This is a genomic window from Streptomyces sp. NPDC059696 (assembly GCF_042733745.1).
In the GTDB taxonomy this organism is placed as follows: domain Bacteria; phylum Actinomycetota; class Actinomycetes; order Streptomycetales; family Streptomycetaceae; genus Streptomyces.
In genome coordinates this window covers 110,194-165,728 of record NZ_JBHWFG010000014.1, presented here as the reverse complement: position 1 = coordinate 165,728, position 55,535 = coordinate 110,194, and the positions used below count along the sequence as shown (strand labels likewise).

The 55,535-nt window shown below is 70.9% G+C and carries 55 protein-coding genes, 1 tRNA gene and 1 riboswitch (2 of these 57 only partly in view); of the genes, 35 read left to right on the top strand and 21 right to left on the bottom strand.

Features of this window, described 5'->3' with window-relative positions; genetic code table 11:
• A protein-coding gene (locus ACFV20_RS17930; RefSeq protein ID WP_385657652.1) for a hypothetical protein crosses the window boundary here: on the bottom strand, positions 1 to 282 show its 5' portion. Its footprint begins 102 nt before the window's first position; only the first 282 of its 384 coding nucleotides appear in the window; its start codon is at positions 280 to 282; its stop codon lies beyond the left edge, outside the window.
• A 55-nt stretch (positions 283 to 337) separates the two neighbouring features.
• On the opposite strand from ACFV20_RS17930, the gene ACFV20_RS17925 reads away from it, so the two are divergent.
• Positions 338 to 1,273, top strand: a complete 936-nt coding sequence (locus ACFV20_RS17925; protein WP_385657651.1) for a MurR/RpiR family transcriptional regulator — start codon at positions 338 to 340, stop codon at positions 1,271 to 1,273.
• A gap of 47 nt (positions 1,274 to 1,320) precedes the next feature.
• Complete coding sequence (gene murQ, locus ACFV20_RS17920; RefSeq protein WP_385657650.1) at positions 1,321 to 2,253, top strand: N-acetylmuramic acid 6-phosphate etherase; 933 nt, start codon at positions 1,321 to 1,323, stop codon at positions 2,251 to 2,253.
• Position 2,254: 1 nt separating this feature from the next.
• Here murQ and ACFV20_RS17915 read toward each other — a convergent pair whose 3' ends face one another.
• From ACFV20_RS17915 to ACFV20_RS17905, 3 genes are all read right to left on the bottom strand, one after another.
• Positions 2,255 to 2,899, bottom strand: coding sequence for a hypothetical protein (locus ACFV20_RS17915; RefSeq protein WP_385657648.1), 645 nt, complete (start codon positions 2,897 to 2,899; stop codon positions 2,255 to 2,257).
• A gap of 94 nt (positions 2,900 to 2,993) precedes the next feature.
• Positions 2,994 to 5,024 (bottom strand): hypothetical protein, encoded by a 2,031-nt coding sequence (locus ACFV20_RS17910; RefSeq protein WP_385657646.1) that lies wholly within the window; start codon positions 5,022 to 5,024, stop codon positions 2,994 to 2,996.
• Between the two features lie 136 nt (positions 5,025 to 5,160).
• Positions 5,161 to 5,406 (bottom strand): hypothetical protein, encoded by a 246-nt coding sequence (locus ACFV20_RS17905; protein WP_385657692.1) that lies wholly within the window; start codon positions 5,404 to 5,406, stop codon positions 5,161 to 5,163.
• Between the two features lie 114 nt (positions 5,407 to 5,520).
• On the opposite strand from ACFV20_RS17905, the gene ACFV20_RS17900 reads away from it, so the two are divergent.
• From ACFV20_RS17900 to ectA, 11 genes are all read left to right on the top strand, one after another.
• Positions 5,521 to 6,360: a Scr1 family TA system antitoxin-like transcriptional regulator gene (locus ACFV20_RS17900; RefSeq protein WP_385657644.1), complete on the top strand. Its 840-nt coding sequence runs from the start codon at positions 5,521 to 5,523 to the stop codon at positions 6,358 to 6,360.
• Positions 6,344 to 6,535 (top strand): DUF397 domain-containing protein, encoded by a 192-nt coding sequence (locus tag ACFV20_RS17895; protein ID WP_381454158.1) that lies wholly within the window; start codon positions 6,344 to 6,346, stop codon positions 6,533 to 6,535. The genes ACFV20_RS17900 and ACFV20_RS17895 overlap by 17 nt, the downstream gene beginning before the upstream one ends.
• A 204-nt stretch (positions 6,536 to 6,739) precedes the next feature.
• Positions 6,740 to 7,588 carry a hypothetical protein gene (locus tag ACFV20_RS17890; RefSeq protein WP_385657642.1) on the top strand — a complete coding sequence of 283 codons (849 nt, stop codon included), beginning with the start codon at positions 6,740 to 6,742 and terminating at the stop codon, positions 7,586 to 7,588.
• A 13-nt stretch (positions 7,589 to 7,601) separates the two neighbouring features.
• Positions 7,602 to 8,171 (top strand): hypothetical protein, encoded by a 570-nt coding sequence (locus ACFV20_RS17885; protein ID WP_385657640.1) that lies wholly within the window; start codon positions 7,602 to 7,604, stop codon positions 8,169 to 8,171.
• A 536-nt stretch (positions 8,172 to 8,707) separates the two neighbouring features.
• Positions 8,708 to 9,994 (top strand): diaminopimelate decarboxylase, encoded by a 1,287-nt coding sequence (locus ACFV20_RS17880; RefSeq protein ID WP_385657638.1) that lies wholly within the window; start codon positions 8,708 to 8,710, stop codon positions 9,992 to 9,994.
• The gene (acpS, locus tag ACFV20_RS17875) at positions 9,991 to 10,419 is read left to right on the top strand and encodes a holo-ACP synthase (RefSeq protein WP_385657636.1); all 429 of its coding nucleotides are present in this window, start codon (positions 9,991 to 9,993) and stop codon (positions 10,417 to 10,419) included. Before ACFV20_RS17880 ends, acpS begins: the two co-directional genes overlap by 4 nt.
• A complete protein-coding gene (locus ACFV20_RS17870; RefSeq protein WP_385657634.1) occupies positions 10,416 to 10,823 on the top strand; it encodes a 3-aminobutyryl-CoA ammonia lyase in 408 nt (135 codons plus the stop codon). Before acpS ends, ACFV20_RS17870 begins: the two co-directional genes overlap by 4 nt.
• A 51-nt stretch (positions 10,824 to 10,874) precedes the next feature.
• Positions 10,875 to 12,374 carry a class I adenylate-forming enzyme family protein gene (locus ACFV20_RS17865; protein ID WP_385657632.1) on the top strand — a complete coding sequence of 500 codons (1,500 nt, stop codon included), beginning with the start codon at positions 10,875 to 10,877 and terminating at the stop codon, positions 12,372 to 12,374.
• Positions 12,375 to 12,388: 14 nt separating this feature from the next.
• Positions 12,389 to 12,661, top strand: a complete 273-nt coding sequence (locus tag ACFV20_RS17860; protein WP_385657630.1) for an acyl carrier protein — start codon at positions 12,389 to 12,391, stop codon at positions 12,659 to 12,661.
• 103 nt (positions 12,662 to 12,764) lie between these two features.
• Positions 12,765 to 13,169, top strand: a complete 405-nt coding sequence (locus ACFV20_RS17855; protein ID WP_385657629.1) for an ectoine synthase — start codon at positions 12,765 to 12,767, stop codon at positions 13,167 to 13,169.
• The gene (ectA, locus tag ACFV20_RS17850) at positions 13,166 to 13,693 is read left to right on the top strand and encodes a diaminobutyrate acetyltransferase (RefSeq protein WP_385657627.1); all 528 of its coding nucleotides are present in this window, start codon (positions 13,166 to 13,168) and stop codon (positions 13,691 to 13,693) included. Before ACFV20_RS17855 ends, ectA begins: the two co-directional genes overlap by 4 nt.
• 45 nt (positions 13,694 to 13,738) lie before the next feature.
• Here ectA and ACFV20_RS17845 read toward each other — a convergent pair whose 3' ends face one another.
• The gene (locus tag ACFV20_RS17845; protein WP_385657625.1) at positions 13,739 to 14,722 is read right to left on the bottom strand and encodes a GlxA family transcriptional regulator; all 984 of its coding nucleotides are present in this window, start codon (positions 14,720 to 14,722) and stop codon (positions 13,739 to 13,741) included.
• A gap of 71 nt (positions 14,723 to 14,793) precedes the next feature.
• Between ACFV20_RS17845 and ACFV20_RS17840 the strand changes: the two genes are divergently transcribed.
• Positions 14,794 to 16,110, top strand: coding sequence for an MFS transporter (locus tag ACFV20_RS17840; protein WP_385657623.1), 1,317 nt, complete (start codon positions 14,794 to 14,796; stop codon positions 16,108 to 16,110).
• Positions 16,111 to 16,154: 44 nt separating this feature from the next.
• Here the strand turns inward: ACFV20_RS17840 and ACFV20_RS17835 are convergent, their stop codons facing one another.
• The 6 genes from ACFV20_RS17835 to thrC all read right to left on the bottom strand — a co-directional run bounded on the left by ACFV20_RS17835 (position 16,155) and on the right by thrC (position 23,446).
• Entirely contained in the window at positions 16,155 to 17,705 is a 1,551-nt protein-coding gene (locus tag ACFV20_RS17835; RefSeq protein WP_385657621.1) for a carboxylesterase/lipase family protein, read from the bottom strand.
• A 92-nt stretch (positions 17,706 to 17,797) separates the two neighbouring features.
• Positions 17,798 to 18,925, bottom strand: coding sequence for an NADH:flavin oxidoreductase (locus tag ACFV20_RS17830; protein ID WP_385657619.1), 1,128 nt, complete (start codon positions 18,923 to 18,925; stop codon positions 17,798 to 17,800).
• 221 nt (positions 18,926 to 19,146) lie between these two features.
• Entirely contained in the window at positions 19,147 to 20,769 is a 1,623-nt protein-coding gene (gene groL / locus ACFV20_RS17825) for a chaperonin GroEL (RefSeq protein ID WP_053672570.1), read from the bottom strand.
• Between the two features lie 334 nt (positions 20,770 to 21,103).
• Complete coding sequence (locus ACFV20_RS17820) at positions 21,104 to 21,307, bottom strand: cold-shock protein (RefSeq protein ID WP_010035953.1); 204 nt, start codon at positions 21,305 to 21,307, stop codon at positions 21,104 to 21,106.
• A 446-nt stretch (positions 21,308 to 21,753) separates the two neighbouring features.
• Positions 21,754 to 22,029, bottom strand: a complete 276-nt coding sequence (locus tag ACFV20_RS17815; RefSeq protein ID WP_385657617.1) for a MoaD/ThiS family protein — start codon at positions 22,027 to 22,029, stop codon at positions 21,754 to 21,756.
• A gap of 130 nt (positions 22,030 to 22,159) precedes the next feature.
• Positions 22,160 to 23,446 carry a threonine synthase gene (gene thrC / locus ACFV20_RS17810; RefSeq protein WP_385657615.1) on the bottom strand — a complete coding sequence of 429 codons (1,287 nt, stop codon included), beginning with the start codon at positions 23,444 to 23,446 and terminating at the stop codon, positions 22,160 to 22,162.
• An 18-nt stretch (positions 23,447 to 23,464) separates the two neighbouring features.
• Positions 23,465 to 23,621, bottom strand: a riboswitch (SAM riboswitch).
• Between the two features lie 152 nt (positions 23,622 to 23,773).
• Between thrC and ACFV20_RS17805 the strand changes: the two genes are divergently transcribed.
• From ACFV20_RS17805 to otsB, 3 genes are all read left to right on the top strand, one after another.
• On the top strand, positions 23,774 to 24,718 hold the full coding sequence (locus ACFV20_RS17805; RefSeq protein WP_385657614.1) for a glucosyl-3-phosphoglycerate synthase: 945 nt from the start codon (positions 23,774 to 23,776) through the stop codon (positions 24,716 to 24,718).
• A gap of 73 nt (positions 24,719 to 24,791) precedes the next feature.
• The gene (locus ACFV20_RS17800) at positions 24,792 to 26,180 is read left to right on the top strand and encodes a trehalose-6-phosphate synthase (RefSeq protein ID WP_385657612.1); all 1,389 of its coding nucleotides are present in this window, start codon (positions 24,792 to 24,794) and stop codon (positions 26,178 to 26,180) included.
• A gap of 7 nt (positions 26,181 to 26,187) precedes the next feature.
• Entirely contained in the window at positions 26,188 to 27,009 is an 822-nt protein-coding gene (otsB, locus tag ACFV20_RS17795) for a trehalose-phosphatase (protein WP_385657610.1), read from the top strand.
• 79 nt (positions 27,010 to 27,088) lie between these two features.
• Here otsB and ACFV20_RS17790 read toward each other — a convergent pair whose 3' ends face one another.
• On the bottom strand, positions 27,089 to 27,334 hold the full coding sequence (locus ACFV20_RS17790) for a DUF3263 domain-containing protein (RefSeq protein WP_385657608.1): 246 nt from the start codon (positions 27,332 to 27,334) through the stop codon (positions 27,089 to 27,091).
• A 38-nt stretch (positions 27,335 to 27,372) separates the two neighbouring features.
• Positions 27,373 to 28,626 (bottom strand): ABC transporter substrate-binding protein, encoded by a 1,254-nt coding sequence (locus ACFV20_RS17785; RefSeq protein ID WP_385657606.1) that lies wholly within the window; start codon positions 28,624 to 28,626, stop codon positions 27,373 to 27,375.
• 154 nt (positions 28,627 to 28,780) lie between these two features.
• On the opposite strand from ACFV20_RS17785, the gene ACFV20_RS17780 reads away from it, so the two are divergent.
• The 3 genes from ACFV20_RS17780 to ACFV20_RS17770 all read left to right on the top strand — a co-directional run bounded on the left by ACFV20_RS17780 (position 28,781) and on the right by ACFV20_RS17770 (position 31,982).
• Complete coding sequence (locus tag ACFV20_RS17780) at positions 28,781 to 29,722, top strand: ROK family protein (protein ID WP_385657604.1); 942 nt, start codon at positions 28,781 to 28,783, stop codon at positions 29,720 to 29,722.
• On the top strand, positions 29,722 to 30,933 hold the full coding sequence (gene nagA / locus ACFV20_RS17775; RefSeq protein ID WP_385657602.1) for an N-acetylglucosamine-6-phosphate deacetylase: 1,212 nt from the start codon (positions 29,722 to 29,724) through the stop codon (positions 30,931 to 30,933). Before ACFV20_RS17780 ends, nagA begins: the two co-directional genes overlap by 1 nt.
• Before the next feature lie 119 nt (positions 30,934 to 31,052).
• A complete protein-coding gene (locus tag ACFV20_RS17770; RefSeq protein WP_385657687.1) occupies positions 31,053 to 31,982 on the top strand; it encodes a 1-phosphofructokinase family hexose kinase in 930 nt (309 codons plus the stop codon).
• Positions 31,983 to 31,991: 9 nt separating this feature from the next.
• On the opposite strand, the gene ACFV20_RS17765 is transcribed toward ACFV20_RS17770, so the two are convergent.
• Both ACFV20_RS17765 and cdgB read right to left on the bottom strand, forming a co-directional pair.
• Positions 31,992 to 32,924, bottom strand: coding sequence for a carbohydrate-binding protein (locus tag ACFV20_RS17765; protein WP_385657601.1), 933 nt, complete (start codon positions 32,922 to 32,924; stop codon positions 31,992 to 31,994).
• A 117-nt stretch (positions 32,925 to 33,041) separates the two neighbouring features.
• Positions 33,042 to 34,700 carry a diguanylate cyclase CdgB gene (gene cdgB, locus ACFV20_RS17760; protein WP_385657599.1) on the bottom strand — a complete coding sequence of 553 codons (1,659 nt, stop codon included), beginning with the start codon at positions 34,698 to 34,700 and terminating at the stop codon, positions 33,042 to 33,044.
• A 336-nt stretch (positions 34,701 to 35,036) separates the two neighbouring features.
• Between cdgB and ACFV20_RS17755 the strand changes: the two genes are divergently transcribed.
• Entirely contained in the window at positions 35,037 to 35,621 is a 585-nt protein-coding gene (locus ACFV20_RS17755) for a flavin reductase family protein (RefSeq protein WP_385657597.1), read from the top strand.
• A gap of 139 nt (positions 35,622 to 35,760) precedes the next feature.
• Here ACFV20_RS17755 and arfB read toward each other — a convergent pair whose 3' ends face one another.
• Entirely contained in the window at positions 35,761 to 36,198 is a 438-nt protein-coding gene (gene arfB / locus ACFV20_RS17750; RefSeq protein ID WP_385657594.1) for an alternative ribosome rescue aminoacyl-tRNA hydrolase ArfB, read from the bottom strand.
• A 160-nt stretch (positions 36,199 to 36,358) separates the two neighbouring features.
• Here arfB and ACFV20_RS17745 point away from each other — a divergent pair, with 160 nt between their 5' ends.
• Together ACFV20_RS17745 and ACFV20_RS17740 are read left to right on the top strand one after the other, a co-directional pair.
• The gene (locus ACFV20_RS17745; protein WP_010035999.1) at positions 36,359 to 36,934 is read left to right on the top strand and encodes a TerD family protein; all 576 of its coding nucleotides are present in this window, start codon (positions 36,359 to 36,361) and stop codon (positions 36,932 to 36,934) included.
• Positions 36,935 to 37,103: 169 nt separating this feature from the next.
• Positions 37,104 to 37,616 carry a GNAT family N-acetyltransferase gene (locus ACFV20_RS17740; RefSeq protein WP_385657592.1) on the top strand — a complete coding sequence of 171 codons (513 nt, stop codon included), beginning with the start codon at positions 37,104 to 37,106 and terminating at the stop codon, positions 37,614 to 37,616.
• 4 nt (positions 37,617 to 37,620) lie between these two features.
• On the opposite strand, the gene ACFV20_RS17735 is transcribed toward ACFV20_RS17740, so the two are convergent.
• Positions 37,621 to 39,012, bottom strand: a complete 1,392-nt coding sequence (locus tag ACFV20_RS17735; protein WP_385657685.1) for a M1 family metallopeptidase — start codon at positions 39,010 to 39,012, stop codon at positions 37,621 to 37,623.
• A gap of 220 nt (positions 39,013 to 39,232) precedes the next feature.
• Between ACFV20_RS17735 and ACFV20_RS17730 the strand changes: the two genes are divergently transcribed.
• Positions 39,233 to 39,733 (top strand): hypothetical protein, encoded by a 501-nt coding sequence (locus tag ACFV20_RS17730; protein ID WP_385657589.1) that lies wholly within the window; start codon positions 39,233 to 39,235, stop codon positions 39,731 to 39,733.
• A 6-nt stretch (positions 39,734 to 39,739) separates the two neighbouring features.
• Here ACFV20_RS17730 and ACFV20_RS17725 read toward each other — a convergent pair whose 3' ends face one another.
• Positions 39,740 to 40,417 carry a pentapeptide repeat-containing protein gene (locus tag ACFV20_RS17725; RefSeq protein ID WP_385657586.1) on the bottom strand — a complete coding sequence of 226 codons (678 nt, stop codon included), beginning with the start codon at positions 40,415 to 40,417 and terminating at the stop codon, positions 39,740 to 39,742.
• Positions 40,418 to 40,546: 129 nt separating this feature from the next.
• On the opposite strand from ACFV20_RS17725, the gene ACFV20_RS17720 reads away from it, so the two are divergent.
• The 7 genes from ACFV20_RS17720 (at position 40,547) to ACFV20_RS17690 (ending at position 49,461) form a co-directional block, all read left to right on the top strand.
• The gene (locus ACFV20_RS17720; RefSeq protein WP_385657583.1) at positions 40,547 to 41,707 is read left to right on the top strand and encodes an FAD-dependent oxidoreductase; all 1,161 of its coding nucleotides are present in this window, start codon (positions 40,547 to 40,549) and stop codon (positions 41,705 to 41,707) included.
• A 65-nt stretch (positions 41,708 to 41,772) separates the two neighbouring features.
• Positions 41,773 to 42,756: a zinc-binding dehydrogenase gene (locus tag ACFV20_RS17715; protein ID WP_385657580.1), complete on the top strand. Its 984-nt coding sequence runs from the start codon at positions 41,773 to 41,775 to the stop codon at positions 42,754 to 42,756.
• Between the two features lie 486 nt (positions 42,757 to 43,242).
• Entirely contained in the window at positions 43,243 to 44,745 is a 1,503-nt protein-coding gene (locus ACFV20_RS17710) for an MFS transporter (RefSeq protein WP_385657577.1), read from the top strand.
• Positions 44,746 to 44,808: 63 nt separating this feature from the next.
• The gene (locus ACFV20_RS17705; RefSeq protein WP_385657574.1) at positions 44,809 to 45,717 is read left to right on the top strand and encodes an aminoglycoside phosphotransferase family protein; all 909 of its coding nucleotides are present in this window, start codon (positions 44,809 to 44,811) and stop codon (positions 45,715 to 45,717) included.
• A 46-nt stretch (positions 45,718 to 45,763) separates the two neighbouring features.
• Positions 45,764 to 46,312 (top strand): hypothetical protein, encoded by a 549-nt coding sequence (locus ACFV20_RS17700; RefSeq protein WP_385657571.1) that lies wholly within the window; start codon positions 45,764 to 45,766, stop codon positions 46,310 to 46,312.
• 135 nt (positions 46,313 to 46,447) lie between these two features.
• Positions 46,448 to 46,882, top strand: a complete 435-nt coding sequence (locus ACFV20_RS17695) for a hypothetical protein (RefSeq protein WP_385657568.1) — start codon at positions 46,448 to 46,450, stop codon at positions 46,880 to 46,882.
• Positions 46,883 to 46,899: 17 nt separating this feature from the next.
• Entirely contained in the window at positions 46,900 to 49,461 is a 2,562-nt protein-coding gene (locus ACFV20_RS17690; RefSeq protein ID WP_385657566.1) for a tetratricopeptide repeat protein, read from the top strand.
• Positions 49,462 to 49,648: 187 nt separating this feature from the next.
• Here ACFV20_RS17690 and ACFV20_RS17685 read toward each other — a convergent pair.
• Positions 49,649 to 49,722, bottom strand: a tRNA-Thr gene (locus tag ACFV20_RS17685).
• A gap of 58 nt (positions 49,723 to 49,780) precedes the next feature.
• A complete protein-coding gene (locus ACFV20_RS17680; RefSeq protein ID WP_385657563.1) occupies positions 49,781 to 50,287 on the bottom strand; it encodes a DUF3224 domain-containing protein in 507 nt (168 codons plus the stop codon).
• Positions 50,288 to 50,421: 134 nt separating this feature from the next.
• Here ACFV20_RS17680 and ACFV20_RS17675 point away from each other — a divergent pair, with 134 nt between their 5' ends.
• The 4 genes from ACFV20_RS17675 (at position 50,422) to ACFV20_RS17660 (ending at position 54,286) form a co-directional block, all read left to right on the top strand.
• Positions 50,422 to 51,402, top strand: a complete 981-nt coding sequence (locus ACFV20_RS17675) for a helix-turn-helix transcriptional regulator (protein WP_385657560.1) — start codon at positions 50,422 to 50,424, stop codon at positions 51,400 to 51,402.
• Positions 51,403 to 51,680: 278 nt separating this feature from the next.
• Positions 51,681 to 52,769, top strand: coding sequence for an ABC transporter ATP-binding protein (locus ACFV20_RS17670; RefSeq protein ID WP_385657557.1), 1,089 nt, complete (start codon positions 51,681 to 51,683; stop codon positions 52,767 to 52,769).
• A gap of 218 nt (positions 52,770 to 52,987) precedes the next feature.
• The gene (locus ACFV20_RS17665) at positions 52,988 to 53,437 is read left to right on the top strand and encodes a hypothetical protein (RefSeq protein ID WP_385657554.1); all 450 of its coding nucleotides are present in this window, start codon (positions 52,988 to 52,990) and stop codon (positions 53,435 to 53,437) included.
• Positions 53,438 to 53,554: 117 nt separating this feature from the next.
• Positions 53,555 to 54,286, top strand: a complete 732-nt coding sequence (locus tag ACFV20_RS17660; RefSeq protein ID WP_385657551.1) for an NDP-sugar synthase — start codon at positions 53,555 to 53,557, stop codon at positions 54,284 to 54,286.
• A 359-nt stretch (positions 54,287 to 54,645) separates the two neighbouring features.
• Here ACFV20_RS17660 and ACFV20_RS17655 read toward each other — a convergent pair whose 3' ends face one another.
• On the bottom strand, positions 54,646 to 55,535 hold the 3' portion of the coding sequence (locus ACFV20_RS17655; RefSeq protein WP_385657548.1) for a DoxX family protein. The gene runs 859 nt beyond the window's last position; only the last 890 of its 1,749 coding nucleotides appear in the window; its start codon lies beyond the right edge, outside the window — the gene reads right to left on this strand; its stop codon occupies positions 54,646 to 54,648.

Below are 55,535 nucleotides of genomic sequence, written 5' to 3'. Positions count from 1 at the left end.
CGGTTCGACGTCGAGGGCGTGCGGGTCGCCGGTGCCGCACACCGGGCACAGCGGCCAGCGGCCGTAGCGCTCCAGCAGGGAGTCCTGGACGTCCTGCGCGACCAGGCCGGCCACGTACCGGGCGCCCTCGGGCCACTGCTCGACCCACCACCGCCGCTGCTTGACGGACTCCTCGACCAGAGAGACGACATCCGCGTCGGCGACGCGGCCGGCGACGAGGTCGGCCAGCACGAGGGCGCGCGCGGCGTGCAGCGCCTGCTCCAGGGGGCTGATGGGATCCATGCACCCATTGTGCGCACTCTTGACCCGAACGCCGCTCCGAAAATATCTTTCAAGAGTGACCCGAGACGTGAAGGAAATTTTCGCCCGCGAGCGCGGTGGCTCCTCGGGCCCCGGCGGCGCCCCGCCCGCGCCGGCCGCCCTCGCGGCCAAGGTCCGCACGCTGGGACCGTCGATGACGCGTTCCATGCAGCGCGTCGCCGAGGCCGTCGCGGGCGACCCGGCCGGCTGCGCGGCCCTCACGGTCACGGGCCTCGCCGAGCTCACCGGCACCAGCGAGGCCACGGTCGTACGCACCGCCCGCCTGCTGGGCTATCCGGGTTACCGGGACCTGCGCCTGGCCCTCGCCGGGCTCGCCGCGCAGCAGCAGTCGGGCCGCGCCCCGGCCATCACGACGGACATCGCGGTGGACGACCCGATCGCCGACGTGGTCGCCAAGCTGGCCTACGACGAGCAGCAGACCCTCGCCGACACCGCCGCCGGGCTCGACACCGTCCAACTGGGCGCGGCCGTCACCGCGCTGACCACGGCCCGCCGTACCGACGTGTACGGGGTCGGGGCATCCGGCCTGGTCGCCCAGGACCTCACGCAGAAGCTGCTGCGCATAGGGATGCTCGCGCACGCCCACAGCGATCCGCACCTGGCCGTCACCAACGCCGTGCAACTGCGCGCGGGTGATGTCGCGATCGCCATCACGCACTCCGGTTCGACGGGGGACGTCATCGAGCCGCTGCGGGTGGCCTTCGAGCGCGGGGCGACGACGGTCGCGATCACCGGCCGCCCCGACGGCCCGGTCACGCAGTACGCCGACCACGTCCTCACCACGTCCACCGCACGGGAGAGCGAGCTGCGCCCGGCGGCCATGTCGTCCCGGACCGGTCAGCTCCTCGTGGTGGACTGCCTGTTCGTGGGGGTGGCGCAGCGGACGTACGAGAAGGCGGCGCCGGCGCTGTCGGCGTCGTACGAGGCGCTGGCCCACCGGCACCGCTCCTGAGGCAGCCGCCCCGCCCAGCACCGGAAAGACACGGAAAAGAGCCGTCCATGCCCTCCACCTCCCACCCGCGTGACCTCAGGACCGAGCTGGAGTCCCTGACCACCGAGGCCTTCCGGCCCGAGCTCGCGGACATCGACCGGCTGCCGACCCTCGACATCGCCCGGCTGATGAACGGCGAGGACGCCACGGTGGCCGGGGCGGTCGCGGCGCGGCTGCCGCAGATCGCCGCCGCGATCGACGCCGTCGCGCAGCGGATGGCCCGGGGCGGGCGTCTGGTCTACGCGGGCGCGGGCACGGCGGGCCGGCTGGGCATCCTGGACGCCTCCGAGTGCCCGCCCACGTTCAACACCGACCCCGCCAGGGTCGTCGGCCTGATCGCGGGCGGCCCGGACGCCGTGGTCACCTCGGTCGAGGGCGCGGAGGACTCCCGCGAACTGGCCCGGGCGGACCTGGACGCCCTCGCCCTGACGCCCGACGACACGGTGGTCGGCATCTCCGCCTCCGGACGCACCCCGTACGCCATCGGCGCCGTCGAGCACGCCCGCACCCGCGGCTCCCTCACCGTCGGCCTCGCCTGCAACCCGGGCAGCCCGCTCGCGGCCGCCGCCGACCACGGCATCGAGATCGTCGTCGGCCCCGAACTGCTCACCGGCTCCACCCGCCTGAAGTCCGGCACGGCGCAGAAGCTCGTCCTCAACATGATCTCGACGATCACCATGATCCGGCTGGGCAAGACGTACGGGAACCTGATGGTCGACGTCCGTGCCTCCAACGACAAGCTCCGCGCCCGCTCCCACCGCATCGTCGCCCTCGCCACCGGCGCCGAGGACAAGGAGATCGAGGAGGCCCTCGCCGCCACCGACGGCGAGGTGAAGAACGCGATCCTGGCCATCCTGGCCGGTGTGGACGGCCCGACGGCGGCCAGACTCCTCGCGGAATCCGACGGTCACCTGCGGGCGGCGCTGGCGGCCGTCGGCTGACTCAACGGCCCCCGCGGCGCTGCCCACCGTAGAAGGTGCCCCCGGCGACGAGCAGGGTCAGTGCGGCGGTGACCGTGAGGGTGATCTCCGTGGTGTCGCGCTGGTCGGGGCTGTCGGGCAGGCGGGGGTCGAGCAGCCCGAGCGGGTCCTTGCGGATCTCCACGCGGTCACCGGGCCGGGCCTGGCCGAAGCAGTTCTCCTGCTGGGACACCTCGTACGTGGTCCGCTTGCCGCCGAGTTCGCGGACCGTGCAGAACAGGTCCGGCCCGCGCCGCTGGTCCCGGTCGGCCACCTGGGTGACCACGGCGTCAACGGGCTCTCCCGCGGTGTTCATGTACGCCTCGTACGCGGCGGGCCCGGCGAACAGCATCAGCGCGAAGCCGCCGAACGAGACGAGCGTCGCCGCCCCGGCCCGGTGCCAGGAGCCGCCGATGACGCAGGCGGCGACCGCGATGACCGCCAGGGCGACGACGACTCCGGCCCAGGTCATCCACTGTCCGAGCGCGGCGCCGAGGAGGAGCAGCGCGGGCACCAGCACCGCCCACAGCACGGAGCTGACGGTCTTGCGTCCACCGGACCGGGCGGGCGGCGAAGTCCCCGCCCCTCCGGCTCCGTCGGCCGACACCGCCGTACCGGACGCGCTCATGGTCCCGATCCCCTGTCGCTCGAACGTTCGTTGGCGCCCGTCACGATATCCAAGCGGCCCGTGCCGCAGCCGACCGGAACCGGGCCGGCCCCGGTCAGCCCGGAAGCCCGGCGACCAGCGACTGTCTCCCCTCGCAGCGTTCCTCCCGCTCCGTCGCGGCCTTCTCCGCCAGGGCGTTGACGGCGGCGTTGAACCGCTGCGCCGAGGTGGGACGGTCCGGGCCCAGCACGTACTCCTTGAGGATCCGGCGCGCGGGGGCCATCGGGTCGTGCCACGGCTCGCGCACCGAGTCGAGGATCTCCGGCAGCCGGTCGCAGTCCCGGTCGAGGAGGTAGGCGCCCCCGGCCGTGGTGTAGGCGGCCCGGAAGGCCTCGTCGGTCAGGCCGTTCGCGTTGGTCAGCACGTACGGCTTGAGGCTCGCCACGAAGTCCGCGACCACGGACGACACATCGCTGATGAGGATGTCGGCCTGGTCGAAGCACTCGTACAGCGTGGGGAGTTGTTTGACGATCACCTGGTGCCCGCGCGGGCCCCTGCTCTCCCAGAACAGCCGGTGCCACTCGGCGCGCAGCTCGTGCCACTCGGCCTCCCCGTCCGGGCCGGACGGGCGGGCCTCGCGGGTCTGCTGGGCGTCGTCACCGGCGAGCCGCCCGGAGAGTTCACCGAGACGCGCCTGGATCTCGGCCAGCCGCGGACGGACCGCGGCGATCGCCGCCTCGGTCTCCTGGGCGCCCCGCCGCTCGTTGTCGGCGCGCAGCAGCTCCCGGATGGCCCGGTCCGCCTCGGCCGCCGCTCGCGAGCGCTTCCCGGTGAGGGGATGCGGCTTGTAGAGGATCCGCACGTTCTCGGCGAGCAGCTTCTCGACCAGCGGCACGCCCATCGGGATCAGCGACGTGTGGCAGTCGTCGTCGCTCCAGCCCTCCCACGTGGGGGCGTACAGCACGGTCGGCAGCGGCCCCGGCACGTGGTCGGCGTGCAGCCGGATCGACGACAGCTGCGGACGGCCCACCTCGACGATCGCCGAGTCGTCGATCGCGTGCCGCACCCGCTGGTAGCGGTCGCGCCCGGCCCGCCCGGCCACCCAGATCTCGTCGTACACCTTGCTGACCCGGTTGCTGCTGGCCAGCTTGTCGCTGTCGCCGTGCCCGATGAACACGTGCTTGGCCTCGGCGACGCGCAGCATGTGCACGTTCTTGCCCGCGTTGCCCGGGTAGAGCACGACCCGCAGCTCCGGCAGCTCCAGCTGCGCCACGTCGTCGGCCTTCGGCACACACACGACCGGGATCGACGTACGGCCCAGGTAGCGGAACGAGGCCCGCTCCCGCAGGATGATCAACGGCCGCCGGTCCAGCTGCTCCAGCGTCTCGATCCACATGTTGACCTGGTACATGAAGTCCCGGGACACGGACGCGAAACTGAAGTAGAGCGCCACCTCCGGCCGGTACCCGGCCAGTTGCCGGTTGACCTCCGCGATCACCTCGTCCCCCGACGGCATCCGGCGCGCCCGGCGCAGCTGCCCGAGCAGCGCCACCACGGCCGCGACCGCGAGCCCGGCGGTGAGCGCGAAGCCGGCCCCGGCGGGCTGCCACGTCCCCGCCGCGAGCGCGACGAGCAGCCCCGCGTGCGCGGGCAGGTCCAGGTGCAGCAGCTTGCGCAGGAACCGCCGGTACAGGAGAGCGGGCGGCGACTGCGGAATGCCCGCCCCGCTCATGTCGAGGTTGCGCACCACCACCGGCAGCGTGCGCCGCCGCCGGATGGCGTGGTGCACCGCCGTGTACAGCACCACCAGCGTGAAGTGGGCGCTGAGCACGGCCAGCGCGGCCACCAGCACCGCGTCGGGCGCGTCCAGGCGCTCGGCCAGGGCCAGCAGCATCACCGTCCGCACGGCGAACCGCAGCGTACGGGTCAGCTGCAACGCGGCCAGCCGCCGCACGAAGGCGGGCGAGCGGGTGTGCAGCACCTCGTCGGCGGCGTAGGTGACCGCCGAGGCGACCGCGAAGCCCCACAGCGACGGGAGCAGCGCGAAGACGGGCAGTGCGGCGAAGCCGGCGGCGAACAGGAACACGAGCAACAGGTCGGTCTTCCCGCGCACACGCAGGACACCGCACAGCCAACGGAACGTCATAAGACAGGATTCCTCTGGGGAAAGGATGTGATTTCCGGAAGGGGCGAGCGGTGGGGCGAACGCCGGTGTATGCGCGATACGCCTGTTCGACGGCGGTGCGGGGCGAATGGTTGTACACCCGCTGTTGGCTATTACTTCACCGTGACTTCGGCTCCCGGTTGACCTGCCGCACGCGAGCCCGCAGCGTCTCCCGCACGGGCAGGGAGCGCAGCACCTCGGTCAGGTGCTCGGCGGTCCGTACGTTGCACCGCCCCAGGTCGACCAGCGCGAACGGCTCGTCGCTCGCGCCGGTCACGGGGTCGACGCCCAGCGACGGCAGCACGACCCCGACCCCGGCAAGGGCCTCCCGCAGCGACTGCACGATCTCTTCGGTCGAACGCACGTCTCTTGACCTCCACGCTGAGTTTGCGATTCACCACACAGCGTGTCCGACACGTCCCTAACCTGGCCAGATACGGCGGTCCAACAACCCGATGTGTACGACAGGGAGTTGCCCATGCCCGGTTCCAGGGACCTCGACCCGTCCTCTTCCCCCAGGGCCCTCCTGGGCGCCGAACTGCGCCACGCCCGCGAGAAGGCCGGCCTCAGCCAGGAGGAACTGGGCCAGCGGCTGTTCGTGAGCGGGTCGTTCATCGGGCAGCTGGAGGCGGGGACGCGGAGGTTGCAGCGGGAGTATGCGCGGTTGTTGGACGAGGAGCTGAGGACGGGGGACTTCTTCCAGCGGAACTGTGCGGCGGCGGCGAAGTCCAGATATCCGGAGCACTTCGCGGAGGCGGCCGAGGCGGAGGCCCGGGCCACGGCCATCAGGGAGTTCGCCTCGATGCTGATCCCCGGCCTGCTCCAGACTCCGGCCTACGCCCGCGCAGTGTGCCGCGCGTACCAGCCGACAGCACCGGATGAGGAAATCGAGAAGAGGGTGGCCGCTCGCATGGAGCGGACCCGCATCCTCGACGATCCAACAAAGCCCTTGTTGTGGGCCGTGATTGACGAGTCGGCGTTGCGCCGGGTGACAGGTGGGCCGGATGTGATGGCCGAAGCGCTGCGGCACGTCACCGACCTGGCCCGACGCAGCCGGTCCATCGTGCAAGTGCTGCCGTTCGATGCGGGGGCGCACCCTGCCATGCAGGGATGCGTCAAGCTGATGGACTTCGCCGACGCGCCTCCGTTGGCGTACCTGGAAGGCGTCGGCACCGGGCGCCTCGACGACGACACCGCCACCGTCGCGGAGTACCGCTTCTACTACGAGTTCCTTGCGGCATCCGCACTCTCGCCTGAGAAGTCCCTAGCCCTGCTCGAATCAATGACGCAGGATTACGACCATGAGAAACACGCCTGAGTGGTACAAGTCCAGCTACAGCGGCGGGAGCGGCGACAACTGCCTGGAAGTCACCCGGGCGTTCCCGGATGTCATCCCCGTCCGCGACTCCAAGACCCCCCACGGCCCGAAGCTCGTGTTCCGGGCCACCGCCTGGTCCGCTTTCGTCGAGAACCTCAAGGACGAGACGGCTTGAGCTTCGGGATCCGAGCTTCGAGCCCTCTTTTCAAGGAACGGGTGGAGGGCCTCAACCCACCCTCCCACCCGGCGAGTTGACCCGACGCATCCGGTTTGCCACGGACAGTCACCTGCCTCTAACGTTCCTGGAAAAGCAACAGCCCCCGCCCGGTGCGCCAACACCTGCGGGGGCTTAACCATCGAGATCGAAAAGGGCGATCCCATGGCTGAAGCCAACCTTAGTGCTGCCTCCCCGTCCGCGCACCCCATGGCGGGTCCGGGATACGGCAAACGCACGACCTCCGGCCAACCCCCGCGCACGAACCACGACTTCGCCCACCTCCCACCCCGCGAAGCAGCCATCGCCGCCTACCTGGACCGACTCCCCGACGGCGCCGACATCTCCGTAAAGACGCTGGCCAAGCAGCTCCCCTATGGCCAGTGCGCCCTCGGTACGGCCCTCAACCGCATCCAGAAGGCAGGGCACCTGCGCCGAGGCCGGGAGTGCATCACAGCCGACGACGGCAGCTCCCGATGGATCACCCGTTCGTGGTGGTCCCGTACGGCCCGGGATGACGACTGGTGGGCCGCCTTCACCCGCGGCGACGTACCGCAGGAGGCCGCGCGCCCCACCCGCTCCCGGGCCCACGTCCTCTTGGCCGCCCTCGGCCGCACGGCACCCGTCCTGTCTCTCTCCCAGACCGACTGCGCGGCACTCGCCCCGCTGGTGACGGAGTGGTTCGAGAGGGGCGCCTCGGAGGACGACGTACTGCGAGCGCTCACCTCGGGCCTGCCGACGCCGGTCCATCACCCCGCCGCCCTGGTCCGCAACCGCCTGACCAGCAAACTTCCACCCCCGCCCCCTCCACGCCCACCCCTACGGGTCCTGGAGTGCGCGAACTGCGGCGCCCCGGGGCGTCCGGAAACCCTGCCAGGGGGGCGTTGCAGCGCCTGCCGGGGCGAACGCGCTCCCGCGCCACCCGCCGCACCCCTTTCCGCCCCCACGGTCCACGCCCACGCGGCCGGGATTCGAGCCGCGATGTCCCGCCGACGCCACGATGGCGCCGACTGACGACAATGGACTCATGAACCACGCCCAGCTCACCGCCCTAGGCCGTGCCCTCCGTCTCCTCGGTGAGCACGGGGAGTCCCTCTCCGCCGACACGCCGGACGCCAAGCTGCACGAGGTCAAGGCCGATCTGAAGCGCGCCCTGGACCTGCTGGACGAGAGTGTCACGGGAGCCGCGCCCAGCACCCGCTGTCCCGAGCACCCGAACGGCCCGGTCGACGAGGCCGCTCCCGATCTGTGTCTGCTGTGCGAGACCCGGCGCCGGGCCGCCCGCAGGGCGGAGTTCAACGGCCCCGCCCCCCAGCAGCAGCCCGCCGACCCCACCCCCTCCCGCTACGGCGTGCGCGGCGACCGCCCCCAGCCCCAGCAGCGCTGGCTCGCGGAGCTGTGGAACGGCCAGGCGTGGCAGCTGTGCGGCACCCCGCGCAGGGACCGACGCGAGGCCGAACTCTTCATCAACGCCCAGCGCAAGGCCCCCCGGGCTGCCATGGCCTACCGGCTGGTCCACGAGTTCACCGACTACGAGGTGCTGCGCGTGTGGGGGACGCCCGTGCGCGTCGACATCGAGCCGATGGGCAACCTCTAGGCCCTGGTACGTCCCGGTGCTTGTTCCGGGTGCCGACCAGTTTCCAAGGACTGCGTCCAAGTCGTTCGTCCCGCAGGGGACTGCAGCCGTCCGGCCAGGAGCTGTGTCATGGGACTGGTACGCAGCCTGTCCGTCCGGTCGGCGCTGCTGTCCAAGACGCTGTGGTCCCCGTACGGGGGCCACTTCGCTTACGCACATTGCCCGTGCAACCGGCAGCTATGCGGGGACGCCGATGGACTCGGGGCCGTTCCGATCACTTTTGGTCACGCTACTACCTCGGCTCGCCGCAAGATTGCCCACCATGTCACCTCTGTCCCATTTTTCAGTTTCACTCACAAGTAACGCGGTTTCTTTTGTGGCCTGGGTCACTTTGAGACGCGAGGGTGCATGCTGCGGATAATCCCGGGGAGACGAGGCTGCTTTCACCTTCCTTTCCATGATCCAAAGATGGCCGATTCTCGGAAGGCCATGTGACGTCTCGTCGGCCAGTCGCCTACGGTTTTTGAAACGGCAATCGGAGGTCGCAGGAGGATTAGTTGTTAGAAACACCGAAGGCGCACATTCAGGGTGTCGCTGTCGAAGACATCGCGAACGAGTTCGGGACGCCCCTGTTCATATACGACTCACAGGTCCTCGCGGACACCTTTCACGGGCTTTCCGGAGTCCTGCCTGCAGGCGTGGATGTTCTGTACTCGCTGAAAGCGAATCCAAATATCAGCGTGTGCGGCTTTCTCGGTTCCCAGGGCGCAGGAGCCGAGGTCTCGTCGGTCACGGAGCTTGTCACCGCCCTCAGGGCAGGAGTGGACCCGGCCGACATCATTTTCCTCGGGCCGGGCAAGAGCAAGGCCGACCTCGAGGCCTGCGTGTCAGCCGGCATCTACGCCGTGGTGTGCGAGTCGTTCGCTGAGCTCCAGTTGCTGGACGAGGTCGCGGGCACGCGGGGAGCGGCCCGGTTCCCTGCAGTGCTGCGGGTCAACCCCAGCTTCCACAGCAAGGGGTCTGGGCTGTCGATGGGAGGAAAGCCGCGGCAGTTCGGTATAGACGAGCAGGACGTCCGTGAGGCAGGGCCCCTGCTCCACTCTCTGCAGCACGTCGAGGTCAAGGGATTCCATGCCTATATGGGAACCCGGTTCCTCGATCATCGCGATGTCGTGGCGAACACGCAGAGCATTCTGGTGATGGTGGAAGACCTCGCCGCGAAGCTGGGCATAGACCTTTCCGTTGTGGATTTCGGGGGAGGCCTGGGAGTGGCTTACTTCGAAAATGAGTCGGACATCGACACGGCGGAGCTCGGGAAAAGCCTACAAGGCCCGGTGGAGGACTTCCGCGCGCGCCACCCGGACTGCCGGGTCATCATGGAGCTCGGCCGGTTCCTCACAGCCGATGCCGGCACCTATGTGACACGGGCCGCCTATGTGAAAGAGTCGATGGGCGAGTCATTCGTCGTAGCAGACGGCGGCACTAATCACCACATGGCGGCAGTGGGTATCGGCAGTTTCGTGAAGCGAAACTTCCCCATCGTCCACCTGGGACGTCCTGGGGCCCGCCCCTCGCACACCTATACCGTCACCGGGCCCCTGTGCACACCGAACGACACCATCGTGAAGAAGGCCAGGCTCCCCGAAGTCCGCCCCGGTGACCTGCTGGGGATCGAGCGTTCCGGCGCCTACGGTCCCACCGCCTCGCCCGGGCTCTTCCTCAGCCACGGCTATCCCGCAGAAGTTCTCGTGCACGACGGACAGGTCAGCCTCGTGCGAGAACGGGACACCCCCGAGGACATTCTGTCCCGCCAACGTCTGGCGGTCTTCCAGGACGCCTCGTGACGTCCGATGGGCCCATAGGCATAGGTCTGGACGTTCTTGGCCGCGACGAGCTGGACAGCCTTGTGACGCGCGGCTGGTTCCTGCGGTACTGCTATGCGCCGGAGGAGATCGAGCAGGCGCAGTGCCTCGAAGGCGGCCGACGCCTGGAGTACCTCGCCGGACGCTTCGCCGCCAAAGAGGCCGTCCTCAAGGCGCTGGGCAAAGGCCTGTTCCAGGGGATCGCTCCGCGCAACATCTGCATCAGGCGCGCTGCGGACGGATCACCGCACGTCGAACTGCGTGCCGCGGCGGCTGACGCCGCTTCGCAGCAGAGCGTGCGTGTCTCGATCACTCACAAGGACAGCGTGGTGGCCGCCGTGGCTCTTCTCTCACAGCCCGAACAGCAACGCCCTATCAACGACGGAAGAAGGAGTGAGCACACATGACTTCTCCTGAAGGTGGCGCGCACACTGTCACGGCGCAGCTACGCATGCGAGTCGGCCAGGAAGAGGCCCACTACGGAGGCGAACTCGTCGACGGCGCAAGGCTTCTGCGCATGTTCGGCGACCTCGTCACGGAAATCACCATCCGAACCGACGGCGACGAGGGACTGCTCGCCGAGTACTCCGCCGTCCGCTTCACAGCTCCCGTCCGTCCCGGCGACTACATCGAGGCCACAGCTCAGCTCACACGGAGCACCAAGCTGCGCCGCTTCGTGGCCCTGGAAGCCCGGAAGATCATCGCCTCCTCCGACACGAAGCCCAGCGCGGCCCGGGTGCTGGCCGAGCCCGTCACGGTGTGCACAGCGAACGCGGTAACCGTCGTCCCCAAACCGAACCGGACCGCCTGACAGCAGCCGGCGCCCGAGCGAAAAGGAAGCCGTACCGATAGGAGAACGGTAGTGCCCCAGCCCCTCACGCTTCATTCGCTGCTCGACGAGGCAGCCGCGGCGCACCAGGGCCGGTGTGCCTTGAGCACTGACTCGGATGCCATCACCTACGAGGACTTGGCGCAGACCTCTCGCCATGCTGCGCACCTGCTGCGAGCGCACGGTGTCCAGCGCGGTGACCGAGTCGTCATCTCCTCATCCGACGCGATCACCGTCGCGGTCACCGTTCACGCCGCTTCCCGTGTAGGCGCGATGTTCAGCGTGCTGCACGAGGACGTCCGGGACAGGCCGCTCGAACATGTACTGCGTGATTGCGAGCCCGTCGTGATCGTGACCGACGACCCTGGTGTCTCTGCCACGGCCCAGGCACACGGCGTGCGCGTTCTACCCTCCAGCGAGCTGCGCTACGCGCCGGCACCGGGGGAAGACCTGCAGCTCTCGACGTCTCCGCTCGGAGTCGACGGGGCGTGCCTGATCTACACCTCGGGCACCACGTCGCTGCCCAAGGCAGTGGTCAGCACCCACCAGCAGATGCTCTTCGCCGCCCGGGCCATCCAGGACTGCCTGGGCTACCGCGCCGACGACATCGTCTACAGCCCTCTGCCACTGTCCTTCGACTACGGCCTGTACCAGATGTTCCTGTCGTTCCTGGCCGGCGCGCAGCTGCGTGTAGGCAACGTCGCAGAGGTCGGCCCGCCGCTCCTGCGCGCCCTGCTGGACAGCCAGGCCACTGTGCTCGCCGCCGTGCCGTCCGTGTCCGACCGTCTGGCCTGGCTGGTGCGCAGGGCGAAGAACAAGCCCGCCCTGCGTCTGCTGACCAACACCGGTGCCGCCCTGTCCGACAGGACCATCGCAGACCTGCGCGAGGCGATACCCACCTTGTCCGTACAGCTGATGTACGGACTCACCGAGTGCAAGCGGGCCACCATCATGCCGTCAGACGGAGACCTCACGCGGCCCGGATCGTCCGGACGGGCGCTGCCAGGCACTGAGGTCTTCACCATCGACGACGACGGTCAGCGTCTGCCGGCAGGAGAAGTCGGCCAGTTCGTCGTCCGCGGCCCTCACGTCATGGCCGGATACTGGCGACGCCCGGAGATGACCGCCGAACGCTTCCACCAGCGCGACGGCCTCTTCCCGGAACTGCGCACCGGCGACTACGGCTGGATGGACGACGAGGGTTACCTCTACTTCTCGGGGCGTCGCGACGACCTGTACAAGGAGCGCGGATTCCGCGTCAGCGCCACTGAAGTGGAGGCTGCAGCCCGCCGTGTCGAAGGCGTGGCCTCGGCAGCCGTACTGCCGCCCGGCCTCACCACGGGGAACACCGCGGTACTGGCTGTGGTGACCGATCTGGACGGCCCCGAGGTGCTGTCCCGCATGCAAGGACTGATCGAGGACTACAAGATCCCACGACGCTGTGTCCCGGTCTCGGACCTGCCCACCAACAACAACGGCAAGGTCGACCGGCAGGCCCTGACCAACCTCGTACACAACCCCGCCAACGCATGAAGGAGCAACGCACCATGAGCCTCAACCGCACCGACGTGACCGCCGCCATGGAAACCGCCCTGAGCAAGGTGCTGGACCGGCCGGTGACCGACCTGTCCGGACAGACCAAGCTCTTCGACGACCTCCACCTGGACTCCACCACGATGCTGGAGATGCTCATGGAACTGGAGGACTCTCTGGGCCTCGAGGTCGACCCGGAAGAACTCGAAGCTGATGACTTCGAGACGGTCGACACCTTCACCGACTTCGCCATCGCCCAGCTCGAGGAGGCACGCAGCGCGGCCTGAGGAGCCCGTGATCGGCCCACAGATGCCCCCGGCCAGGTCGCCGCGTCCCGACACCTGCCCTGCACCAGGCAAGCACGCCCTACGGGATCAAGGAGAGACAACCATGATCGTCCGCTCGTTCAAGGACATCGAAGGCACCGACAGGCACGTCAAGTCCCGCTCCGGAACATGGGAAAGCAAGCGAATCGTCCTCGCGCGGGAAGGGGTCGGCTTTTCCCTGCACGAGACGACCGTCTACGCCGGCACCGAGACGACCATGTGCTACGCCAACCACATCGAAGCCGTCCTGTGTGTCGAGGGCGAGACCGAGCTCACCAACGAGGAGACCGGCGAAAAGCATCTCATCACGCCCGGCACCATGTACCTGCTGAACGGGCACGAGAAGCACACCCTGCGCCCCAAGGTTGACTCCCGCTTCGTCTGCGTGTTCAACCCGCCGGTCACCGGCCGCGAGGACCACGACGAGAACGGCGTCTACCCCCTGCTCACCGAGGAGGCCACCGCATGACCGCGCCGACTTCCCTCTCCACCGCCGGCCGGGTCCGCCCTGACTACCGAACGCCGCGTGTCGAGGACGCGCAGGCCATGTGGCAGATGGTGCATGACTCGGACGAACTCGACGACAACAGCCCGTACTACTACGCCCTGTGGTGCCGCGACTTCGCCGACACTTCCCTCGTGGCATCACTCGGCGACGAGGTGGTCGGCTTCCTGACCGGCTACTTCCGCCCCGAACAGCCTGACACCTATCTGGTGTGGCAGGAGGCCGCGAAGCCGCGGCACGGGATCCCGATGCTCGGAGTTCAGCTGTTCGAACGGGCTGCGGACCGCGCGGTCACCAACGGCGCACGCTACATCGAGGCGACCGTGTCGGCTGACAACAAGGCCATCATCATGGTGCTGAAGAAGTGCGCCAAGCGGTACGGGGCCCCCGTACACACCGAAGTGCTGTTCCCTGCCAGGCTCTTCCCCGAAGAGCACCATGACGAGGTGCTCTACCGGATCGGGCCCATCGAGCCGGTCGTCGGCTGATCCGCCCTGGCGGCTCTGCTGATACGTGTCACCGCGCGCGTGCCCTCACCCTCCTCCACGGAAGGTGTTGCGGTACGCGCGCGGTGACACACCCAGCGCTTCGCGGAAGTGCTGGCGCATCGCGGTGCCCGTCCCGAAGCCGGCCTCGGCTGCGATACGGTCCACGGGCTCGTCCGTGCGCTCCAGCAGTCGGCGGGCATGCTGCAGACGTTGCTGGCCCAGCCACTGCATCGGCGTCAGGCCGGTCTCCTGACGGAACTTGCGGGTCAGCGTGCGCACGCTCGTCGCAGTCTGGTGCGCCAGGTCCTCAAGGGTGAGGCTCTCCCCCAGGTGTTCCATCGCCCAGGCGCGGGCCGCGGCGGTGGAACTGTCGTCGGCATCGGGCACGGGGCGGTCTATGTACTGGGCCTGACCGCCTTCCCGGTGGGGAGGAACGACGGTGCCGCGGGCGACGGTGTTGGCGATGTCGGCGCCGTGGTCGCTGCGGATCATGTGCAGACAGAGATCGATTCCTGCGGCGACACCTGCGGACGTCAGCACTCGCCTGTCGTCGGTGTAGAGCACGTCGGGGTCCACGTCGATCTCCGGGTACAGGGCAGCCAGTTCCGGACAGGACTTCCAGTGCGTGGTCGCCCGCCGGCCCGCGAGCAGGCCGGCTGCCGCCAGCACGAACGATCCGGTGCAGATGGAAGCCAGACGAGCTGATGTCGGCACTTCCGCGAGAGCCGCGCCAACGCGTGGGCACAGCCGACCCCGCTGCTGAGGACGGTAGTCCTCGACCGCGGCAGGCACGATCACCGTGTCCGCATCGCGTAGGGCCTGCGGTCCCAGCGGCACGTTGACCGTGAAGTCGGCGTCCGTGGACACCTCGCCCGGCTCCGGAGTGCACGTCAGGACCGAGTACAGGTGCCGGCCGGCCTCGTTCACCGCCGTGCCGAACAGGCGGTGCACAATCCCCAGTTCCATCGGCAGGAGACCAGGACGCACCAGGACGACGACCCTGTGCGCAGCTCCATCACTCACTGTCATGACCAGATTCTTTCACTACGTGTCCATACGGCCAGTGGTTCCAGGCGCTCGTCTCACTCAAGGATGAAGACATGCATGACACGATCACGAACGGCCATCAGACCAAGGATTCCGGGCGCCGCGCCTGGTGGGTTGCCGCCGTCGCCGGAGTGGCGATCATCGTCGCCGGCGCCTTCTCCACCATGCCAGGCATCCTGCAGGACCCCCTGCGTCAGGACTTCCACTGGTCCCGAGGCTCCATCGGTCTTGCCGCCTCCGTCAACATGATCCTCTACGGACTCACGGCCCCCTACGCCGCCGCCCTGATGGACCGGTTCGGCATCCGCCGAGTCGTCATCGCGGCACTCGGAACCGTCGCCGCAGGCGCCGTACTGACCACCCTGATGAGCGCCGCCTGGCAGTTCACGCTCTTTTGGGGCTTCCTCGTCGGCCTGGGCACCGGATCACTGTCGATGACCCTCGGCACCACCGTCACCAACCGCTGGTTCACCACCCGCCGCGGCCTCGTGACCGGCATCCTCTCCTCCGGCAGCGTCCTCGGCCAGATGGTCTTCCTGCCCGCCCTTTCATGGACCATAGACCGCTACGACTGGCGGCCCGCCCTCGTCAGTCTCGCCCTCGCCGCCTTGGCGGTCACCCCGCTGATCTACCTCGTCCTGCGCGACCACCCGGCCGACCTGGGTCAACGCCCCTACGGCAGCCACGTCTTCACCCCGCGGCCCGAGCCCGTCCCCGGCGCCGCCCGCCGCACCCTGACCGTGCTGCGCCACGCCGCACGAACCGTCCCTTTCTGGCTGCTCGCCGGCGCATTCGCCATCTGTGGCGCATCCACCAACGGCATCATGTGGACCCACTTCACCCCGGCCGCACACGACCACGGCATGCCCGCCACCACGGCCTCGACCCTGCTGGCGTTCATCGGCATCTTCAACGTGGTCGGCACGATCGCCTCCGGATGGCTCACCGACCGCCTGGACCCCCGTCGGCTCCTCGCCGTCTACTTCCTCCTACGCGGCCTGCTGATGGTCACCCTGCCGCTGACGATGACCGCAACGGTCAGCGCCCCCATGCTGGTCTTCGTAGTCGCCTTCGGCCTGCTTGACCTGGCGACCGTGCCACCGGTCATCGCCCTGTGCCGAACCTTCTACGGTGACGACAGCGCCATCGTCTTCGGCTGGACCAACGCAGCACACCAGATCGGCGCGGCCTCGGCCTCCTTCCTCGGAGGCGTCACCCGCGACACGTTCGGCAGCTACAACCCCGTCTGGCTCGCCCTGGGCGCCGCCTGCGCAGCCGCCGCCTTGCTGTCCCTGGTCATCCGCCCCCGCCCCACCGTCTCGGCCGAGGCTGACCAGGAAGCGTATGCGACCTCGGCCACCGGACGGTGAGAACGGCCGACCGAAGCCGCCCCGCAGGAAGCACCGTTGCCGTACTAGAGGAGAGGCAGCGGCAGGAACTCGTGCCCCTCCCACAGCCGCCGTGACGCCTCCTCCGGGTACGCCCGCACCTCCGGCTCCGCGTCCAGCACCTGCACCAGCCGCTCGGCGTCGTCGTACGCCGGCCAGCCCGGGTCGCCCGAGCGGGCGAAGGACGTCCAGGACATGCGGAAACGGGACGACAGCGCGCGGGCCTCGGCGGACGGCTCCGTGCCCGCGAACAGCAGCAGCCCCAGGTCCGCCCCGTACGTGCCGAACAGCAGCGGGATGTCCAGGCCGTGGCAGGCGCCGAGCGCGCCGCCGTTGCCCGGAGCCGGCCAGGTCAGTTCGTAGACGTGGGCGCGTCCGCCGCCCGCACGCTGCGCCTCGGCCAGGTGCAGGGACGGCATGCCGAACAGCCAGTCCGTCTGGACGCGTTCGTAGAGCTCGCCCGCGGAGGCGTCGGGGAACGCGTCGCGGTACGCCTGCTCACCGCCGGGGGCGAAGAGACTCAGGGCAGAGGCCGCCCTTTCCTCGGATATCTGGCCGAGTTGACCGGTCATGGCGGTGAAGAGGCGGTATTCGTCGCGGTTGTGGCCGACGAGAAGGTCGATGTCCTTCGCGGACCCCGACCTCAGCGCCTGCCACGGGCTCGTCGGCAGCACCTCGCCGTCGACCACCGGCGAGAACGGTGTGACCGTGGGTGCCGCCTGGCCCCAGCGGTCGATGTTCCGGGGCATCTTCGGGCCGAGCGTCTCGCCCGCCGAGGTCAGCTTGCGCGGGGCGATCGTCGACAGGTCGGCGACCGTGGGGCGCAGACCGAGCTCCGCGGCGAGGGCCGTGCCGATGTCCCGGGCCAGCGCGTCGGAGAAGAACGTCCCGGGCACGCTCTGCGCGATCGCCCGCCGGAACAGCCCGGCCGCGCGCGGCATGGAGAGCAGGGAGGCGACCGAGCCCGCGCCCGCCGACTCCCCGAAGATCGTGACCTGTTCGGGATCGCCGCCGAAGGACTCGATGTTGTCCCGCACCCACTCCAGCGCGGCCACCTGGTCGAGCAGTCCGCGGTTGGCGGGCGCTCCCTCGATGTGGGCGAAACCCTCCATGCCGACGCGGTAGTTGAAGGAAACGACGACGAGGTCGCCGTCGGTGGCGATGTGCCGGGCGTCGTAGCCGGGGCTGCCGGCGTGGCCGATCTTGTAGGCGCCGCCGTAGATCCACACCATCACCGGGCGGCGTGCGTCCGGGCCGGTCTCGGGGGTCCAGACGTTGACCGTGAGCCAGTCGTCGCCCTGCGGCCCGTGGATCAGGCCCGGGCCGGCCATCAGGCCGAGGTCCTGCGGGGGTGGCGGTCCGAAGGCGTACGCCTCCCGTATGCCGTCCCAGCTCTCGGCGGGGCGCGGCGCCTGGAAGCGGGCCTCGCCCACCGGGGGCGCGGCGAAGGGGATGCCACGGAAGACGGCGAGGTTCTCCTCCCTCCGACCGCGTACCGCGCCGGCGGTGGTGCGCACCACCGGGCCGGGCTGTTCGGAGGGGCCACCCGCCGAGGGGCGGGAGTCGGTCGTCGTCACTGGGTCTCCTTCACAGGGTGCCGGCGAACAAGCGTCCGTTCAGTCTCGTTGACCGACGCAAGCGAATCCAGGCACCCCGTGCGGAGGCGGGGTCAGCTGAGGGTCTTCAGCGCCGCCGGGCTGTAGGGCGCCAGCTCCTCGACGCGGCCGTCGAGGACCTTGCGGGCCCACTCGGGGTCCTGGAGCAGGGCGCGGCCGACGGCGACCATGTCGAACTCGTCGCGCTCGAAGCGGTCGAGGAGGTTGTCGAGGTCGCCGACCTCGGCGCCCTGGCCCTGGAAGGACTTGAGGAAGTCGGTGCCGTCCAGGCCGACCGAGCCGACGGTGATGGTGGGCTTGCCGGTGAGCTTCTTGGTCCAGCCGGCCAGGTTGAGGTCGGAGTCGTCGAACTCGGGGACCCAGTAGCGGCGGGTGGAGGCGTGGAAGGCGTCGACGCCGGCGGCGGCCAGCGGAGCGAGGATGGACTCCAGCTCCTCCGGGGTCTCGGCGAGGCGGGCGCGGTAGGCCTCCTGCTTCCACTGGGAGAAGCGGAAGATGACGGGGAAGTCGGCGGAGACGGACTCGCGGACGGCCGTGACGATCTCCTCGGCGAGCTTGGCGCGGGCGACGCGGTCGCCGCCGTAGGCGTCGGTGCGGCGGTTGGTGCCCTCCCAGAGGAACTGGTCGAGCAAGTAGCCGTGGGCGCCGTGCAGTTCGACACCGTCGAAGCCGATGCGCTCGGCGGCGGCCGCGGCCGCGGCGAACGCGCCGATGACGGCGTCGATGTCGGCCTGCGTCATGACCTTGCCGGTGGGCTCGTCGGCGCCGATGCGCAGACCCGAGGGGCCGACGGCGGGGGCGTCGGCGACGGGGGGCTCGCCCTGGTTGCGGACCATGCCGATGTGCCACAGCTGCGGCACGATCGTGCCGCCCGCGGCGTGCACCGCCTCGGCGACCTTCGCCCAGCCCGCGAGCTGCTCGTCACCGTGGAAGCGCGGCACGCTGTCGCTCTGCCCGGCCGACTCGTGGCCGACGTAGGTGCCCTCGGTGACGATCAGGCCGACTCCGGCGGCGGCGCGGCGCGCGTAGTACGACACGACGTCCTCACCGGGCACACCGCCGGGGGAGAACATGCGGGTCATCGGCGCCATCGCGATCCGGTTGGGAACGGTCAGGCCGCCCAGCGTGACGGGCCGGGACAGGATTTCGGCGGCGCGGGAGGCGGAGGCGGCGACAGTCACGTGGTGGCTCACTTTCGGATACCGGGGGGTATGTGCATACGCATAGGACCGACCTAACCTTCAACCATCCGGTCCCGCCCCGCCATCCCATCCCCGCTGTGATCCCGGACACGCGCCCCGCACGCACCTCTCCCGCACCCCGGACACGCCGAAGGGCGGCACCTCCTGCCGGAACAGGAAGTGCCGCCCTCGGTACGGACGTCGATCAACCCTCGGGTCGATCAGAAGTCCATGTCACCGCCCGGCATGCCGCCGCCGGCCGGCGCGGCGGCCTTCTCCGGCTTGTCGGCGATGACGGCCTCGGTGGTGAGGAACAGCGCGGCGATGGAGGCGGCGTTCTGCAGGGCGGAACGCGTCACCTTCGCCGGGTCGATGATGCCCTCGGCGATCATGTCGACGTACTCACCGGTCGCGGCGTTCAGGCCGTGGCCGACGGTGAGGTTGCGGACCTTCTCCACGACGACGCCGCCCTCGAGACCACCGTTGACGGCGATCTGCTTCAGCGGGGCCTCCAGCGCGAGCTTCACGGCGTTGGCGCCGGTCGCCTCGTCGCCGTCGAGCTCCAGCTTCTCGAAGACCTGGGAGGCCTGCAGCAGGGCCACGCCACCACCGGCGACGATGCCCTCCTCGACGGCCGCCTTGGCGTTGCGCACGGCGTCCTCGATGCGGTGCTTGCGCTCCTTGAGCTCCACCTCGGTGGCGGCACCGGCCTTGATGACCGCGACACCGCCGGCGAGCTTCGCCAGGCGCTCCTGCAGCTTCTCGCGGTCGTAGTCCGAGTCGCTGTTCTCGATCTCGGCGCGGATCTGGTTGACGCGGCCCTGGACCTGGTCGGCCGAGCCGGCACCGTCGACGATGGTGGTCTCGTCCTTGGTGATGACGACCTTGCGGGCCTTGCCCAGCAGGTCGAGCGTGGCGTTCTCCAGCTTGAGGCCGACCTCCTCGGAGATCACCTCGCCGCCGGTGAGGATGCCGATGTCCTGCAGCATCGCCTTGCGGCGGTCGCCGAAGCCCGGGGCCTTGACGGCGACGGACTTGAAGGTGCCGCGGATCTTGTTGACGACCAGGGTCGACAGAGCCTCGCCCTCGACGTCCTCGGCGATGATCAGCAGCGGCTTGCCGGACTGCATGACCTTCTCGAGGAGCGGCAGCAGGTCCTTGACGTTGCTGATCTTCGAGTTGGCGATCAGGATGTACGGGTCGTCGAGGACGGCCTCCATACGCTCCATGTCGGTGGCGAAGTACGCCGAGATGTAGCCCTTGTCGAAGCGCATACCCTCGGTGAGCTCCAGCTCCAGACCGAAGGTCTGGGACTCCTCGACGGTGATGACGCCTTCCTTGCCGACCTTGTCCATGGCCTCGGCGATGAGCTCGCCGATCTGGGTGTCGGCGGCGGAGATGGAGGCCGTGGAGGCGATCTGCTCCTTGGTCTCGACGTCCTTCGCCTGCTCCAGCAGGGCGGCGGAGACGGCCTCGACGGCGCGCTCGATACCACGCTTGAGGGCCATCGGGTTGGCGCCGGCGGCTACGTTGCGCAGGCCTTCCTTGACCAGGGCCTGGGCGAGAACGGTCGCGGTGGTCGTACCGTCACCGGCGACGTCGTCCGTCTTCTTGGCGACTTCCTTGACCAGCTCGGCGCCGATCTTCTCGTACGGGTCCTCGAGCTCGATCTCCTTGGCGATGGAGACACCATCGTTGGTGATCGTGGGCGCGCCCCACTTCTTCTCGAGGACGACGTTGCGGCCCTTGGGGCCGAGCGTCACCTTGACGGCGTCCGCGAGCTGGTTCATGCCGCGCTCGAGGCCGCGCCGCGCCTCCTCGTCGAACGCGATGATCTTGGCCATGTGAAGTGGTCCCTCCAGGACTGGGGGTGATTACTTCGGACCGCGCCCGCGCCCGCGACGGACGGCTCGCTTGCCTTGCGGGTTCCTTCCCCCACCTGGCCTGCGGGCCTCACCGACCCGGTCCTTACGTTGTCACTCTCACCTTCAGAGTGCTAACGCAATGATTAGCACTCGGGCATGGCGAGTGCAAGCGCCTCCCGGGGATCGGGCAGGGGCGTCAGCCGCCCGCGAACACCGCCCGGCGGGCGTCCGGGCAGGCCGAAGGGCCCGCACCCCGGGGGGTACGGGCCCTTCTGAGAAGACCGGTCGCTGATGCGTTGGTCGTGGTGCGCGTTCAGGCAGAGACGCGAACCATGTCGGCCTGCGGTCCCTTCTGACCCTGCGAGATCTCGAACTCGACCCGCTGGCCCTCTTCAAGGGTGCGGTAGCCGTCCATCTGGATCGCGCTGTAGTGGACGAAAACATCCGCACCACCGTCGACCGCGATGAAGCCGTACCCCTTCTCCGCGTTGAACCACTTGACGGTGCCCTGAGCCATGCCTAACTCCCCTATTACTGGCCCTTGCACAGATCCACACTTCGCGGACCCGGGTCAGACCTCACCCCCCACGGTTGGGGGCGTGCGCCGGAACGCGTCGACCGCGGCTGAATGTATCTGTCCAACTGCCGTCTGCAACAGGTCAATCGGACGAGAATTCTGGACGCGCAGGGTCCGGAATGTGGGGAGAATTCGCCCGAATTCAGGGCAAGTCGGGCCACACAAAGGGAACAAAAGCCTCAAAAGACATGCACACTTTGGCTACATCTTGTCGGGCTCGAAGCAGGAATTCAGGGTTCCGATCAGCGGATCGGGACTGCGTTCCCCAACTGTACCCCGCTCAACCACGCAGAATTGCCCCCTCCGCTTCTCTCACGGAGGGGGCAATTCGATAAACTCTCAGTGACTGTCGTTACCGAAGGTAACAATCAAGCCGGTCGACCGGTTCAGCCACCCGCGACAGCGGGAATGATCGACACACCGGCACCGTCCGGCGTCGCCGTCTCCAGCCCCTGCTCGAAGCGCACGTCGTCGTCGTTGACGTACACGTTGACGAACCGGCGCAGCTTGCCCTGGTCGTCCAGCACCCGGGCGGCGATCCCGGTGTGGTTCTTCTCCAGATCGGCGATGACCTCACCGAGGGTCCCACCCTCGGCGGAGACCTCGGCCTGACCGCCGGTGTAGGTGCGCAGGATGGTGGGGATGCGGACGGTGACGCTCATCAGACATGTCCTCCGGTTCTTATTCGAGCTACGGCTGGGGCGCGCCCTCAGGGGCGCGGGGCTGTGTCCATGTGCGGCTCCGCCGCGTGGGCGCGACCAGCCCCCCGCGGCCCGCAGCGAACAACGACGCTCAGACGAGCCCGGCCTCACGGAACGAGTCCAAGTTGGGCCGGATGGTCGCGGTCAGCCCGGTCCCGGCCACCGCATCGAGCGTCTTCAGCCCATCCCCCGTGTTCAGCACCACGGTCGTCAACGACGGGTCGAGCACCCCGTTCTCGATCAACTTGCGCGTCACACCCACCGTCACACCACCGGCGGTCTCCGCGAAGATCCCCTCGGTCCGAGCGAGGATCTTGATCGCGTCGACGATCTGCTCGTCGTTCACGTCCTCCACGGCCCCGCCCGTGCGCCGCGCGATGTCCAGCACGTACGGCCCGTCCGCCGGGTTGCCGATCGCGAGGGACTTGGCGATGGTGTCCGGCTTCTGCGGGCGGACGACGTCGTGCCCGGCCTTGTAGGCGACGGACACCGGCGAACAGCCCTCGGCCTGCGCACCGAAGATCTTGTACGGCTTGTCCTCGACCAGCCCGAGCTTGATCAGCTCCTGCAGACCCTTGTCGATCTTCGTGAGCTGCGAACCGGAGGCGATCGGCACCACGAGCTGGTCCGGCAGCCGCCAGCCGAGCTGCTCACAGATCTCGTACGCGAGGGTCTTGGACCCTTCCGCGTAGTACGGCCGGAGGTTGACGTTGACGAAGCCCCAGCCCTCGCCGGCCGGGTCGCCGATCAGCTCGGAGCAGAAGCGGTTCACGTCGTCGTAGTTGCCCTCGATGCCGACGAGCTCGCCGCCGTAGACCGCGGCCATGACGACCTTGCCCTGCTCCAGGTCGTGCGGGATGAACACGCAGGAGCGGAAGCCGGCGCGGGCCGCCGCGGCACCCACCGCACCGGCGAGGTTGCCGGTGGAGGAGCAGGAGAGCGTGGTGAAGCCGAAGGCGCGGGCGGCCTCCAGGGCCTGGGCGACGACCCGGTCCTTGAAGGAGTGCGTCGGGTTGCCGGAGTCGTCCTTGACGAACAGCCGTCCGGCGTCGACACCCAGCTCACGCGCGAGGTTGTCGGCCTGGACGAGCTTGGTCCAGCCCGGGTTGATGTTCGGCTTGTCCGCCACGTCGGCCGGGACCGGCAGCAGCGGGGCGTAGCGCCAGATGTTCGCGGGACCCGCTTCGATGCGCTTGCGGAGCTCTTCGGTGTCGTAGGCCGAGAAGTCGTAGGCGATCTCCAGCGGGCCGAAACACTCCTCGCACGCGAAGACCGGGCCGAGGGGCACGCGGTGACCGCACTCGCGGCAGCTGAGGGCAGCCGCGGGGCCGAGGTCTACGGTGGATTCAGTGGTGCTTGCAACAGTCTGCGCAGCCATGTGAGGCGAGGCCCTTTCTCCTCATCTTCCTCACGACGCACTTCGCCGTGAGACGGATTTGGCACCTTCCCGAGCCGGGAGCCTCGCGCGTGTGGTCGCCAGTGACCTACGAGAACCGACTGGAGGGTTGCCGGGGCTTCATCGGGCCGTTTCCCTCTGCCCCTCTGGATGAGCTGTATGTGGTTGTAAAGGCGGGTGACCCCGGACATGCGATGGTCATCCGCGTTGTTCAAGACTGTAACCGACGACCAGGACAGTTGAGATAGTCGTCCGAACCGCGAGATGGATCACTCCGTCCCGCCCGGAGCACGCAGAGGAGCCGCCACGGTGCTGGAAGAAGTCGAGCGCTGGCTGAGCACCCGTTCCTGGTCCGCGAATGATCGTCCGCTCCACCAGATCCTCGCAGCGAAGCAGCGCACGGGCCAGACGGTCAGTGTGGTGCTGCCCGCGCTGAACGAGGAGGCGACGGTCGGCGACATCGCCTCCGTCATCCGCCACGACCTCATGCGGCAGGTCCCGCTCGTCGACGAGCTGGTCGTCGTCGACTCGGGCTCGACCGACCGCACGTCGGAGGTCGCCGCCGCCGCGGGCGCGCGGGTGGTGCACCGGGACGCGATACTCCCGCGCCTGCCCGCCGTGCCCGGCAAGGGCGAGGTGCTGTGGCGCTCGCTCCTGGTCACCCGCGGGGACATCGTCTGTTTCGTCGACGCGGACCTCAAGGACTTCTCGTCCGACTTCGTCTCGGGCATCGTGGGCCCGCTGCTCACGGACCCGGGCGTGGACCTGGTGAAGGCCATGTACGACCGCCCCCTCGGCGGTGCCGCCGGGCAGGGCGGCCGGGTCACCGAGCTGATGGCGCGCCCGCTGCTCAACATGCACTGGCCGCAGCTGGCCGGCTTCGTGCAGCCGCTCGGCGGCGAGTACGCGGCCCGCCGCTCCCTGCTGGAGCAGCTGCCGTTCCCCGTCGGGTACGGCGTCGAGCTGGGCATGCTGGTGGACGCCCTGCACCTGGCGGGCCTGGACGCCCTCGCCCAGGTGGACGTGGGGGTGCGCAAGCACCGGCACCAGGACGGGCAGGCACTGGGCCGGATGGCCGCCGCGATCTACCGCACGGCCCAGCTGCGGCTGGCCCGCGGGCACCTGATCCGGCCGTCCCTGACCCAGTTCGAGCGGGGCACGGACGGCTTCGAGCCGAGGACGTACTCCGTGGACACCGAGGAACGTCCGCCGATGGTGGATATCGCCGAGTACCAGGCGCGGCAGGCTGCCTGACCGGGGCCGTTTTCGGCCGGGCGCGGCAGATCCGCACGTTTGAGCGTTTCGGGCCCGGGCTAGGTTGAGGTTTATGGCTTCGACGTACGGTGCTGCACAGGTGCTGGTGGCCTCCAACCGTGGCCCGGTCTCGTACACGGTGGGAGAGGACGGTTCGCTGGACGCCAAGCGGGGCGGCGGCGGGCTGGTCTCCGGGCTCTCCGCGATCGGCTCGGACGCGGACGCGCTGTGGGTGTGCTCGGCGCTCTCCGACGGCGACCGGGAGGCGGTGAGGCGCGGTGTCGGCGAGGACGGCGTGCGGATGCTGGACATCCCGCCCGACGTGCACGCCGACGCGTACAACGGCATCGCCAACTCGGTCCTGTGGTTCGTGCACCACATGCTCTACCAGACGCCCCTGGAGCCCGTCTTCGACGCGGAGTTCCGCCGGCAGTGGGCGTCCTACGAGGCGTACAACCGGGCGTTCGCCGAGGCGCTGGCCGAGGAGGCGGCGCAGGGCGCGGCGGTCGTGGTGCAGGACTACCACCTGACGCTGGTGCCGGGCATGCTCCGCGAGCTGCGGCCCGACCTGCGCATCGGGCACTTCTCGCACACGCCGTGGGCGCCACCCGAGTACTTCCGGATGCTGCCGGACGACGTGGCCGGGCAGGTGCTGCGCGGCATGCTCGGCGCGGACCGCCTCGGCTTCCTCACCGAGCGCTGGGCGGAGGCGTTCACCGCGTGCGCCGAGCGGTTCGCCGGCGGGCTCGGCGGCACCCGGGTCGGGGTGCACGGCCTCGGCGCCGACGCCGACTTCCTGCGCAAGCGGGCCCACGAGCCGGACGTCGAGGAGCGGATCACCGCCCTCCGCCAGGAGATCGGCGAGGGACGGCGCACCATCGTCCGCGTGGACCGCACCGAGCTGTCCAAGAACATCGTGCGCGGCCTGCTGGCCTACCGGCGCCTGCTGGAGACCCACGCCGAGTGGCGCGAGCGGGTGGTGCACGTCGCCTTCGCCTACCCCTCCCGGCAGGACCTGGCGGTGTACCGGGACTACACGGCCGAGGTGCAGCGGCTCGCCGACGAGATCAACGCCGAGTACGGCACGCCGGGCTGGAAGCCGGTCGTGCTGCACGTCAAGGACGACTTCGCCCGCTCCCTGGCCGCCTACCGGCTGGCCGACGTGGCCCTCGTCAACCCCATCCGCGACGGCATGAACCTCGTCGCCAAGGAGGTCCCGGTCGTCTCCGACGCGGGCTGCGCGCTGGTGCTGTCGCGGGAGGCCGGGGCGCACGAGGAGCTGGGCGAGGACGCGATCACCGTGAACCCCTACGACGTGACGGGCACCGCGGCGGCCCTGCACGAGGCGCTGTCGCTGCGCCCGGAGGAACGCGCGGAACGCAGCAAGCGCCTGGCCGCCGCGGCCACGGCCCTGCCACCGGCGCGGTGGTTCCTGGACCAGCTCGACGCGTTGAGGGGCTGAGGGCCCGATGAGCAGCCTTCCCACCCCCGCGACCCGGGCCGGACAGGACGGTCTCGCCGCCCTGCTCGCCGACCCCGGCAAGGCGCTGATCGCCCTGGACTTCGACGGGACGCTCGCGCCGATCGTGGCCGACCCCGAGCTGGCCCGGGCCCATCCCCAGGCGCTGGACGCGCTGGTGGCGCTCGCCCCGAAGGTCGCCGCCATCGCGGTGATCACCGGCCGGCCCGCCGAGGTCGCCGTGCGCAACGGCGGCTTCGCGCACGTGCCGGGCCTGGAACACCTCGTCGTCCTCGGGCACTACGGCGCCGAGCGGTGGGACGCCCGCACCGGCGAGGTCACCGCGCCCGAGCCGCACCCCGGCGTCGCGGCCGTCCGTGCCGAGCTGCCCGGACTGCTCGAAGGGAGCGGCACCTGGGTGGAGGACAAGGGCCGGGCGGTGGCCGTGCACACCCGCCGGGCCGCCGATCCGCAGGCCGCCTTCGAGGCCCTGCGCGAGCCGCTGACCGCCCTGGCCTCCCGGCACGGCCTGATCCTCGAGCCCGGCCGCCTGGTCCTCGAACTGCGCCCGCCCGGCATGGACAAGGGCGTCGCCCTGAGCGACTACGCCCGGGAGATCGGCGCCGGCTCGGTCCTCTACGGCGGCGACGACCTGGGCGACCTGCCCGCCTACTCCGCCGTCGACACCCTGCGCACGACCGGCACCCCGGGCCTGCTGGTGTGCAGCGGCAGCGACGAGGTGACGGAACTGCGCGAGCGGGCGGACGTGGTGGTGGACGGCCCGGAGGGAGTCGTGGAGCTGCTGAGGGCCTTGGTGAACCGGATCAGCTGACGGTCACGTCCCCTTCAGGGGCGCGGGGTGCGCGTTCAGCCCCCACGCACCCGCGCCCCGCGACGGCCGCGAAGCTCCCTCACCGCTCGGACCGCCGCCGCTCCCGCACCCGCCGCAGCCGATTGACCGTCACCGGATCGTGCGCCAACGCCCGAGCGTCGTCCAGCAGGGCGTTGAGCAGCTGGTAGTACCGCACGGGCGCGAGCCCCAGCTCCTCCCGTATGGCCCGCTCCTTCAGACCGGGCCCGGAAAAGCTACGGCGTTCGAGCGCGAGAATGTCCCGCTCTCTGCGCCCGAGCCCCTCCTCACCCGACTTCTCCTCCATACCCGGCACCGTAACGCCCGCCACCGACAGCAGCGCAGCTACTCCGCGCTCTCCGCCCGGGTCGCCTCGGCCTGGAGGTGGCCCAGGACGCCCGACGGGCTGCCGCCGGGTGCGACGGCCTTGCCGATCTGCTGCTTGACCTGGGCACTGACGTCGGCCCAGGAGGTCTTGCCGACCGGGTAGAGCTCGGAGGCCAGCAGCTCCTCCAGGAACGGCTTGAGGTGCCGGTCCTCCTCGGCGGCGGCCATCGTGCCGGAGGCGGACGTGGTGACCGGCAGCAGGTCGTACTCGCGCGAGAAGGCCAGCACGTTCTTCTCGCTGTAGACGAAGTCGAGGAAGTCCCCCACCTGGTCGCGGTGACCGTTCTTGCGGAACGCGGTCATCCAGTCGGAGACGCCCAGGGTGGAGCGGCTCGGGCCCTCGTGGCCCGGCGTGGGCACCATGCCGTACTTCACGCCGTTCTTGGCGGCGATCTTCATCAGCGAGGGGTGGCCGTTGAGCATGCCGACCTCGCCCTTGGCGAAGGCCGCGAACGCCGCCGCCCGGTTGAGCTGCCCCGGCGCGACCGGCCCGGTCAGGCCCTTGCCGACCAGGTCGTTCTTCAGCCAGGAGAAGGTGTCGATGTTCTCCGGGGAGTCGATGCCGTAGCCGTCGACGCCGTCGGTGTAACCGCCTCCGCCGCTGAGCATCCACTGCATGGTCTCGGCCTGCGCCTCCTCCGGGCCGAGGGGCAGCGCGTACGGGTACTTCACGCCCTTCGCCTTGAGCGCCTCGGCGTCCTCCGCCAGGTCGTCCCACGACTCGGGCGGGGTGATGCCGGCCTTGGCGAAGAGGGACTTGTTGTAGAAGAGCACACGGGTGGAGGCGGCGAACGGCATGCCGTACTGCACGCCCTTCACCTGGCCCGCGGAGGCCAGCTGCCCCACGAAGTCGGCCTGCACGGGTATGGAGAGCAGGTCGTCGGCCTTGTAGAGCTGGTTCTCCGCCGCGTAGTCGGCGTAGGCGCCGATCTGTGCCATGTCCGGCGGGTCACCGGCGGCGACCATCTCCCGGACCTTGCGGTCGACGTCGTTCCAGGAGTAGACGCTGACGTCGACCTCGACGTCGGGGTGGTCGGCCTCGTACTCCTCGGCGAGCTTGTCCCAGTACTTCTTCGAGCTGTTGGCCGCGCTGTCGCCGTAGTCGGCGGCGACCAGCTTCAGCGTCACGTCCGCCGAGCCGCCCGTCAGTCCGCAGCCGCCGAGGACCGCCGTCATGCCCAGTGCGGACACCACCGCGATCGTTCCTGTCATCCGCCGCCGCTGCACCGCTGTTCTTCCCCAACCCCGGCGTCACTCGCCCCACTCGGGCCCGTTCCGCCGCCGAAAACATTTCGATATCCGGAACAAGGTCTACACCACGTGAGTGGACTAGACCTCTTGCGGGTCCCCGGGTCACACTGTCCCCGTGAGACATGTCATCGCCCTGGACGTGGGCGGCACCGGGATGAAGGCCGCGCTGGCGGGTCCGGGGGGCGAGGTGCTGCACCGGGCCCGCCGGGCCACCGGACGCGCCCAGGGGCCGGACGCCGTCGTCGCGGGCATCCTCGACTTCGCCGCCGAGCTGCACGCCTACGGCACCGAGCGGTTCGGCGCACCCGCGTCCGCCGCCGGCGTGGCCGTCCCGGGCATCGTCGACGAGGCGGACGGCGTCGCCGTCTACGCGGCCAACCTCGGCTGGCGGGACGTCCCCCTGCGCGAGCTGCTGGCGCAGCGGCTGGGCGTCCCGGTCGCCCTCGGGCACGACGTGCGCACCGGCGGCCTCGCCGAGGGCCGGGTCGGCGCGGGCCGGGGCGCCGACCGGTTCCTGTTCGTGGCGCTGGGCACCGGCATCGCGGGGGCCATCGGCGTCGACGGCCGGGTCGAGGCGGGCGCCCACGGCTTCGCGGGCGAGATCGGCCACATCGTCGTACGCCCCGGCGGGGAGCCCTGCCCCTGCGGACAGCACGGCTGTCTGGAGCGCTTCGCCTCTGCGGCGGCCGTGAGCGAGGCGTGGGCCAGGGCCTCGGGCGACCCGGACGCGGACGCGGCGGACTGCGCGAAGGCGGTGGACTCCGGTGACCCCAGGGCGGCCGCGGTCTGGCAGGAGGCCGTGGCCGCCCTGGCCGACGGCCTGGTCACGGCCCTGACCCTGCTGGACCCCCGTGTCCTGATCATCGGCGGCGGCCTGGCGGAGGCGGGGGAAACCCTGTTCACGCCGCTGAGGGAAGCGATCCGCACCCGCATCACTTTCCAGAAGCAGCCGACGATCGTCCCCGCCGCGCTGGGCGACGCTGCCGGTTGCCTGGGGGCGGGCCTGCTGGCCTGGGATCTTCTGGCATCGACCGACCGCATGGAGGTAACGCCCTGATGACCGATGCCCCAGGGGCGCGGGGAACTGCGCGACAGGCCCCGACGCACCCGCACCCCGCGACGGCCGGCCGGCCCACGGTCCTGACCGGCGCGACCGTGGTCCTCCCCACGGAAACCGTCGAAGGCGGCCGTCTGGTGATCGACGGCACCCGCATCGCCACCACCGCCCCCGAGAACGCCCACGTCATCGACGCGACCGGCCACTACCTCGTCCCCGGCTTCGTCGACCTGCACAACCACGGCGGCGGCGGAGCCTCCTTCACCTCCGGCTCGGCCGACGACATCCTCAAGGGCATCCACACCCACCGCCTGCACGGCACGACCACCCTGGTCGCCTCCACCGTCACCGGCGACATGGACTCCCTGACCCACCGCGCCGGCCTGCTGAGCGAACTCGCCGAGCAGGGCGAGATCGCCGGCGTCCACTTCGAGGGCCCGTTCATCTCCCCCTGCCGCAAGGGCGCCCACTCCGAGGCCCTGCTGCGCGACCCCCACCCCGCGGAGGTCCGCAAGCTGATCGACGCGGCGCGAGGCCAGGCCAGGATGCTCACCCTGGCCACCGAACTCCCCGGCGGCCTCGACTCCGTACGCCTCCTCGCCGACCACGGCGTGATCGCGGCGATCGGCCACACGGACGCCACGTACGAGCAGACAGTGCAGGCCATCGACGCGGGAGCCACGGTCGCCACGCACCTCTTCAACGCGATGCCGCCGCTCGGCCACCGCTCCCCCGGCCCGATCACCGCGCTGCTGGAGGACGAGCGGGTCACGGTCGAGCTGATCAACGACGGCACGCACCTGCACCCCGCGGCGCTGCGACTGGCGTTCCATCACGCGGGCGCGGCCCGGGTCGCGTTCATCACGGACGCGATGGACGCGGCCGGTTTCGGCGACGGACGCTACTGGCTGGGCCCGCTGGAGGTGGAGGTCGCCGACGGCGTGGCCCGACTGGTGGGGGACGGCACGATCGCCGGCTCGACCCTCACCCTGGACCGTGCCTTCAAGCGGGCGGTCACCGTCGACGGCCTCTCCGTCGAGGACGCGGTGACGGCCCTGTCCGCCACCCCGGCCCGCCTCCTCGGCATGGCCGACACGATCGGCTCACTGGAGCCCGGCAAGTACGCCGACCTGCTGGTCCTGGACTCCGCGTACGAGGTGAAGGGCGTGATGCGCCGGGGCGAATGGGTGGTCGGTCCCCAACTGGGCTGATCCGTCCCGCAGTCGAAAGACGGTGGCCGACTCCAGGACTGGGCCGACCGCCGTCTCTTTGGCATGATCGGGCTACCTGCACGTTCATGTCGGCACGCACATCGGGGGAGGTCGGCCCGGTGATCCTCACGGTCACTCTGAACACCGCTCTCGACATCACCTACCGCGTACGGTCCCTCCGGCCGCACGCCTCCCACCGCGTCTCCGAGGTGACGGAACGCCCCGGCGGCAAGGGCGTCAACGTGGCCCGGGTGCTGGCGGCGCTCGGGCACGAGGTGACGGTGACGGGCTTCACGGGCGGGGCGACGGGCCGGGTCGTGCGGGAGCGGCTCGCGGCGGTGCCGGGGGTGCTGGACGCGCTGGTCCCGGTGACGGGCGCGACCCGCCGCACGGTCGCCGTGGTCGACGAACGCACCGGCGACACGACCCAGCTGAACGAGCCGGGCCCGACGATCACGCCGTCCGAATGGTCGGCGTTCCAGGAGACCTACGCGGCACTGCTCCCCGGGGTGTCGGCGGTGGCCCTGTGCGGCAGCCTCCCGCCGGGCGTTCCGGTGGGCGCCTACGCGGGCCTGGTCCGCACGGCCCGCTCCCACGGTGTCCCGGTCCTGCTGGACACCAGCGGCGAGCCCCTGCGCCGGGGCGTCGCGGCCCGCCCGGACATCATCAAGCCGAACGCCGAGGAACTGGCGGAACTGACGGGCTCCCACGACCCGCTCCGCGCGACCCAGGACGCCCGCCGCCGGGGCGCGGCGGCGGTGGTGGCGTCCCTCGGCCCGCAGGGCCTCCTGGCGGTGACCCGCGACGGCCGCTGGCAAGCCACCCCACCGGCCCCGGCACGGGGCAACCCCACAGGCGCCGGCGACTCCGCGGTAGCGGGCCTGCTGTCGGGCCTGGTGGAACACCTCCCCTGGCCGACCCGCCTGGCCCGGGCCATAGCCCTGTCGGCCGCGACGGTGACGGCACCGGCGGCGGGGGAGTTCGACCGGGGGGCGTACGAGGAGCTGCTGACGAGAGTGACGGTCGCGGGAGAGGTCAGCGCGGCGTGAGCCGGGCCGTCACTTCTTCAGCCAGACCTGGTCGAGCACCGCGTCACACTGGTTGCCCTCGTTGCAGGCGATCTCGATCGTGTTGGTGCCCTTGGTCAGGTTGACGTTGGACCACGTCTCCTGCCAGCCCTTTTCCCAGTCGCCCTTGGGCTGACCGCTGAAGTTCTTCATGTTGACGGGCCGGTCCTGGGGATCGCCGTTGACCACCAGCGTGGCGTTGGCGTCCACACCCGGGATGCCGTAGCGCACGTAGAGGCGGTAGCTGCCGGCCTTCTCGATACCGTCCACCGTCCAGGTCACCTTGGCGCCGACCTGGTTGAAGCCCGTGACGTAGACCCCGCCGTCGGCCTTCGCGCCCTTGAAGTCCGACGCCGTCGTCAGGCCGGGGCTGAGCCGCAGGGCCTTCGCGTCGACCTCGGGGAGGTCCTTCTGGGCCGCTCCGCCCTTGCTCGCCGAAGGGCTCGGCTTCGGCTCCTCGGACTGGGTCGGGGTCGTGCCCCCCGCGTCGGACGCCTTGTCCTTGTCCTTGTCGCCGCCCAGCATGGCCACGCCGATGCCGACGACGACCGCGGCGACCACCGCGATCGCGCCGATCAGCAGGCCCTTGGTGTTCGGGCCGCGGCCGCCCCGGCCGCCACCGACGCCGACGGACGGCATCTGCTGCTGCGCGGTCTGCGCCCCGCCGGGCAACGTCTCCGGCGCCGCGTAGTGCGCGTTCGGCTGGCTGTACGCGCCCTGCTGCTGGGGTACCTGACCGTACGGCGCCGCCTGCGCCTGCTGGCCGTACTGGCGGGTGCCGACCGCCCTGACCCGGTTGACCGAGTTCGGGTAGCCGTAGCCCCCGGACGGCGGCTGGGCTCCGTTGGCCTGCCCGTCGGCGTAGAGATAGCCGAACGGGTCGTCGTCCTCGGGCGTGCTCGCGCCGTTGTTGCCGGGCGTCATCCCTTGGTCTCCTCAGTCAGGTGCGGTGCATGCGGTACTTGGGTGAGTAAGCGAGCCTACCCGCTCCCAGAGACCCAAACGGGTGACTCAGACCGCATCAACTCGCTGACCTGGGCTTCACCCGGCGCGTCTGTGTTGTTTGGGACGAGATCGTTTCTCGACGTACATCCGCTCGTCAGCGGATTTCAACACTTCGTCCGCCGTCATTCCACAGTGTGCCCATCCGATGCCGAAGCTGGCCCCGACCCGCACGGCCCGCCCCTCGGCACGGATCGGCTGGATGATCTCGTTGCGCAGCCGGACTGCGAGGTCCTGCGCGTCGGCCCGGCCGAGCCCGTCGGCCAGGATGACGAATTCGTCACCCCCGAGCCGGGCGACCGTGTCCCCGTCGCGCACGCCGTTGCTGAGCCGCCGCGCCACCTCGATGAGAACCGCGTCACCGGCGTTGTGCCCGAACCGGTCGTTGATCGACTTGAAGCCGTCGAGGTCGCAGAAGAGCACGGCGAGGCCCTTGGTGCCGTCGTCGTGGGCCCCGTCCGGGGCGACGGTGTGCACATGGTGGTCGTAGGCGTCGAACGGCTCGGCACCCTGCCGGAAGTCGAAACCGGGCCCGGCCACGTCGAACGCGGGATGCCCGTAGGCCGCGTCGACGGACTCCACCGCGGTGTGCGGGGACGACGCGCGTTGACAGAGCCGCGCGGACAGCCGGGAGCGCAGCTCGGCGGAGTTCGGCAGGCCGGTGAGCGAGTCGTGCGAGGCGCGGTGGGCGAGCTGGAGCTCGCGGCGCTTGCGCTCCTCGATGTCCTCGACGTGGGTGAGGAGGAAGCGGGGCCCGTCGGCGGCGTCGGCGACGACGCTGTTGCGCAGCGACACCCACACGTACGTGCCGTCCCGGCGGCCGAGGCGCAGCTCCGCGCGTCCGCCTTCTGCCGAGGTGCGCAGCAGGGTGCCTATGTCCTCGGGGTGGACCAGGTCGGAGAACGAGTAGCGGCGCATCGCGGAGGCGGGACGGCCCAGCAGCCGGCACAGCGCGTCGTTGGTGCGCAGGATCCGGCCGTGCTGGTCGCCGCCCATCTCGGCGATGGCCATGCCGGACGGCGCGTACTCGAACGCCTGCCGGAAGCTCTCCTCGCTCGCCCGCAGGGCCTGCTGCTCGCGCTCCAGGCGGACCAGGGCGCGCTGCATGTTGGCGCGCAGCCGGGCGTTGCTGATGGCGATGGCGGCCTGGAAGGCGTACATCTGGAGCGCTTCGCGGCCCCACGCCCCGGGCCGGCGGCCGTTGCGCGGCCGGTCCACGGAGAGCACGCCGATCAGTTCGCCGCCCGCCGCGCTGCCCTGCGGGCCCCGCGCGTACATGGGGGCGAACAGGCGGTCGGCGGGGTGCCACTCGTCCTCGAAGCGGGGGGCGGGGCCGTCGGTGTACCACTGCGGGACGTCGTCGTCGTCGAGGACCCAGCCCTCGGTGTGCGGTATGAACACCAGGTCGCCCCAGTGCTCGCCCATGCCGAGCCGGCGTTCCCAGGAGTCGCGCGAGCCGACGCGGCCGGTGATGAGGGCCTCGGCGGCGGGGTTCCCGGCGAAGGCGGCGACGACAAGGTCGCCGTCCGGCCGTACGAGGTTCACGCACGCCAGCTCGTACCCGAGGGCGGCGACCACGCCCTCCGCGACGGTCTGCAGTGTGTCCGCCAGGCTGCGGGCCGTGTTCATGTCGGCCATGACCTGGTGCAGTTGTCGCAGGGACGCGAGACGGACGTAGGGCTCCGACTCGGCCTCCATGCTCGCCCTCCCCCCGAGTACTCGCAGCGATTCAAGGGTCTCGTCGGCGTATCGCCCTGGCAGCTTCCCCGCCACTGAATCACAGCGCGCTGCTCACTCGGTACACAGGGTCAACAATTCCTGCCCCTTGTGACTCAAGTCACAGGCAAACCTGAACAATTGAGTGGAGTTTCTGCGTTCTTCACGTGCGGCTACCGAACGCAAAGTTTGTCGGATTGCGCACCTGCGTGTTCCCCGTGCCCCTGCGCGACGCCGTAGGTCCGCCGGTGGTCCTAGGACCGTATTCGGGCGGGAGCCCGATGCGGGCCATGCCGGACGGAGATTAGCGTTCCGGGTGTGCCGAACATACCCGCTGCCCCGTCCCCGATCATTCCGTCGCCCGCCTCCGGGCATGCTGAGGGGGTGAGCAACGACGAGTTCCGCGCCGCCATGGCCCGGCTGGCCTCGGGCGTGGTCCTGGTGACCGCGCAGGAGGCGCCGCTCGACCCGGACGACCCCACGGCGCCGGGCGGCGAGGACGTGGGCATGACGGCCACGGCCTTCATGTCGGTGTCCCTCGACCCGCCCCTGGTGCTGGTGAGCCTGCGCGAGGGCTCCCGCATGGACGAGCTGCTGGAGGAGCAGGACCTGTGGGCGGTCTCGGTGCTGTCCGAGAGCCAGCGGCACATCGCGGGACGCTTCGCGATGAAGGGCCGCGTCAGCGACCGGCTGCTGTTCGCCGACATCCCGCACACGCGCGGCGCGTACACCGGCGCCCCGCTGGTCGGCGGCGCCCTGGCCGTCCTGGAGTGCCGCACCGAGCAGCGCGTGGCCGCCGGCGACCACACACTGGTGATCGGCCGCGTCCTGACCGCCCGCGTACCGAGCGCGGAGGCCGGCCCCCTGACGTACTTCCGCGGCCGGTACCGGCAGTTGGGCTGAGCGGCCGGGGCCGAACCGCTCCGCGGAAACCGTGGGCCCGGGGCCGGGCCGCCCGCCTGGGGTAGGGGGTTTCCGATGGACGTCGCGACGCCGTGAAGGTCCGTCGGAAGCCCCTCCGGCTCCGGGTCCGCAGCCCCCTCTAGCCCCAGTTCCGCGCGGAGCGGCCCTGCTTGGTCTCCGAGCGCTGCTTCTTCTCCCGCAGCCGGCGCTCGTTGATGCCCCGGGGGATCCGGGTCGGCTTGCGGGGCTTGGGCGGGGGCGCGGTGGCCTCGGCCAGGAGCGCGGCGAGGCGTACGGCGGCGGCCTCGCGGTTGCGCCACTGGGAGCGGTGCTCGGAGGACCGCACGGTGACGACCCCGTCGACCAGCCGCCCGGCCAGCCGCTCCAGGGCCCGCTGCTTCCACACCGCCGGCAGCGCCTCGGTCCTCGCCAGGTCGAAGCTCAGCTCGACCTTCGAGTCACTGGTGTTGACGTGCTGCCCGCCCGGCCCCGACGACCGCGAGAAACGCCACATGAGCTCGGCCTCGGGCAGGGAGACGGAGCCGCGGATGACGTGGTGACCGGACATGCCGTCCATGTTCCCGCTTCTGTCCCGTCCACGTCACCCCAATAATCGCGGGTAAAGAAAGTAAAGGAGCTGGAACCCTGCGCACCCCTCTCCGCGTTCATGGGGATAGCTGTAGCTTCGATGCCGCAGCTTCTCCGCCGCATGTAAACGAGGGAAGGGACTCCCAACAATGGCTGTAAGCCTGTCCAAGGGTGGCAACGTCTCGCTCACCAAGGAGGCTCCGGGCCTGACCGCCGTCACCGTGGGCCTCGGCTGGGACGTCCGCACCACCACCGGCACGGACTTCGACCTCGACGCCTCGGCGATCGCGGTCAACACGCAGGGCAAGGTCTACTCGGACGCCCACTTCGTCTTCTTCAACAACAAGCAGACGCCGGACAACTCCATCGTGCACACCGGCGACAACCGCACGGGCGAGGGTGCCGGCGACGACGAGGCGATCAACGTCAACCTCGCCGCCCTCCCGGCCGACATCGACAAGATCGTCTTCCCGGTGTCCATCTACGACGCCGAGAACCGCTCGCAGAACTTCGGCCAGGTCCGCAACGCCTACATCCGCATCGTCAACCAGGCCGGCGGCGCCGAGATCGCCCGCTACGACCTCTCGGAGGACGCGGCCACGGAGACGGCCATGGTCTTCGGCGAGCTCTACCGCAACGGCGCCGAGTGGAAGTTCCGCGCGGTCGGCCAGGGCTACGCCTCGGGCCTGGTCGGCATCGCCCAGGACTTCGGCGTGAACGTCTGAGATACGCCTGAGCGCTGCGCAGAGATTCCCCGGGCCGGACAACCGGCCCGGGGGCTCCCCCGAGGGGCGCGGGGAACCGCGCGAACAGCCACGGCCCACCCTCACCGGACAAGGCGCCCCGGCCCCTACGGCGCGGGCGGGACCATCCCCACCCGGGTACGTTTCCGACGTGATCCTCGCCCCGCTGGCCTCGGCTCCCCTCAGCGATCCCCTCCTGACGGAGCTGACCGCCCTCTACGCCTCCAACCACGCCTTCCACACCCTGACCGGCGACTTCCCCGACCCGGAGGACATCCGCCCCGAGCAGGTCGCGGCGGCCCTGGCGCAGGAGCGGGAGCACCCCGGCACCGAGATCCTGCTCGCCCGCAGCTTCGGCCGGCTCATCGGCATCGCCGTCACCCTCGCCCACCACCCCGACCCCGCCGACCCGGACCCCTGGATCGGCCTGCTCATGGTGGACGGGCGTCTGCACGGCCAGGGCCACGGCCGCCTCCTGGCGTCACTCGTGGAGGACCGCTTCCGCGCGGCGGGCCGCGACGCGGTGCGTCTGGCCGTCCTGGCGAACAATCCGAAGGCCCTGGCCTTCTGGACGGCCCTCGGCTACCAGGTCGTCGACCACCGTGAGGATCTGCAGCACGGGCGGCCCTGCGCGGTGCTGCGCAAGGACCTGTCCACGCCGTGAGGCCTCAGGCCCGCTCCGGCTTCCCGTCCCCGTACAGCCACTCGTCCCAGACCGGCCCGAGATCGACCCCGGGCGCCTGCTTCTCGACGAACGCCGTGAAGTCGGCCGTGTCGGCGTTGCCGTACCGGTAGGTCGCCGCCCACCCCCTGAGGATCGGGAAGAACCGCTCGTCCCCGACGGCCTGCCGCAGCTTCTGCAGCACCATCGCCCCCCGCCAGTACACCGGCGGGTCGGTGATCTGCGCGGCGCTCGGCGGATCGGCCGGGGGGAACTCCCAGATCTCCTCCGCCGCCTCCTCGGTGTCGAAGTGCTCACCCGAGTACACCGCGTCGAACGTCTCCCGCGTGCTGCGTCCGCCGTGGTCCTCCTCCCACAGCCACTCCGCGTACGTGGCGAATCCCTCGTTGAGCCACATGTCCTGCCAGCTCGCGGGCGTGACGGAGTCGCCGTACCACTGGTGGGCGAGTTCGTGGACGAGGAGCGGGAGGTCGGGGGCGCCGGGGAACACCGGGCGCGTCTGGGTCTCCAGGGCGTAGCCGACGGACGGAGCGCTGTCGACGACGGCCCCGCCGGCGCCGAACGGGTACGGCCCGAACCGCCGCTCCGCCCACCGCAGCACCTCGGGAAGCCGCCCGAGCACGGGCCGGCTCGCCGCCGCCTCCGCCGGGTCGACGGCCGTGTACACGGGCAGGGCACCGGCCCGGGAGCGGTTGATGTCGAAGCGGCTGATGTCGAAGCGGCCGATCGCGAGGGTCGCGAGGCAGCTCGCCATCGGCTCACCGGTGTGCCACACGAACGTCGTTCGCCCGCGCGCGGTCGTCTCGCTCCGCAACTCCCCGTTGGACACGGCCCGCAGCCCCTTCGGCACGGTCACCGTGAGGTCGTAGGCCGCCTTGTCGGAGGGGTGGTGGTTGCCGGGGAACCACGCCATCGACCCCGTCGGCTCGCCCAGCGCGAGCACCCCGTCCGCCGTGCGCAGCCAGCCCTCCTCGGAACCGTCCGGGTCGGTGACGGTCTCGGGCGTCCCGGAGTAGCGGACGGTCACGCGGAACGTCTCGTCCCGCTCGATGTCGTCGTGCGGCCGGACGGTGAGCTCCTGCCCCGCGCGGTTCCAGCGGGCGATCCGCGAACCGACGGTGACCTTCTCGACCTCCATGCCGAGCAGGTCGAGGTTGAAGGCGGAGAGGTCCTCGGTCGCGCGGGCGGTGAGGACGGCGGTGCCGGTGAGGCGCTGGGCGCCGGGCTCGTAGCCGAGGCGCAGACCGTAGTGGCTGACGTCGTAGCCGCCGTTGCCGGCCTTCGGGAAGTACGGGTCGCGCAGGCCGGAGCCACCCGGGGCGCCATGCACCCCACCGCCGCACGCGGTGAGGACGAGGACCGCGGCGAGGAGCGTGATCGCCGGGAGGAGAACCTTCGCGGGGCGCCGGGTGGTGACGGGGCGCCGGGTGGATACGGCGAGCCGGTGCGAGGTGATCGCGGGGCGCCGGGTGGATACGGGGTGCCGGTGCGCGGTGGTCGCGGGGCGCCGGTGCGAGGTGGTCTCGGGGGTCGGGGGGACAAGTCGTGCAGAACGGGCCACGGCCGCGATCCTACGATCACGTGACACCATCACCTCCGTGCTCGACATCGGCTACGCCCTCTCCAACCGCTTCCCCGACCCGCCGCAGACCGACTACCGCCGCGCGGACGTCCGGGCGCTGCGGCACGACCTGTTCTGCGGGGACGTCTACCTGGCGGACACCAAGACCGACCACGAGGTGTCCACAGCCTGGGGATGGGTGCCGGTGCTCGACTTCGCGTGGGCGCTGTGCGACATCGTGGAGCGGATCGACCGGGACCCGGCAGGCTCCCGGGCATCCCGGCCGCAGCGGGCCGAGCTGGACTTCACCGAGTCGACGGACCGGATGCTGTTCGAGCGCCGCTTCGGCTGGGTGGACATCGAGGCCGACTGGATGCGCGCGGAGGAGCCCCCGCTCACCGTCTCCCACAGCGAACTGCGCCGCGAGGCGAGGGACTTCCTGCACGACCTGATCGCCGACCTCACCGACCTGCACGACGACCTCGCGGAGAACCCGGCGATCTGGACCCTCCAGGCCCGCTTCCCGCGGGTCTCCTGACGCCGCTCAGCCCTCCACCCGGATCCCCCACTGCGCCGCCAGCACCGGTGCCAGATCCAGCAGCTGCGCCGTGCTGATCACCGCCCCCGACAGCCGGTCCAGTCCCCGGCTGATCTCCAGGGACGCGGCACCGCGCAGGTCGACGTCGGTGAGGGTCGCCGCGTGCAGGTCGGCGCCCCTCAGGGCACAGTCCACGAACTCCACGCGCTCCAGACGGGCGCCGCCGAAATCCGGCTCGACCAGGACGCAGCCCTCGAAGACGACGTCCCTGAGCCGGGCCGTGCGCAGGTTCAGACAGTCGATCTTGCCGCCGCGGATCAGCACCCGCTCCAGCACCGCCCCGTGCAACTGCGGCCCGCCGAGCCGGGCGTCGGTCAGCTCCACATCGCGCAGGGTCGCCTCGGCGAGGTCGGTGCCCACGCCCCGGACACCGGTGAGGGACGAGTCCAGCACGCGGGCGTGCCGCAGCCGGGTCTCGTCCAGCGCGCAGCCCGTCAGCGCGCAGTCCATGAACCGGGCACCCGATCCGTCCTGCCCCGAGAGGTCCGTCTCGCTGAACTCCAGCCCGTCGTAGTCCCCGTCCGGCTCCAGACCACCGCCCCCGTACGGCTCCAGCACCGGCAGCCGCACCTCCGGTCGCCGCGCGCCCTTCACACCCGTACCGCCCGCCGCTCTATTCGCCATCCCCCCATGCTGCACCTCACCACCGACAACGCCCCTGACCTGCGCGGACACCGGCGATGTCACATTCCGGCGGCCTCGATCGGTCGTACTCCCGTAAAGGCGGCCCCGACCCGAGGGAGATCCACAGTCATGCACCGCATCACCGTCATCGGCGGCGGCTTCGCCGGACTGACCGCGGCCATCACCGCCGCCGAGGCAGGCGCCAAGGTCACCCTCCACGAGGCCCACCACACCCTCGGCGGCCGGGCGCGCACCGCCGAGGGCCCGTACCGCACCAACGAGGGCCCGCACGCCCTCTACAACGGCGGCCCGCACTGGGCCTGGCTCAAGCAGCGCGACCTCATCGGCCCGCTGGCGCCCCTCCCGCCCCTGGAGGCGGCCCGGCTCCGGCTGCGGCACCACGGCGTGCTGCGCCGCACCCCGCCGTTCGCCCTGCTGAAACTGCTGCGCCGGACGGGCCGGCCGGCACCCGTGGACGCCGACTTCCTCACCTGGGCGACCGACCTCGCGGGCGAGGAAGGGGCCCGGGCCGCCGCCCACTACTCGGCGGTCGCCCTGTTCCACCACGACCCCGGGTCGCTGTCGGCCGCGTTCGTGCAGGAGCGGCTGCGCCGCGCCACCAAACTGCCGCCCGAGGCGCACTACCCGCGCGGCGGCTGGGCGAGCCTCATCGACCGGATGGCCGCCCGCGCCTGGAACCTGGGCGTCCGGATGGAGACCCTGTCCCGCGTCGACACGCTCCCCACCGACACACCCGTCGTCGTCGCCACCTCCCTCGACGCCGCCCGCCGTCTGCTCGGGGACGACTCACTGACCTGGCCGAGCGGCCGTACCGCGCTCTTCGACCTGGCCGTACGCACCCGGCGCGGGGACGCCTTCGCCGTCTCCGACCTGGACGCACCGGGCTGGCTGGAGCGGTTCACCGCCCAGGACCGCAGTCTGGCCCCGGCCGGGGAGCAGCTGATCCAAGGACAGATCCCCCTCGCCCCGCACGAGTCGAAGGCCGACGGTGTCGCCCGCGCCGAGCAGCTGCTCGACCTCGGCTTCCCGGGCTGGCGCGAACGGCTCACCTGGCGGTGCGCGTCGGTGGCGAACGGCCGTACGGGCGCGGTCGACCCGCCCGGCACCAGCTGGCGCGACCGGCCCGCCGTGGACCGGGGCGACGGGGTGTACCTGGCGGGGGACCAGGTCGCCGCGCCCGGAGTGCTGTCGGAGGTGTCCTTCAACAGCGCCCTGACGGCCGTCTCCCTGGCCCTCGGCCGACGCGAGCTTGACCTCAAGCAAGCTTGAGGTTGAAGGCTGGTCCCAGCGAACGCCCCACCGCAGAACGAACGTTCATCAGAGGGAGAGTTGTCATGCACGCCATCCGCCTGCACGCCTTCGGACCGGCCGAGAACCTCACCTACGAGCCGGTCGAGGACCCCCGCCCGGGCCCCGGCCAGATGCGGATCGCCGTACGCGCGGCGGGCGTCCACCTTCTGGACGCCGCCCTGCGCGAGGGCATGCCGGGCGGCCCGGCGAACGAGCCGGCGGCCCTGCCCACCATCCCCGGGCGCGAGGTCGCCGGCGTCGTCGAGTCACTGGGCGAGGGCGTCGCCGACCTGTGGCTCGGCAAGCGGGTCGTCGCCCACCTCGGCTTCGTCCCCGGCGGCTACGCCGAACTGGCCGTCACCGAGGTCGAGCGCCTGCACGAGATCCCCGGCACCCTGGACTTCGCTGAGGCCGTCGCCATGATCGGCACGGGCCGTACGGCGATGGGGATCCTGCAGTTCGCCGAGCTCGGCCCCGACTCCGTGGTCGTCGTCCCGGCCGCCGCCGGAGGCATCGGCACGCTGCTCGTGCAGCACGCCAAGAACGCCGGCGCGACCGTCGTGGGCCTCGCGGGCGGGCCGGAGAAGACCGCCCGGGTGGAGGCGTCGGGTGCGGATCTCGCCGTCGACTACAAGGACCCGGCCTGGCCCGCGAAGGTCCGCGCGCACCTCGGCGGCCGGACCGCGACCGTCGTCTTCGACGGCGTCGGCGGGGACATCGCCCGCGAGGCGGTCGCCCTCCTCGGCCCGGGCGGCAGGCACATCGTCTTCGGCTGGTCCGGCGAGGGCATCCGGGACGGCGGCCCCTACCTCGTCGACGGCGTCTCCGAGCAGGTCCTCGGCCCGGTGATGCTGGGGAAGGCCGGCGGCCCCGACCCCCTGCGCACCCTCGAACTGCGCGCCCTCACGGAGGCCGCGGCCGGCCGCCTCACCCCGGCGGTACAGCGCTTCCCGCTCCGCGAGGCGGCGGCGGCACACCGGGCGCTGGAGGGCCGGGGGACGATCGGAAAGGTGGTACTGGAGCCGTGACACGGCTCGACGACGGCCGGGCCCCGGTGCGTCGTGGCCGGTCACGCCCCTCGACGGCGTTGCCGACACGCCCCTTTTCAGGGGCGCGGGGAACTGCGCGCACAGCCCCCGCCGGGCCACACCCGGACGACGACCGGACCCAGGCGCTACGGACAGTGACACCGCCCCGGGCCGCACCCCCACGACGGCCGGGCAGCCCCGCACCCCACGGCGACCGACCACGACCCGGCATTCCACCGGAGACGACGCCGGGCAGCTCCGCACCCCACGGCGGCCGGCCAGGACCCGGCATCCCACCGGAGACGACGGCCCGGCCCGCACCCCCACACCCACGACGGCCGGACATGCCCCCGCACTCCCCACGACGGCCGGACATGCCCCCGCACCCCACGGCGACCGACCGCGACCCGGCACCCCACCGGTGACGACGGCCCGGGCGGGGATTCCGCGGATGCAGGCCGCCCGGATCCGTGGTCTTCTGACGGGATGAGTGGCACCCGGGCAGGCGAAGAGGGCCCCTCCGTGGACACCGACCCGCGCCGCTGGTGGGGCCTGGTCGTCATCGCCCTGGCACAGCTGATGGTCGTGCTCGACGCGACCATCGTGAACATCGCCCTGCCCTCCGCGCAGCGAGACCTCGGCATGTCCGACGGCAACCGGCAGTGGGTGATCACCGCGTACACCCTCGCCTTCGGCGGACTGCTCCTGCTGGGCGGCCGGATCGCCGACCTGGTGGGCCGCAAACGGACCTTCGTCATCGGGCTGATCGGCTTCGCCGCCGCCTCGGCACTCGGCGGCGCCGCCACCAACGCGGGCATGCTCTTCGGCGCCCGGGCCCTCCAGGGCGCCTTCGCCGCGGTCCTGGCACCCTCCGCGCTGTCCCTGCTGACCACGACGTTCACCGACCCGAAGGAACGCGGCAAGGCCTTCGGCATCTACGGTGCCCTGGCCGGCAGCGGCGCCGCGATCGGCTTCATCGTCGGCGGGCTCCTCACCGAGTACCTCGACTGGCGCTGGTGCCTCTACGTCAACGTGCCCATCGCCCTCGTCGCCGTCCTCGGCGCGCTCGCGCTGCTGCACGACCGCCCCGGCCGCGCCGGCGCCCGACTCGACGTCCCCGGGGTCCTGCTCGGCTGCGGCGGCCTCGTCGCGATCGTCTACGGCTTCAGCGAGGCCGAGTCCCGCGGCTGGACCGACCCGCTGGTGCTGTCGCTGTTCGCCGGCGGGATCCTGCTGCTGGCCGTGTTCGTCTGGTGGCAGTCCCGGGCGCCCATGCCGCTGCTGCCGCTGCACATCATCCGGGACCGCAACCGGGCCGGCTGCTTCCTGACCATGGCGCTGGCCGTGATCGGCATGTTCGGCCTATTCCTGTTCATGACGTACTACCTCCAGGCCGTGCTCATGTACTCCCCCGTCAAGACCGGCCTGGCCTTCCTGCCCCTGACGGCCGCGATCATCATCGGCTCGACCCAGATCTCCGCCCGGCTGCTCCCGCGGGTGCCCCCGCGCATGCTGATGGTCCCCGGCATGGCCCTGGCCGCGAGCGGCATGGTGCTGCTGACCGGGATGACGACGCACTCGTCGTACGCCTCCGACATCCTGCCCGCGCTGCTGCTGCTCGGCCTCGGTATGGGCCTGACGTTCATGCCGGTCTTCGCCACCGCAACGGCCGGTGTCGCACCGCACGACTCCGGCGTGACCTCGGCGACCGTCAACACCTCGCAGCAGGTCGGCGGCTCCATCGGCACGGCCCTGCTCAACACCATCGCCACGACCAGCACCGCCACGTACGTCACGGCCCACCTCACCGACCCGTCCGACCGCACCCGGGTGGTGCGGGAGGGCGTCGTCCACGGCTACACCGTCGCCATCTGGTGGGCCGCCGGCATCATGCTGCTGGCCGGTCTGGTCGCGGGCCTGATGGTCACCACGAAGGCCCCCGGCCACGGCGCACCGACGGCGGCGCCCGTACAGGAACCAGTGACCTGAGGGACCGGGAGCCCGCGCGGAAATGCGCATGCTGCGCCCGGCGCGCCGCACTACCGTGCCGGGGTGATCGACATTCCCCGGGAACTGGCGGCGTCACAGGAGAAGTTCAACGGCGAGGCGGGCCGCGCGTTCATCGCCGGGCTGCCCGCGCAGACGGCCCGTTTCCTCGACCACTGGGGCCTCGGCCTCGACGGACCGCCCATGCACGGCGTCTGCGCCCTGGTCCTGCCGGTCGTCCGCGGCGACGGCACTCCGGCGGTCCTCAAGCTCCAGATCCTCGACGAGGAGAGCGAGGGCGAACCGGTGGCGCTGCGCGCCTGGGACGGCGACGGGGCCGTCCGTCTCCTCGACCACGACGAGCCCACCGGCACCATGCTGCTGGAACGCCTGGACGAGACGGGCATGCTGGCCCGGGTGCCGGACGTCCACGAGGCCGTGGTCACCATCGCCGAGCTCCTGGCCCACCTCACGTCCTTCCCGGCCCCGCCCGGTGTGCGCCGCCTCGGCGACATCGCCGGGGCCATGCTCGACCAGACCCCCTGGGCCCTGGCCCGCATCCCCGACCCGGAGGCCCGCCGACTGGTCTCCGACTGCGCGGCCGCGCTGCGCGAGGTCGTGGACGAGCCGGGCGACCGCCTCCTCCACTGGGACCTCCACGACGAGAACGTCCTCGCCTCCGACCGCGCCCCCTGGCTCGCGATCGACCCCAAGCCGCTCGCCGGCGACCCCGGCTTCGAACTGTGGCCGGCCCTCGACAACCGCTACGACCCCGAGGACGTCCGCTGGCGCTTCGACGCCATGACCGACATCCTCGCCCTGGACCGCGCACGGGCCCGCGCCTGGACCCTCGCCCGCCTCCTCCAGAACGCCCTGTGGGACATCGAGGACGGCCGCCCCCTCGACGACAGCCAGATGGAGATCGCCCGCCGCCTGGGAACGGCCGGGCCCCGGACACCCCGGCGCGGACGATGAGCGGCGCCGCATCGACTTCGGGCCGCTCGCCGGGTATGCCGTCTCCATGACAGACGCTTCCACCGTGGTCCCTCTGGTCACCGGGCTGGGCGGGGCCGTGATCGGAGCCGCGGCCGCCGTGTGGGTACCGATGCGTCAGCGGCGGCATCAGTCCCGGGACGAGGAGCGGGCCTTCCACGAGCGCCTCCTCCGCGAGGAGATCAGCCGGCTCACCCAGCTGCGGACCACGGGCCGGGCCTGGTTCGACGTCCTGCTCCGCGCCCACCAGAGCCTGGAGGCGGGCCGGGCCGTCGACCTGGACCGCTTCGACGACGAGCTCACGAAGACCAGCCAGGGAGCGGCCACCGTGGGCTACCAGCCACCGGGCCCGGCGACGGCTCCCTCCCGCGAAGTGCAGGATCTCTCCGCCCAGATCTTCGAGCAGCTGCAGGACCTCTCCTGGGACCTCCGCTCCCACATCATCCACAGCCCCGCCCCCGGAGAATCCACCCCCGACTTCACCGGCCGCATCACCCACATCAAGGACCTCCGAGCAGCCCTCAACGTGAAACTCCTCGAACGCATCGAGCACCTCTCACGCCAGCTGCTCCCCTGAGCCCCGACAACCCGGATGGGAAGCCCTTGGCAGCCGACACCGGGGCGGCGGGTGCGGGTTGGTGATTCGGCTCATCGAGTGACGAGTTCCTCCTTATGCTGAACTTCTTGTCCATTGATGCTTGGGGGAGTTGTCGTGCTGGTCGAGGGACTGATCGCGGTGGCGGCGGCGGGTGGCGGGGCGATCGTGCAGGCGGCGGGGACGGACGCGTGGGCCGGGATCCGCGGCGGTGTCGCGCGGATCCTCGGCCGTGGCGAGGCAGGGCGGGAACAGGCAGAGCTGGAGCGGCTCGACCAGACCCGGGCGGAACTGGAGTCGGCCGGCGACGGAGCGGGGTCGGACCGGGTGCAGACCGTTCTGGCGACCCGCTGGCAGACCCGTCTGGAGATGCTCCTCGAGCAACTCCCGGAGCAGGAGCGCCAGCAGGTGGCCGCTGAGCTGGAGGCTCTGGTCCAGCAGGTGCACACCCAGGCACCGGTGCAGAGCACACACAACGACTTCAGCAATGCGACGTTCACCGACAGTCAGGTTCTGGGCAGCGGCACGCAGAACAACACGATCAACCGGTAGCGGTACGGGCGGCGGGCATGGGGGCGAGGAAGACGTCCGGCAAGCGCAAGAGCGGCGGCAAGAGCGGCGGCAAGAAGGACAAACGTCCCGGCCAGGGACAACGCGCCGGTACCAGTTTCGCGGGCGCGTCGTTCGTGCGCAGCCAGGTGCTCGGCAGCGGGACTCAGACCACGAAGATCGACGTGCAGGCGTACGCGGCGGTGCCGACGGCACTCAACTCCCTTCCGGGGCTGCCGCAGGAGTTCACCGGTCGCGAGGACGAGATCGCGAAGATCGTGGCCCTGCTGGCCCCCGGGATCGGTTCGGGTGCGACGGTGGGGTCGGTCGCGGGGCTGCCGGGCGTGGGCAAGACCACCCTCGCCCATGCCGTGGGGCACGCCGTGCTCGACAAGGGCTGGTTCACGGCGGTGCAGATGGTGAACCTGCGCGGCTACGACCCGACCCCTGTCCCGCCGGAGGACGCACTGGAGGCGCTGCTGCGAGCCCTCGGTGTCGCGGCGCAACACATTCCGCCCACGCTGGACGAACGGGAGGGGCTCTACCGCTCCCAACTCGACGCTCTGGCACGTGAGGATCAGCGGGTCCTGATCCTTGCGGACAACGCCTCGACCTCGGACCAGATCCGGCCGCTGCTTCCGGCTCGTCACCACGCCGTGCTGGTGACCAGCCGGCACGCCCTGCCCGGGCTCGGCGCCCGTCTGTTCAACCTCCACCCCCTCCAACCTGATGCCGCCGTCGACCTCCTGCACCATCGGCTGGAGGTCGCCGACCCCGACGACCACCGGGTCGAGGACGAGCCCGCCGCCGCGGACGAACTCGCCGCGCTCTGCGGCTACCTCCCCCTGGCCCTGCAGATCGCCGCCGCGCTCCTCGCCGACGATCCCGACCAGCCGCTGTCCGAGCGGGTGCGGATGCTCACCGACGCCGGCACCCGCCTCGGCGGCCTCGACGACGGCGAACGCAATCTGCGCGCAGTCTTCGACGAATGCCTGACGCGTCTCTCTCACCAGGAGGCCGACCTCTACCGTCTGTTGGGCCTCCACCCCGGCCCGGACATCTCCACGCCCGCCGTCGCAGCTCTCACCGACCAGCCCGCCGACAAGATCACCCCGGTCCTGCGACAGCTCGTCCGAGCACGCCTGCTCACCCAGAACAGCCAGGCCCGCGACCGCTGGTCCCTTCACGACCTCTTGCGCGTTCACGCCCAGGAGCAGGCCCGCACCACCATGGACCGCGGCCGTGTGCCCCGCCGACGCTTCGAACAGGCCCGCACCCGGCTCACCGATTACTACGTCCGCCATTCCGCAGCGGCCGAGACACACCTCCAGCCCCCCGGCGACGCCGTGTCAGCGTTGTTCGCCGGACGAGATCAGGCGCTGGCGTGGTTCGACGCCGAACGCGAGAACCTCCTCGCCACCACCCACTCCTACGCCCGCACCCAAACAGCCATGGACCTCGGATTTGCCCTCGGCCACTACCTGAAATGGCGACGGCGACTCCAGGATCTGGCGACCGTCCGCGCCCACGCACTCGAAGCCTGCCAGGCACTCGGTGACACGTTGAATCTGGCCGGTGCCTGGAACAACCTCGGCAGCGCCCTCCAGGACCTCCGGCGCTACACCGAAGCCCTCGACGCCTACCGAACCGCACTCGACCTGCACCGGCAGACCGGCGACACCCACGGCCAAGCCGGCGCCTGGAACAACCTCGGCAACGCACTTCAACGGCTCCGGCGCTACACCGAAGCACTCGACGCCCACCGCACCGCACTCGACCTGCACCGGCAGACCAGCGACACCCACGGCCAAGCGAACGCCTGGAACAACCTCGGCAACGCACTCCAAGAGCTCCGGCGCTACGCCGAAGCACTCGACGCCCACCGCACCGCACTCGACCTGTACCGGCAGACCGGGGACACCCACGGCCAGGCCGGCGCCTGGAACAACCTCGGCAACGCACTTCGGGAGCTCCGGCGCTACACCGAAGCACTCGACGCCCACCGGATCTCACTGGACCTGCACCAGCAGACCGGTGACCCACACGGCCAGGCCGGCGCCTGGAACAACCTCGGCAACGTGTTCAAAGAGCTCCAGCGCTACACCGAAGCACTCGACGCCCACCGCACCGCACTCGACCTGCACCAGCAGACCGGCGACACCCACGGCCAAGCGAACGCCTGGAACAACCTCGGTAACGCACTCAACGGGCTCCGGCGCTACACCGAAGCCCTCGACGCCCACCGAACCTCACTGGACCTGAACCAGCAGACCGGTGACACCCACGGGCAAGCCGTCGCCTGGAACAACCTGGGCACGGCCTGTCGCGGCCTGGATCGATACACGGAGGCGATCACAGCCGGGGAGAAGGCCATCGAGATGCTGACCCAGGATGAGGACTGGGCACGTACCGGCGAGGCCTGGGCGGAGTTCGCCGCCACTCTGAAGGCGTCCGGCGCCGATCCGTCCCGGGTCCGGGAGGCATGGGAACAGTCCGCCACCGCCTACGCCCGGGCAGGCGACGACGAAGCAGCAGCCACATCCCGTGCGAATGTCGAGTGCCCGCCAGGTGCAGGACGCTGAGTCCGCCCAGGTCTGAGTACATTCGACCCGAGGTCTGAGGCAGAGCCAATGCGGTCCGACCGGCGACCCGCACCACAAGCGGTCCAGAACGTCTTCACATCGGCCCGCGCAACACACCCCGCACCGCCGCCGCATCCATCGACGACAAAACCCCAGGTCAGACCACATCTGACCTGGGGTTCAGCGGAGCCCCCTGTCGGATTCGAACCGACGACCTACGCATTACAAGTGCGTTGCTCTGGCCAGCTGAGCTAAGGAGGCGGGTGCCGTGGTGCGCGTTGCCGCGCTTGAGGGGCGGCACCACTGTACACAGAGGCCGTTACGCCGAGCCACGAAGTTCCGGGCCGCGGGTGCACTCCTCCAAGGAGTAGGCAAACCGGTACGGCACCGCCGTCTCGCCGTGCCGTGCGGTGAAGCCGCCCTTCCCCGTGAGGCCGGTCAGCTCGCCGCTGCCCGAGCCCGGCACCACCTCGAAGGTGCAGTGCACGGTGCCGTCCTCGCCGAACCACCCTCGCTCCTCCACCGCGAAGCTGCCCTCACGGCCCTCGACGCGGCCGGTGAGGAGTTCCATGCCGCTGAAGGAGCCGGTCTTCGCGGTGACGTAGACGATCGCGTACTCACAGATCGTCCCGGCCGCCTCGATGCCGCCCGTGAAGGTGTTCCGGACGGAGGCGTGCGCGAGGCGGGGGTTCGCGTCCTCGGCCGGGCCGATCACGCGTTCCTGCCAATCGGCGAAGGTGAAGTGTCCAGTGGTGGCGGCGGTGGTGGTGGCGGCGGCGGCCGTGGTGGTGGCGGCGGTGGCGGTGGTGCTGCGGGTGTCGGGCATGGTGATCCTTTCGGGCGGTTGCTCGTCGACGTGCCTGGATGTGCGGGCGCGTGCCTCGCCGTGCTCCACCAGCCTGAACGCCGTACCTGACATCTCCTGTCAGGTACGGCTCGGCCACCGCGACAATGGCCCCCATGCGCGCCGACCGGCTCCTCTCCCTGCTCCTGCTGCTCCAGAACCGCGGGCGGATGACCGCGCCCGAGCTCGCCGCCGAGCTGGAGGTGTCGGTGCGGACCGTCTACCGGGACGTCGAGGCGCTGGGGGCGGCCGGCGTGCCCGTGTGCGCCGACCGGGGGCCCGAGGGCGGCTACCGGCTGGTCGACGGGTACCGGACCCGGCTGACCGGTCTCACCGACGCCGAGGCCGGTTCGCTGTTCCTCGCCGGCATGCCCGGACCCGCCCGGGACCTGGGGCTCGGGGCGGTGCTGGCCAGCGCCCAGCTGAAGGTCCAGGCGGCCCTGCCGGCGGAGCTGTCCGGGCAGGCGCGGCGGGTCCAGGAGCGGTTCCACCTGGACGCGCCCGCCTGGTTCCGGGAGGCCGACCCGGTGCCGTGCCTGGAGGCCGTGGCGGCGGCCGTGTGGGAGCGGCGGATACTGCGGCTGCACTACCGGCGCTGGCGCGGCGAGGTCCACCGGGAGGTGCGGCCGCTGGGGCTCGTCCTGAAGGGCGGCATCTGGTACCTGGTCGCCCTGGCGGAGGAGGCCGTACGGACCTACCGGGTCTCGCGCGTGCTGTCCGTGACGGAGACGGGCGAGCTCTTCGACCGCCCCGCCGGGTTCGACCTGGCCGCCTACTGGGGGGCGTCCTCCCGGCACCTGGAGGCCGCGCTGCGACACGGGGTCGCCCGGGTGCGGCTCTCGCCGCGCGGGCGGAAGCTGCTGCCGATGCAGTTCGGGGCGGCGGGCGTGCGCGCCCTGGAGAGCGCGGGCGCGCCGGACGCGGACGGCTGGACCGAGGTGGAGCTGAGCGTGGAGACGGAGGCCGTGGCCGTGGGCGACCTGTTGCGGCTGGGCCCGGAGGCCGAGGTGCTCGGTCCGCCCGAGCTGCGGCAGGCCGTCGCCCGTGCCGTGGCGGCACTGGCCCGCCGGTACGGGCGGAGTGACGGGCCGGAGTGACGGTCCGGAATTACGGTCCGGAATTACGGTCAGGAGTCACGGCGACCCGGGTTCCGGTCCAGAGTGACGGGCCGGAGTGACATGCACGGGATCGAGCCGCTTCGAAAATTTCCGCGAAGTTCACAGAGCCGGAACTACTGACAGACGTGTGAACGCCAGGTACCGTCCTGAGCCAGTTCACACGCGTGGACTACACCACAACGGGATCACCGTCGTGGCACCGCCTTCCTACTCGGATCGTCCGGCACGTTCCTGCCGGTAGAAGGGGTTCATTCACCATGGCCACTGTGCAGTTCGACAAGGCGACCCGGATCTACCCGGGTTCCACCAAGCCCGCCGTCGACGCTCTGGAGATCGACATCGAGGACGGCGAGTTCCTCGTCCTCGTCGGCCCGTCCGGTTGCGGCAAGTCCACCTCGCTCCGCATGCTCGCGGGGCTCGAGGACGTCAACGCCGGCGCCATCCGCATCGGCGACCGCGACGTCACCCACCTGCCGCCCAAGGACCGGGACATCGCCATGGTGTTCCAGAACTACGCGCTCTACCCGCACATGACCGTCGCCGACAACATGGGCTTCGCGCTCAAGATCGCCGGCGTCAACAAGGCGGAGATCCGGCAGAAGGTCGAGGAGGCCGCGAAGATCCTCGACCTCACCGAGTACCTGGACCGCAAGCCGAAGGCCCTCTCCGGCGGTCAGCGCCAGCGTGTCGCGATGGGCCGCGCGATCGTCCGTGAGCCGCAGGTGTTCCTCATGGACGAGCCGCTGTCCAACCTGGACGCCAAGCTCCGCGTGTCCACCCGTACGCAGATCGCGAGCCTCCAGCGCCGCCTGGGCATCACCACCGTCTACGTCACCCACGACCAGGTCGAGGCCATGACGATGGGCGACCGCGTGGCGGTCCTCAAGGACGGTCTGCTCCAGCAGATCGACACCCCGCGCAACATGTACGACAAGCCCGCCAACCTCTTCGTGGCCGGCTTCATCGGCTCCCCCGCGATGAACCTCGTCGAGGTGCCGATCACCGACGGCGGCGTCAAGTTCGGCAAGTCCGTCGTGCCGGTGCAGCGCGACGCGATCGCCGCCGCGACCGACAAGACCGTCACCGTGGGCGTCCGCCCCGAGCACTTCGAGGTGGCCGGCGCCGACGCCGAGCTGGGCCTCGCGGTCACCGTCAACGTCGTCGAGGAGCTCGGCGCCGACGCCTACGTCTACGGCACCGCCAAGGTCGGCGACGAGTCCAAGGACCTCGTCGTCCGGGTCAGCGGCCGTGACGTCCCGGAGAAGGGCAGCCAGCTGCACGTCGTGCCCCGCTCCGGCGAGACCCACGTGTTCTCGACGTCGACCGGTGCGCGCCTGTCCGACTGATCAACCAGCGAGCGCACCACCCCGGGTGAATCACCCAGGTTGACGAGGAGGGCCCCGCAGCGCGCTGCGGGGCCCTTCACGTTGTCGACAAATACCCCGGCAGACCGGACGTTTCGAGCGTTGTGCGTCAACGCACTACCCGGAAAGTGGGACTCTCCCATCCCCCGAACCGGTGACTAAATGTCTACAAACCATTACCGGGCGCTACCCTCACACGCGTGAAGCACTCCATGAACCAACAGACGCGACGCGGCCGGGGCCCCGCCCGCCGGATCGGCCGCACCCTCGCTTTCGTCCTGCCCGTCGTCCTGGTGCTCTCCGGGACCCTCGCGGTCACCCGGGTCAACTGGTCGGGGAACTCCACGGACCCGGTGCTCACCGCCGCGGACACCTCCGTGGGCACCCCGCGGGCCGCCAAGCGCGCCCCCCAGGACGTCCTGCGCGACAAGCTGCTGACCGAGCTGCAGGAGGAGGACCCGGGCGTCGCCCTCACCCACCTCCAGCAGGCGGTGAACGGCCGCCCGACCCTGGCGAAGCACTGCGCGTCCATCGCCCGCGCCCTCGGCCAGGCCGCCGTCCGGGTCTACGGCCCGACGCGCGCGCAGTCCTACGCCCGCCCGGTCTGTGACACGGCCTTCGCCACCGGCGTCGCCGCCGCGCACAGCTGAGCGCGCCGCCCTGCCGGCGCACACCGCCCCGCCACCGTGCGGGACGTCCATCACGGCTGACGCAGGAACGCTCGTCAGCTGCTGCACCGGGCGGGACGCCACGTACAGTTCGTTCTCATGAGCGATCCGAGCGCCGCGTCCCGCCCCGTTCAAGCCGTCGTTCTGGCCGGTGGCCAGGGCTCCCGGCTGCGTCCGTACACCGACGACCGGCCCAAGCCGATGGTCGAGATCCCCGGGACGGGGACGCCGATCATCGGCCATCAGCTGTCCTGGCTCGCCGACGAGGGTGTGACGGACGTCGTGGTGTCCTGCGGTCATCTGGCCGAGGTGCTGCAGAAGTGGCTGGAGACGGCCGAGTTGCCCGTGTCCGTCACGACGGTCGTCGAGCGGGAGCCGCTCGGGCGCGGCGGCGGCCTCAAGTACGCCGCGGCTCACCTCCCGCACCCCGACCAGCCCTGGTACGCGACGAACGGCGACATCTGGACGCGGTTCTCGCTGCGGGACATGGCCGACTTCCACGCCGAGCGGGACGCCGTCGCGACGCTGGCGCTGGCGCGGCCCCGGCTGCCGTGGGGGGCGGTGCAGACCGACGGTTTCGGGCGCATCACCGACTTCATCGAGGCACCGCCGTCGACCTTCGAGATCAACGCCGGTGTGTACGTCTTCTCCCCCGAGTTCGCCGGGCTGCTGCCGCACCGGGGTGATCACGAGCGGACGACGTTCCCGCATCTGGCCCGTGAGCGGCGGCTGGCCGGGTTCACGATCCCGCAGGGGGCGTACTGGCGGGCCATCGACACCGCGAAGGATCTGACCGAGGCGGCGAAGGAGCTGGCCGCGCTGGGGCGTTGAGGCGCTGCCGGTCGCGCCGATCGGTGCGGGCCTGACCCCGTCGAGGAGGCGGTGCGGGCCTGACCCCGTCGAGGAGGCGGTGCGGGCCTGACCCCGTCGAGGAGGCGGTGTCGTCGGGGCGCGGCGCCGCGCGGTCGGCCGGTTGCCGCCCGTCGGTGGCCGACCGACCGTCGGCGGCCGACCGACCGTCGTGGCTCGTCGCACGTTCCCCGCGCCCCTGAGTCGGCTGCCTCCGAGTCGGCTGCCTCCGAGTCCGTTGCTTCGTGCAGCCGTTTCCCTTTGGCCCATGGGGCTGCTCCCCCGCACGAGAAGGCCCCGCATCCGTGGGATGCGGGGCCTTCCGGTGCGCCGGCCGAGGGCTAGCCCAGGAGGCCGCCCACCAGGCCCGGGCGGCCTGTGGAGTTGGAGCCTCCGTTGCCGGTGCCGCCGGTCGAGCCCGTGCCGCCCGTTGCCGTGCCGCCGCCGGACGTGGGGCCGGTCGTGGTGCTCGGGGCCTGGACGGCAGGGGAGGTCTGCTGGGGCGGTGCCTGGCCCGCGGTCCCCTGGGTCTGGCTGGGGGATCCGCCGGTGACGGTGCCGGTGTCGCGGGTGGCGTCGGGCCGGGTCGTGGTGCCCGCGCTGGGGCTCGCCGAGCCGGCCGTGGCGCCCTGGGTGGGCGAGGAGGAGGCCGACGGGGTCCGCTTCTCCTTGCGCTTGCCGGGCTCACCAGGGAGCGGGGAGCCGGGCAGCTCGTTGCGCGGGGCCTCGCCGGGACCCGGGACGACGACCCGGTCGGCGTCCCGCACGGCACCGCCGAGCAGCGAGCCGACGAGCAGGGTGATGCCGGTGACGATCGCGGTGACGAGGGCGCCGCGCCGCAGCACGTAGCGGCGCAGGTCCCAGATGTCGGTACGCGGGCCGAGCCGGCGCCAGGCGCTGCCCGCGAGGCGGCCGTCGACGGAGTAGACGGGGGCGCCGGCGATGATCAGCGGGGACCAGGCGGCGAGGTAGATGATGTCGGGGGTCTCGTAGGCCGGGACGCTCTTCCAGCTGACCGTCACCAGCAGCGCGGCCGACAGCAGGGCGCCCAGGCAGGCGGCGACGCGCTGCCAGCAGCCCAGCACCGTCAGGACGCCGACGATGACCTGTGCGAAGGCGATGACCAGGCCGGCGCCGACCGGGTGCTCCAGGGCGAACTGGCGCAGCGGCTCGGCCACTTCCCATGGGTGCAGGGTGTTGAGCCACTTGACCATGGAGCCGCGCTTGCCGC

Excerpts from the sequence above, each read along its gene's own strand:
- ACFV20_RS17910 (WP_385657646.1), bottom strand. The coding sequence starts at position 5,024 with ATGACGTTCCGTTGGCTGTGCGGTGTCCTGCGTGTGCGCGGGAAGACC.
- ACFV20_RS17680 (WP_385657563.1), bottom strand. The coding sequence starts at position 50,287 with ATGCCCGACACCCGCAGCACCACCGCCACCGCCGCCACCACCACGGCC.
- ACFV20_RS17720 (WP_385657583.1), top strand. The coding sequence starts at position 40,547 with ATGCACCGCATCACCGTCATCGGCGGCGGCTTCGCCGGACTGACCGCG.
- ACFV20_RS17890 (WP_385657642.1), top strand. The coding sequence starts at position 6,740 with ATGGCTGAAGCCAACCTTAGTGCTGCCTCCCCGTCCGCGCACCCCATG.
- ACFV20_RS17710 (WP_385657577.1), top strand. The coding sequence starts at position 43,243 with ATGAGTGGCACCCGGGCAGGCGAAGAGGGCCCCTCCGTGGACACCGAC.
- ACFV20_RS17900 (WP_385657644.1), top strand. The coding sequence starts at position 5,521 with ATGCCCGGTTCCAGGGACCTCGACCCGTCCTCTTCCCCCAGGGCCCTC.
- cdgB (WP_385657599.1), bottom strand. The coding sequence starts at position 34,700 with ATGGAGGCCGAGTCGGAGCCCTACGTCCGTCTCGCGTCCCTGCGACAA.
- murQ (WP_385657650.1), top strand. The coding sequence starts at position 1,321 with ATGCCCTCCACCTCCCACCCGCGTGACCTCAGGACCGAGCTGGAGTCC.
- ACFV20_RS17700 (WP_385657571.1), top strand. The coding sequence starts at position 45,764 with ATGACAGACGCTTCCACCGTGGTCCCTCTGGTCACCGGGCTGGGCGGG.
- ACFV20_RS17885 (WP_385657640.1), top strand. The coding sequence starts at position 7,602 with ATGAACCACGCCCAGCTCACCGCCCTAGGCCGTGCCCTCCGTCTCCTC.
- otsB (WP_385657610.1), top strand. The coding sequence starts at position 26,188 with ATGAGCAGCCTTCCCACCCCCGCGACCCGGGCCGGACAGGACGGTCTC.
- nagA (WP_385657602.1), top strand. The coding sequence starts at position 29,722 with ATGACCGATGCCCCAGGGGCGCGGGGAACTGCGCGACAGGCCCCGACG.
- thrC (WP_385657615.1), bottom strand. The coding sequence starts at position 23,446 with ATGGCTGCGCAGACTGTTGCAAGCACCACTGAATCCACCGTAGACCTC.
- ACFV20_RS17870 (WP_385657634.1), top strand. The coding sequence starts at position 10,416 with ATGACTTCTCCTGAAGGTGGCGCGCACACTGTCACGGCGCAGCTACGC.
- ACFV20_RS17745 (WP_010035999.1), top strand. The coding sequence starts at position 36,359 with ATGGCTGTAAGCCTGTCCAAGGGTGGCAACGTCTCGCTCACCAAGGAG.
- ACFV20_RS17785 (WP_385657606.1), bottom strand. The coding sequence starts at position 28,626 with ATGACAGGAACGATCGCGGTGGTGTCCGCACTGGGCATGACGGCGGTC.
- ACFV20_RS17670 (WP_385657557.1), top strand. The coding sequence starts at position 51,681 with ATGGCCACTGTGCAGTTCGACAAGGCGACCCGGATCTACCCGGGTTCC.
- ACFV20_RS17860 (WP_385657630.1), top strand. The coding sequence starts at position 12,389 with ATGAGCCTCAACCGCACCGACGTGACCGCCGCCATGGAAACCGCCCTG.
- ectA (WP_385657627.1), top strand. The coding sequence starts at position 13,166 with ATGACCGCGCCGACTTCCCTCTCCACCGCCGGCCGGGTCCGCCCTGAC.
- ACFV20_RS17790 (WP_385657608.1), bottom strand. The coding sequence starts at position 27,334 with ATGGAGGAGAAGTCGGGTGAGGAGGGGCTCGGGCGCAGAGAGCGGGAC.
- arfB (WP_385657594.1), bottom strand. The coding sequence starts at position 36,198 with ATGGACGGCATGTCCGGTCACCACGTCATCCGCGGCTCCGTCTCCCTG.
- ACFV20_RS17725 (WP_385657586.1), bottom strand. The coding sequence starts at position 40,417 with ATGGCGAATAGAGCGGCGGGCGGTACGGGTGTGAAGGGCGCGCGGCGA.
- ACFV20_RS17820 (WP_010035953.1), bottom strand. The coding sequence starts at position 21,307 with ATGGCTCAGGGCACCGTCAAGTGGTTCAACGCGGAGAAGGGGTACGGC.
- ACFV20_RS17675 (WP_385657560.1), top strand. The coding sequence starts at position 50,422 with ATGCGCGCCGACCGGCTCCTCTCCCTGCTCCTGCTGCTCCAGAACCGC.
- ACFV20_RS17715 (WP_385657580.1), top strand. The coding sequence starts at position 41,773 with ATGCACGCCATCCGCCTGCACGCCTTCGGACCGGCCGAGAACCTCACC.
- ACFV20_RS17800 (WP_385657612.1), top strand. The coding sequence starts at position 24,792 with ATGGCTTCGACGTACGGTGCTGCACAGGTGCTGGTGGCCTCCAACCGT.
- ACFV20_RS17895 (WP_381454158.1), top strand. The coding sequence starts at position 6,344 with ATGAGAAACACGCCTGAGTGGTACAAGTCCAGCTACAGCGGCGGGAGC.
- ACFV20_RS17915 (WP_385657648.1), bottom strand. The coding sequence starts at position 2,899 with ATGAGCGCGTCCGGTACGGCGGTGTCGGCCGACGGAGCCGGAGGGGCG.
- ACFV20_RS17765 (WP_385657601.1), bottom strand. The coding sequence starts at position 32,924 with ATGACGCCCGGCAACAACGGCGCGAGCACGCCCGAGGACGACGACCCG.
- ACFV20_RS17660 (WP_385657551.1), top strand. The coding sequence starts at position 53,555 with ATGAGCGATCCGAGCGCCGCGTCCCGCCCCGTTCAAGCCGTCGTTCTG.
- groL (WP_053672570.1), bottom strand. The coding sequence starts at position 20,769 with ATGGCCAAGATCATCGCGTTCGACGAGGAGGCGCGGCGCGGCCTCGAG.
- ACFV20_RS17840 (WP_385657623.1), top strand. The coding sequence starts at position 14,794 with ATGCATGACACGATCACGAACGGCCATCAGACCAAGGATTCCGGGCGC.
- ACFV20_RS17855 (WP_385657629.1), top strand. The coding sequence starts at position 12,765 with ATGATCGTCCGCTCGTTCAAGGACATCGAAGGCACCGACAGGCACGTC.
- ACFV20_RS17690 (WP_385657566.1), top strand. The coding sequence starts at position 46,900 with ATGGGGGCGAGGAAGACGTCCGGCAAGCGCAAGAGCGGCGGCAAGAGC.
- ACFV20_RS17845 (WP_385657625.1), bottom strand. The coding sequence starts at position 14,722 with ATGACAGTGAGTGATGGAGCTGCGCACAGGGTCGTCGTCCTGGTGCGT.
- ACFV20_RS17815 (WP_385657617.1), bottom strand. The coding sequence starts at position 22,029 with ATGAGCGTCACCGTCCGCATCCCCACCATCCTGCGCACCTACACCGGC.